This window comes from Nocardiopsis quinghaiensis, from assembly GCF_008638365.1.
GTDB lineage: Bacteria > Actinomycetota > Actinomycetes > Streptosporangiales > Streptosporangiaceae > Nocardiopsis > Nocardiopsis quinghaiensis.
On record NZ_ML703337.1, the window covers coordinates 93,840 to 150,667 of the forward strand.

At 68.0% G+C, this 56,828-nt stretch carries 54 protein-coding genes, 1 pseudogene and 2 CRISPR repeat arrays; of the genes and pseudogenes, 14 read left to right on the top strand and 41 right to left on the bottom strand.

Annotation, left to right across the window (positions count from 1 at the left end):
- Positions 1-91 precede the first annotated feature (91 nt).
- The 16 genes from FYX01_RS00435 to FYX01_RS00505 form a co-directional block, all read right to left on the bottom strand.
- On the bottom strand, positions 92-970 hold the full coding sequence (locus FYX01_RS00435; protein ID WP_223830227.1) for an ArdC-like ssDNA-binding domain-containing protein: 879 nt from the start codon (positions 968-970) through the stop codon (positions 92-94).
- Positions 971-1,103: 133 nt separating this feature from the next.
- Positions 1,104-1,478 carry a hypothetical protein gene (locus FYX01_RS00440; RefSeq protein ID WP_150236391.1) on the bottom strand — a complete coding sequence of 125 codons (375 nt, stop codon included), beginning with the start codon at positions 1,476-1,478 and terminating at the stop codon, positions 1,104-1,106.
- 36 nt (positions 1,479-1,514) lie between these two features.
- Positions 1,515-1,853, bottom strand: a complete 339-nt coding sequence (locus tag FYX01_RS00445) for a hypothetical protein (protein WP_150236392.1) — start codon at positions 1,851-1,853, stop codon at positions 1,515-1,517.
- Between the two features lie 482 nt (positions 1,854-2,335).
- The gene (locus tag FYX01_RS00450) at positions 2,336-4,756 is read right to left on the bottom strand and encodes an AfsR/SARP family transcriptional regulator (protein WP_150236393.1); all 2,421 of its coding nucleotides are present in this window, start codon (positions 4,754-4,756) and stop codon (positions 2,336-2,338) included.
- A 7-nt stretch (positions 4,757-4,763) separates the two neighbouring features.
- On the bottom strand, positions 4,764-5,174 hold the full coding sequence (locus FYX01_RS00455; RefSeq protein WP_150236394.1) for a pilus assembly protein TadG-related protein: 411 nt from the start codon (positions 5,172-5,174) through the stop codon (positions 4,764-4,766).
- A complete protein-coding gene (locus tag FYX01_RS00460) occupies positions 5,171-5,593 on the bottom strand; it encodes a TadE/TadG family type IV pilus assembly protein (RefSeq protein WP_150236395.1) in 423 nt (140 codons plus the stop codon). The genes FYX01_RS00455 and FYX01_RS00460 overlap by 4 nt, the downstream gene beginning before the upstream one ends.
- A complete protein-coding gene (locus FYX01_RS00465) occupies positions 5,590-6,000 on the bottom strand; it encodes a TadE/TadG family type IV pilus assembly protein (RefSeq protein WP_150236396.1) in 411 nt (136 codons plus the stop codon). Before FYX01_RS00465 ends, FYX01_RS00460 begins: the two co-directional genes overlap by 4 nt.
- 4 nt (positions 6,001-6,004) lie before the next feature.
- Positions 6,005-6,172, bottom strand: a complete 168-nt coding sequence (locus FYX01_RS25945) for a hypothetical protein (protein ID WP_190394123.1) — start codon at positions 6,170-6,172, stop codon at positions 6,005-6,007.
- A 19-nt stretch (positions 6,173-6,191) separates the two neighbouring features.
- Positions 6,192-6,884, bottom strand: coding sequence for a type II secretion system F family protein (locus tag FYX01_RS00470; RefSeq protein WP_223830228.1), 693 nt, complete (start codon positions 6,882-6,884; stop codon positions 6,192-6,194).
- 206 nt (positions 6,885-7,090) lie between these two features.
- Positions 7,091-7,966, bottom strand: a complete 876-nt coding sequence (locus FYX01_RS00475; RefSeq protein ID WP_150236397.1) for a type II secretion system F family protein — start codon at positions 7,964-7,966, stop codon at positions 7,091-7,093.
- Positions 7,963-9,270, bottom strand: coding sequence for a TadA family conjugal transfer-associated ATPase (locus FYX01_RS00480; protein WP_150236398.1), 1,308 nt, complete (start codon positions 9,268-9,270; stop codon positions 7,963-7,965). The genes FYX01_RS00475 and FYX01_RS00480 overlap by 4 nt, the downstream gene beginning before the upstream one ends.
- Positions 9,267-10,025 carry a CpaE/TadZ family protein gene (locus FYX01_RS00485; RefSeq protein WP_150236399.1) on the bottom strand — a complete coding sequence of 253 codons (759 nt, stop codon included), beginning with the start codon at positions 10,023-10,025 and terminating at the stop codon, positions 9,267-9,269. Before FYX01_RS00485 ends, FYX01_RS00480 begins: the two co-directional genes overlap by 4 nt.
- Complete coding sequence (locus FYX01_RS00490) at positions 10,025-10,669, bottom strand: SAF domain-containing protein (protein WP_223830229.1); 645 nt, start codon at positions 10,667-10,669, stop codon at positions 10,025-10,027. Before FYX01_RS00490 ends, FYX01_RS00485 begins: the two co-directional genes overlap by 1 nt.
- Before the next feature lie 13 nt (positions 10,670-10,682).
- Positions 10,683-11,222: a hypothetical protein gene (locus FYX01_RS00495; RefSeq protein ID WP_223830230.1), complete on the bottom strand. Its 540-nt coding sequence runs from the start codon at positions 11,220-11,222 to the stop codon at positions 10,683-10,685.
- A gap of 241 nt (positions 11,223-11,463) precedes the next feature.
- Positions 11,464-11,997: a hypothetical protein gene (locus tag FYX01_RS00500; protein ID WP_150236400.1), complete on the bottom strand. Its 534-nt coding sequence runs from the start codon at positions 11,995-11,997 to the stop codon at positions 11,464-11,466.
- A gap of 799 nt (positions 11,998-12,796) precedes the next feature.
- Positions 12,797-13,276, bottom strand: a complete 480-nt coding sequence (locus tag FYX01_RS00505) for an ATP-binding protein (protein WP_150236401.1) — start codon at positions 13,274-13,276, stop codon at positions 12,797-12,799.
- A 155-nt stretch (positions 13,277-13,431) separates the two neighbouring features.
- On the opposite strand from FYX01_RS00505, the gene FYX01_RS00510 reads away from it, so the two are divergent.
- A complete protein-coding gene (locus FYX01_RS00510; protein WP_150236402.1) occupies positions 13,432-14,367 on the top strand; it encodes a helix-turn-helix domain-containing protein in 936 nt (311 codons plus the stop codon).
- The gene (locus FYX01_RS00515) at positions 14,364-14,546 is read left to right on the top strand and encodes a DUF397 domain-containing protein (protein ID WP_150236403.1); all 183 of its coding nucleotides are present in this window, start codon (positions 14,364-14,366) and stop codon (positions 14,544-14,546) included. Before FYX01_RS00510 ends, FYX01_RS00515 begins: the two co-directional genes overlap by 4 nt.
- Positions 14,547-14,912: 366 nt before the next feature.
- Here the strand turns inward: FYX01_RS00515 and FYX01_RS00520 are convergent, their stop codons facing one another.
- Genes FYX01_RS00520 through FYX01_RS25950 form a run of 4 tightly spaced genes read right to left on the bottom strand, consistent with a single transcriptional unit; the run spans position 14,913 to position 18,524 of the window.
- Positions 14,913-15,752, bottom strand: coding sequence for a hypothetical protein (locus FYX01_RS00520; protein ID WP_223830231.1), 840 nt, complete (start codon positions 15,750-15,752; stop codon positions 14,913-14,915).
- Positions 15,753-15,757: 5 nt separating this feature from the next.
- Complete coding sequence (gene hisS / locus FYX01_RS00525; RefSeq protein WP_150236404.1) at positions 15,758-17,053, bottom strand: histidine--tRNA ligase; 1,296 nt, start codon at positions 17,051-17,053, stop codon at positions 15,758-15,760.
- 47 nt (positions 17,054-17,100) lie between these two features.
- Positions 17,101-18,336, bottom strand: coding sequence for a hypothetical protein (locus FYX01_RS00530; protein ID WP_150236405.1), 1,236 nt, complete (start codon positions 18,334-18,336; stop codon positions 17,101-17,103).
- A gap of 35 nt (positions 18,337-18,371) precedes the next feature.
- Complete coding sequence (locus tag FYX01_RS25950) at positions 18,372-18,524, bottom strand: hypothetical protein (protein ID WP_190394125.1); 153 nt, start codon at positions 18,522-18,524, stop codon at positions 18,372-18,374.
- A 547-nt stretch (positions 18,525-19,071) separates the two neighbouring features.
- On the opposite strand from FYX01_RS25950, the gene FYX01_RS00535 reads away from it, so the two are divergent.
- The 3 genes from FYX01_RS00535 (at position 19,072) to FYX01_RS00545 (ending at position 22,112) form a co-directional block, all read left to right on the top strand.
- Entirely contained in the window at positions 19,072-20,532 is a 1,461-nt protein-coding gene (locus FYX01_RS00535; RefSeq protein WP_150236406.1) for a pentapeptide repeat-containing protein, read from the top strand.
- Positions 20,533-20,711: 179 nt separating this feature from the next.
- Positions 20,712-21,176, top strand: a complete 465-nt coding sequence (locus FYX01_RS00540; RefSeq protein WP_223830232.1) for an HAD family hydrolase — start codon at positions 20,712-20,714, stop codon at positions 21,174-21,176.
- A gap of 36 nt (positions 21,177-21,212) precedes the next feature.
- Positions 21,213-22,112: a phosphotransferase enzyme family protein gene (locus tag FYX01_RS00545; protein WP_150236407.1), complete on the top strand. Its 900-nt coding sequence runs from the start codon at positions 21,213-21,215 to the stop codon at positions 22,110-22,112.
- On the opposite strand, the gene FYX01_RS00550 is transcribed toward FYX01_RS00545, so the two are convergent.
- The 4 genes and pseudogenes from FYX01_RS00550 to FYX01_RS00560 all read right to left on the bottom strand — a co-directional run bounded on the left by FYX01_RS00550 (position 22,113) and on the right by FYX01_RS00560 (position 25,333).
- The gene (locus FYX01_RS00550) at positions 22,113-23,024 is read right to left on the bottom strand and encodes an NsdA family TPR-like regulatory protein (RefSeq protein ID WP_223830254.1); all 912 of its coding nucleotides are present in this window, start codon (positions 23,022-23,024) and stop codon (positions 22,113-22,115) included. It abuts the gene before it with no gap.
- Between the two features lie 261 nt (positions 23,025-23,285).
- A pseudogene (locus FYX01_RS26440) lies at positions 23,286-23,561 on the bottom strand (helix-turn-helix domain-containing protein); the annotation flags it as partial.
- 6 nt (positions 23,562-23,567) lie between these two features.
- A complete protein-coding gene (locus tag FYX01_RS00555) occupies positions 23,568-24,119 on the bottom strand; it encodes a flavoprotein (RefSeq protein ID WP_150236409.1) in 552 nt (183 codons plus the stop codon).
- Positions 24,116-25,333, bottom strand: coding sequence for a helix-turn-helix domain-containing protein (locus FYX01_RS00560; RefSeq protein WP_150236410.1), 1,218 nt, complete (start codon positions 25,331-25,333; stop codon positions 24,116-24,118). Before FYX01_RS00560 ends, FYX01_RS00555 begins: the two co-directional genes overlap by 4 nt.
- A 426-nt stretch (positions 25,334-25,759) precedes the next feature.
- On the opposite strand from FYX01_RS00560, the gene FYX01_RS00565 reads away from it, so the two are divergent.
- The 6 genes from FYX01_RS00565 to FYX01_RS00590 all read left to right on the top strand — a co-directional run bounded on the left by FYX01_RS00565 (position 25,760) and on the right by FYX01_RS00590 (position 32,303).
- Positions 25,760-26,131: a roadblock/LC7 domain-containing protein gene (locus FYX01_RS00565; protein WP_190394127.1), complete on the top strand. Its 372-nt coding sequence runs from the start codon at positions 25,760-25,762 to the stop codon at positions 26,129-26,131.
- A complete protein-coding gene (locus FYX01_RS00570; protein WP_150236412.1) occupies positions 26,128-26,928 on the top strand; it encodes a DUF742 domain-containing protein in 801 nt (266 codons plus the stop codon). Before FYX01_RS00565 ends, FYX01_RS00570 begins: the two co-directional genes overlap by 4 nt.
- A complete protein-coding gene (locus FYX01_RS00575; protein ID WP_150236413.1) occupies positions 26,925-28,244 on the top strand; it encodes a Rossmann-fold NAD(P)-binding domain-containing protein in 1,320 nt (439 codons plus the stop codon). The genes FYX01_RS00570 and FYX01_RS00575 overlap by 4 nt, the downstream gene beginning before the upstream one ends.
- Positions 28,245-28,280: 36 nt before the next feature.
- Entirely contained in the window at positions 28,281-29,006 is a 726-nt protein-coding gene (locus FYX01_RS00580; protein ID WP_150236414.1) for a class I SAM-dependent methyltransferase, read from the top strand.
- The gene (locus FYX01_RS00585; RefSeq protein ID WP_150236415.1) at positions 29,003-31,903 is read left to right on the top strand and encodes a type I polyketide synthase; all 2,901 of its coding nucleotides are present in this window, start codon (positions 29,003-29,005) and stop codon (positions 31,901-31,903) included. The genes FYX01_RS00580 and FYX01_RS00585 overlap by 4 nt, the downstream gene beginning before the upstream one ends.
- 85 nt (positions 31,904-31,988) lie before the next feature.
- Positions 31,989-32,303, top strand: coding sequence for a WhiB family transcriptional regulator (locus tag FYX01_RS00590; RefSeq protein ID WP_150236416.1), 315 nt, complete (start codon positions 31,989-31,991; stop codon positions 32,301-32,303).
- A gap of 93 nt (positions 32,304-32,396) precedes the next feature.
- Here FYX01_RS00590 and FYX01_RS00595 read toward each other — a convergent pair whose 3' ends face one another.
- The 13 genes from FYX01_RS00595 to FYX01_RS00655 all read right to left on the bottom strand — a co-directional run bounded on the left by FYX01_RS00595 (position 32,397) and on the right by FYX01_RS00655 (position 52,615).
- Positions 32,397-32,696: a hypothetical protein gene (locus FYX01_RS00595; RefSeq protein WP_150236417.1), complete on the bottom strand. Its 300-nt coding sequence runs from the start codon at positions 32,694-32,696 to the stop codon at positions 32,397-32,399.
- Positions 32,697-32,803: 107 nt separating this feature from the next.
- Positions 32,804-36,067: direct repeats of the CRISPR family, unit length 29 nt; unit sequence CGGCTCACCCCCGCTCGCGCGGGGAACAC.
- An 18-nt stretch (positions 36,068-36,085) separates the two neighbouring features.
- Positions 36,086-36,409, bottom strand: a complete 324-nt coding sequence (cas2e, locus tag FYX01_RS00600; protein WP_223830249.1) for a type I-E CRISPR-associated endoribonuclease Cas2e — start codon at positions 36,407-36,409, stop codon at positions 36,086-36,088.
- Positions 36,410-36,461: 52 nt separating this feature from the next.
- On the bottom strand, positions 36,462-37,427 hold the full coding sequence (gene cas1e / locus FYX01_RS00605; protein WP_150236419.1) for a type I-E CRISPR-associated endonuclease Cas1e: 966 nt from the start codon (positions 37,425-37,427) through the stop codon (positions 36,462-36,464).
- Positions 37,424-38,077 (bottom strand): type I-E CRISPR-associated protein Cas6/Cse3/CasE, encoded by a 654-nt coding sequence (cas6e, locus tag FYX01_RS00610; protein ID WP_150236420.1) that lies wholly within the window; start codon positions 38,075-38,077, stop codon positions 37,424-37,426. The genes cas1e and cas6e overlap by 4 nt, the downstream gene beginning before the upstream one ends.
- On the bottom strand, positions 38,074-38,946 hold the full coding sequence (gene cas5e / locus FYX01_RS00615) for a type I-E CRISPR-associated protein Cas5/CasD (RefSeq protein WP_150236421.1): 873 nt from the start codon (positions 38,944-38,946) through the stop codon (positions 38,074-38,076). Before cas5e ends, cas6e begins: the two co-directional genes overlap by 4 nt.
- On the bottom strand, positions 38,943-40,106 hold the full coding sequence (gene cas7e, locus FYX01_RS00620; protein WP_150236422.1) for a type I-E CRISPR-associated protein Cas7/Cse4/CasC: 1,164 nt from the start codon (positions 40,104-40,106) through the stop codon (positions 38,943-38,945). The genes cas5e and cas7e overlap by 4 nt, the downstream gene beginning before the upstream one ends.
- A gap of 63 nt (positions 40,107-40,169) precedes the next feature.
- Positions 40,170-40,853 (bottom strand): type I-E CRISPR-associated protein Cse2/CasB, encoded by a 684-nt coding sequence (gene casB, locus FYX01_RS00625; protein WP_150236423.1) that lies wholly within the window; start codon positions 40,851-40,853, stop codon positions 40,170-40,172.
- Positions 40,850-42,409, bottom strand: a complete 1,560-nt coding sequence (casA, locus tag FYX01_RS00630; RefSeq protein ID WP_150236424.1) for a type I-E CRISPR-associated protein Cse1/CasA — start codon at positions 42,407-42,409, stop codon at positions 40,850-40,852. The genes casB and casA overlap by 4 nt, the downstream gene beginning before the upstream one ends.
- A 199-nt stretch (positions 42,410-42,608) precedes the next feature.
- The gene (cas3, locus tag FYX01_RS00635; protein WP_223830233.1) at positions 42,609-45,440 is read right to left on the bottom strand and encodes a CRISPR-associated helicase Cas3'; all 2,832 of its coding nucleotides are present in this window, start codon (positions 45,438-45,440) and stop codon (positions 42,609-42,611) included.
- Between the two features lie 204 nt (positions 45,441-45,644).
- Positions 45,645-49,397: a CRISPR direct-repeat array (repeat unit 29 nt; unit sequence GTGGTCCCCGCGCGAGCGGGGGTGAGCCG).
- Between the two features lie 407 nt (positions 49,398-49,804).
- On the bottom strand, positions 49,805-50,566 hold the full coding sequence (locus FYX01_RS00640; protein WP_150236597.1) for a DUF2637 domain-containing protein: 762 nt from the start codon (positions 50,564-50,566) through the stop codon (positions 49,805-49,807).
- Positions 50,567-51,018: 452 nt separating this feature from the next.
- The gene (locus tag FYX01_RS00645) at positions 51,019-52,128 is read right to left on the bottom strand and encodes a hypothetical protein (RefSeq protein ID WP_150236425.1); all 1,110 of its coding nucleotides are present in this window, start codon (positions 52,126-52,128) and stop codon (positions 51,019-51,021) included.
- A complete protein-coding gene (locus FYX01_RS00650; RefSeq protein WP_150236426.1) occupies positions 52,125-52,361 on the bottom strand; it encodes a hypothetical protein in 237 nt (78 codons plus the stop codon). The genes FYX01_RS00645 and FYX01_RS00650 overlap by 4 nt, the downstream gene beginning before the upstream one ends.
- Complete coding sequence (locus tag FYX01_RS00655) at positions 52,358-52,615, bottom strand: hypothetical protein (protein ID WP_150236427.1); 258 nt, start codon at positions 52,613-52,615, stop codon at positions 52,358-52,360. Before FYX01_RS00655 ends, FYX01_RS00650 begins: the two co-directional genes overlap by 4 nt.
- Before the next feature lie 159 nt (positions 52,616-52,774).
- Between FYX01_RS00655 and FYX01_RS00660 the strand changes: the two genes are divergently transcribed.
- The 3 genes from FYX01_RS00660 (at position 52,775) to FYX01_RS00670 (ending at position 53,965) form a co-directional block, all read left to right on the top strand.
- The gene (locus tag FYX01_RS00660; RefSeq protein ID WP_223830234.1) at positions 52,775-53,008 is read left to right on the top strand and encodes a GntR family transcriptional regulator; all 234 of its coding nucleotides are present in this window, start codon (positions 52,775-52,777) and stop codon (positions 53,006-53,008) included.
- 257 nt (positions 53,009-53,265) lie between these two features.
- Positions 53,266-53,613 (top strand): hypothetical protein, encoded by a 348-nt coding sequence (locus FYX01_RS00665; RefSeq protein WP_150236429.1) that lies wholly within the window; start codon positions 53,266-53,268, stop codon positions 53,611-53,613.
- Positions 53,614-53,704: 91 nt separating this feature from the next.
- Complete coding sequence (locus tag FYX01_RS00670) at positions 53,705-53,965, top strand: hypothetical protein (RefSeq protein ID WP_150236430.1); 261 nt, start codon at positions 53,705-53,707, stop codon at positions 53,963-53,965.
- Positions 53,966-54,337: 372 nt separating this feature from the next.
- Here FYX01_RS00670 and FYX01_RS00675 read toward each other — a convergent pair whose 3' ends face one another.
- The 4 genes from FYX01_RS00675 to FYX01_RS00690 form a co-directional block, all read right to left on the bottom strand.
- On the bottom strand, positions 54,338-55,666 hold the full coding sequence (locus FYX01_RS00675; protein WP_150236431.1) for an AAA family ATPase: 1,329 nt from the start codon (positions 55,664-55,666) through the stop codon (positions 54,338-54,340).
- A 128-nt stretch (positions 55,667-55,794) separates the two neighbouring features.
- Positions 55,795-56,031 carry a hypothetical protein gene (locus FYX01_RS00680; RefSeq protein ID WP_150236432.1) on the bottom strand — a complete coding sequence of 79 codons (237 nt, stop codon included), beginning with the start codon at positions 56,029-56,031 and terminating at the stop codon, positions 55,795-55,797.
- Positions 56,028-56,372 (bottom strand): hypothetical protein, encoded by a 345-nt coding sequence (locus tag FYX01_RS00685; RefSeq protein WP_150236433.1) that lies wholly within the window; start codon positions 56,370-56,372, stop codon positions 56,028-56,030. The genes FYX01_RS00680 and FYX01_RS00685 overlap by 4 nt, the downstream gene beginning before the upstream one ends.
- On the bottom strand, positions 56,369-56,650 hold the full coding sequence (locus FYX01_RS00690; RefSeq protein WP_150236434.1) for a helix-turn-helix domain-containing protein: 282 nt from the start codon (positions 56,648-56,650) through the stop codon (positions 56,369-56,371). The genes FYX01_RS00685 and FYX01_RS00690 overlap by 4 nt, the downstream gene beginning before the upstream one ends.
- Positions 56,651-56,828 lie beyond the last annotated feature (178 nt).

Below are 56,828 nucleotides of genomic sequence, written 5' to 3' on the forward strand. Positions count from 1 at the left end.
GGGGCGGGTCCCAAAACCCCCGCGGGTGCCCCCCGCCCCCCCCCCCGGGGGGGGGGGGGGGGGGGGGGCGGCGCCCCCACCGGTCAGGTGCCTAAGCGGCGACGGTGTCAGGCAGCGTGGCGGTGAGCGTGGACACGATCGCGTCGGCGACGGTGAGCACGCGGTCCGCGCTTGCCCGTGCGGTTTCGGCGTCCTTGGCCCAGCCGGCTACGTAGGGCACCGAGTAGGGCAGGCTGTCCAGCCCGGCCATGGCGGTGACCAGGCAGGCGACCGATTCGGCCTCGACCTCTCGCGTGGCGCGTCGGATGTCGCGTGTGTCGTGCTCGCAGGCGATGTGTGCCAACTCGTGTACCAGCGTCTTGACCGCCTGGGCATCGTCGACGTCTTCACGCACGCGCACGGTGCGGGTTTCGAAGTTCACCCATCCGTTGGCGGGTGCGGTGTCGCCGCGTTCGATCGTGTAACCGCGCCTGGTGATCTGGTCGGCGATCGTGTCCCACATCTGCGGGGGCGCGGTTCCCTCCAGCACACGCGGTGTGGCGCGGTCGGTGTCGGGGAGCGGTTCGCCGTCGGTCTGGGAGACGTCGAACACCGACACCACCGTGAAGGAGCGCACCGTATAGCGCGGGTTACCGTCATCGTCGGTGACCGGTTCGCCGTCGTCACCGCGCACGCGGTAGCGCACCGGTGCGAAGATCCGGATACCGCGCTCACCGCGCTTGACGTACCTCCCGACGTTCTTCCACTCGCCGTAGGGGCGAACGTCGGTGGCGTGCTCGTTCTGGGCAACGATCATCAACAGGTTGCCGAGCGAGTAGCGGCGCAGCCACGCGCGCGAGCGGATCAGGGCGCGCCATCCCTCTTCGGTGGTGAGGGACTCCACGGAAGCGGTCAGCGTGTCGTGCGCCGCACGCAGCCGCTCCTGTCGCTGTTCGGGGGTGAGCTGCTTTCGCTTCTTCCTGGGAGCCATAACGGATCCAATCGGGAAACGTTTCTTTGCGGGTACAGGTCACAACCCACCAGGCATGAAATGCCGCGTGGGTTATGGACAGAAACCGGGGATATGGGGTGTCGCCGATGGGACGGCGACACCCCAGGTCGCCCTATTCGTCCGCGCGGTATGCGGACAGGTCGGAGACCTCTTCGCCGTCGGGCCCGTACAGACAGGACGCGAGGTATTCGGCGTTTTCGTCGCACCACGCCAGCTGTTCGGGTGTGTAGTTCGCGAGGTATTCGGCGTCGCTCTCACTCGGGACCGTGGTCAAGAAACCGATGGCGTTACGCGCCACGGTGTCCTCGGAAGCACCGACAGGGCTTCCCAGGTCGCCACCTGCGAAGATCAGCGTGCTTCCGCAGTACAGGCGGTATGACCAGCGCTCCCGGGGAGCGGGTGACCAGTCGCGGGGGTAGAACCCGCCCGGTTCGATGATCAGGGTGTGAGGTTCAGGCGTGAATCCGGAAAGGACGAAGTTCGACATGGCACATCACCCGTGGTGTCGCGGATTTACGGATTCTCAGCAGTTCTCGACACGCACGCCACCGCGCGGACCGAAGTACACGCAGCGGTCGGGATAGTCGAGGCATTCGGGAGACGCGTACAGGTGAATGCACGAATCCTCATCGACGGCGGGGGTGAGAACCGATTCCGGGTCACGGTTGACGTAGCGGAACGTCTGACGCCAGGAGCAACCGGAACGGAACCGGTCGGACAGGGCGTCCTTCGCCTCTTGGATGGACCCGAACTGTTCCAGGTCGCTTTCCAGGTCGGACAGCGTGTATCCGCTACCGCCGTGCCATACGCCATACCAGGGGGACATAGAAATCTCTCCCGTGCGAGCGTTTTGCTTGGTCACTTAATTGATACCCACGACAGCGAAGCAAAACACCCGAAGGGAAGGTTTTTCTTGGCATTCTTCACAGGCCAAAAGGAGTCAGACACAAAGACATGAAGAGTGATACCAAGACGATAAGAAGCAAAGACAATAAAGCAGAACAGGAAAGGGAGGTGCAACAATACAAAAGAAACAATCAACCACACAGGATATGCGGTGGAAATAATAGAAGCCATCGCCTCAAGAAGCGATGACAGGCCCGCAGAGAGTTTGGTGGTAAGCCTGCGGCACCTGTCGGGAGGAGCTCGGGTACACCGCCAAGGCCCTCTACCTGGGAATATGCGTACGCAGACCTGTGCCCGCCATGAGGGCACACCGAAGAGCATCCCGACAGGCGAAGCGGAGGGCACCGCAGGAAAGGAAATCTTAATTCAGAAAAGAATGCCCGCCCCTGACCGCTGGACAGCGGACAGCGGACATCAAAGCTGAGAGCCGAGTTTCACTCAGGATGATGCTTCAGCTTCTGCGAGCGCTGACCTGTGAGCTTCCCGCACCCGCTCGGCAGATTTACTGTCTGCCTTTTCATCATATGTTTTGGCCAGCGCTTGCGCCGCCTCGGCAGCGGTCGGATCTATTCGGAGCGCTCTTTGCAGCATCGAGATCGCTCGCCGCGGTTCCGCTTCCCCGGCACATGTGGTCAGCGTGGTGACCAACTGGTCCCGGATACGTGTGCGGACTCCTTCGGCCCACACGTAGTCGGTGTGGACGGCGAAGTCGTCGTCGAACATGGCCGCGGCGGTGGTCACGAGCGTGGCGGCGTCCTCGCTGTGGGCGGCCTCCTCCAGAAGCTGCTCGATCCGCCACAGATCACACACCACCAAGTCGCGGTTGAGCTGGTAGAGGTCTCCGTCGTGGGTGATGACGCGACCGCCGTCCTCGCCCAGGAGGGGGCGGCAGGCCGTGCGTACGGCGGTGCAGGCGTCGTGGAATCTCCTGATACCCCGATGAGGGGCGTCATGCGGCCACATGGCGTCCACGGCCGCTTCCAGGCGCACCCCTGCGGGATGGGTGGCCAGGTAGGCCAGGACCTCGTAGGCGGCTCTGCGATGTGGGCGGACTTGTTGGCCGTGCACGGCCAGGGTGATACGGCCGAGCACGGTCACCGAGACCGCACGCGTCCGCGTGGCCGTGCTTTCCTCTGAGGACGGTGGTGGACTGGCGGATTCAGGGGTTCTCGGCTCGGCCTCGTGGTCGTGGTCCTGTTCGGCGGCGTCGTCGGGAGCGGTGGTGCTCTGGTGGGTCAGAGCCTGGTGCAGGTCCGCGGAGGTGGTGGGCGCCCATCGGTGGCCGACTATGTCGGTGAAGGGCTCGTCAGCGTGGGCGATGGTGCCGTCTGCGTCGATCGTGCAGGTCGCACCGGCGCCATCCGGCCAGGCCCCGAGCAGGACGGCGCTGAGAGGGGCACGTCCGGTGTGGGAGAGCAGGGAGGTGATCTCCTTGGCGACGGCGGTGTCAGCTCGCGTCAGCAGCACGAACTGGGGTCCGCCCAGAGCTTCGGGTTTGTCCTCTTCTTGCTCGTCCTCCGCTCGATGGCGGGCGAGGACCTGGAGCTGGAGCAGGGTGATGGCGTCTTCGACCGAGTCGGTGACCATCACGGGGGCGTCCTCGCTCAGTTGTGGAGGGCGCCGTGTGTCTTCCAGGAGGGTGCGCAGGTCGGCACCGGTAACGACGACGGTGAGGTCGCTTTCCGCGGTCTCCAGGGCTCTGGCAAGAAGTGTGCGGGCGGCCCCCTGCGCTCCTGGGCCGGTGACCCCCAACCCGGGAGCGCGTGCCAGGTCGATCAGCGCCAGGTCCTTGCCGGCCTTGTGGCCATCGCCGGCCCTGGCAGGTGCGGTGCTTCGGGACGAGGCCTCCACTGTGGTGTGTTCGTCGTCTGCTTCCTCGTCATCTCCGCCGTGCTGCGCTGGAAGGAGTTCGCGGCGCCGTTCGATGACCATTCCGGCCAGGACACCGGCCGCACCGGTGGTCATCGCCAGGACCAGTCCGCTCGGTAGGGACAGTCCCACAGCAGGGCCTTGGACGTCTTCGGCGTTTTCTTCGGCACCGGTGCTGTTGGATTCGGCGGGCGTATCCGGCTCTGTGGGCGGTGTGACGAGCACGCTGTAGGAGATCTCGACCCGGCGCTGTTCGGCGGCGTCGTCGGTGTCGAGCAGGTTGCTGTCACCCTCGCCGTGCACCTCGATCACCATGTCCTGTCCCAGGTGCGTACGCAACGCCTTCGCGACTGCCTCCGCACGCCGTTCGGACAGGTCGAGGTTGTAGTCGGAGTCGCCCGCGGCATCGGTGTGCCCCGTGACGATGACCGGTAGCTCCGGAGCGCCGTGCTGAGCAATGAGGTCAGCGGTGGCTTTCACGTCCTCGGTCATCTCCTCGGTGAGCCCGGCCGAGTCGTACCCGAAGCTGTCGATGAGGCGGGAGCGGTCCACGATGAACGGCTCCGCAGAGCTTTCCCGTTCGGACTGGTCCTGCTCGTCCTCCGCCCCTTGGGGAGTCTCTGCCGCTACAACGGGTGTCGGCGCTGCCTGTGCAACCGCCGGAGAGACGGTGACGGCGCCCAGGGTGGTGGCGGCGAGCAGCTGGAGTGGCCGCAGGAACCGCACCTGAGTGCGCTGTCGGCGCAGACGGCCAATGGCCTCAACGGCCAGAACGATCGAATACAGCCCCCAAAGGGACCAGAGCAGAAGGAGTAGGACAGCAGTGCCCACGCCTTCGGGGAGGCGGCCACTGCGCAGGTGCACTTCCAGACTGGTCGGAGACAGATCGAGTTCAGGCCAGGTCAGAGTGGTGGCCAGCCATGGCAGTCCGGCGAGCAGGGCGAGGGTGGTCACGAGTGCGGCGAGCTGGCGAAGGCGCTGATGTGTCATGGGTGCCTCACGGCGTGGTGGGTTCGGTGACCGGGGTGGCGCTCGCTGTCCCGGACGCGGTGCGCGGGCCCAGCGGGAGCAGGCGGAAGGTGTAGACACTCTGTGCGGTGACGGTGATGACGTCGCCGTCCACCGTTGCGGTGCCGTGGATCCCGGCCTCTGCGAGGAAGTCGTTCGCGGCCGAGACCGCGGCGGCGGGGTCCAGGGCCACGGTGCCGTCAGCCCGGTAGGCGGCCAGGTCGATCTGCTGAGCTCCCGCACGTGCCGCCTCCTGGGCGAGCTGCAGGGTGCGGTTGCGCTCGCTCAGGGCTCCGCCGACGTCGAACACGAACGCCACCAGCAAGAGCAGGGCGGCGGCCATGACGATGAGGAACGCGGTCGCCTGTCCTCGGTCGTCGTGGGAGTCGGGGTACCTCATGGCGTGCTCCGATAGGTGTCCACCACCGACGCCGCGGTTCCTTGAACGGTGCGTGTGCCGGGCACTCCCAGGCCGACCAGGTCGGACAGGTCCGCATGACAGGCGAAGGTCACAGACACCGTGGCCCCCGGAGCGAGTCCGCCCGTGTCCACCGACAGGTCGTAGGCTGCGCAGCTCAGGGCGTGCGTACGCACCGCCTGCGCGGCTGCGCTCTGGGCCGCTGTGCGGGCGGCGGCCGGAGTGCGTTCCAGGGTGGCGGCTCGGGCGGCGGCGTGCGCCGCGGCGTCAGCGGCCATACCCGCCGTGACCAGTCGGTGGGCGAGCAGCACCAGCATCGCGATCAGGATCAGGACCGGGGTGAGCAGGGCCAGTTCCGCAGATGCCGATCCCCGGTCCTCTGCGTTGCTGTGGCGGATCATGGGCCACCGCCGCTGGGTGGTGTGTGGTGTTCGACGGGCCCGGAGACCGCGGTGCGCACGGGCCAGTCCAGGCCGGGGATCATCGTGGGCACCTGTGCACTCACCTGGACGGTGACGGTGGTGTCAGTGCGCTGCACGGTGATGGCCATGTCGTGGAGCAGGTCACCGCGTAGTTGGTCCGCGACCTCGTCGGCACGCGCGTGCCCGTCGGCTTCGGTCGCTCCCAGGGTGCGGGCCGCTGCTTGTCCGTGCTGGGCGATGGTCTGGGTGACCTGACTGGCGTGAGCCCACAGGGCGACCTGGACCACGAGCACCAACAGCAGCAGCATCAGCGGGGTGGCGACCACCAGCTCGGCGCTGCCCCGGTCCTGGTCGGGGTCGGTGTGGTGCGGGAGGAGGCCACGCATCGGCCTATCCGAGGCTGATGGACTCGGCCCACCCGAGGACCGCGTCGGAGATGAGGGCCAGAGCTCCGACGGCGAGGATGACCAGGGTGGCGATCACGGCGACGGCTTCGGTGGAGTAACCGTCATCAGAGCCTCTGCGAGGGCGGTCAGGGAGGTTGGGAAAAGGGAACATCGTCTCCTCCGGGTCGGGTTCACACGCTGGTGAGGATCAGGTGCAGGGCGGGGTAGCCGATCAGGACCAGGAATCCCGCGAACAGCAGGACCGTGGGCAGGCTCATCCGCTCGGTGGCCGACTGGGCCTCGGCCTCCAACTCGGCGAGGTGCTGCGTACGCAAGGACGTGGCCTTGGCCGAGAGACTGGCGCGAACCCGTGCTCCGTCGGCCCCGGCCAGGCGCAGGCTCGCGGCCAGTTCGGTGGCGGCGGGAACGTCGTAGCGCTCGCCCAGCTCTTCCAGGGCGGTCCAGGCGGGCTGGTGTTGGATGGTGGCGGTGTACAGGGCGGTGCGGATACGCCGCATGGCCCAGGTGTCGCTGGCCCGGGTGGCGTCGTCCAGAGCACCGGTGACTCCGGCTCCTCCGGCCAGGGAGATGACCACCAGGTCGCAGACCGCGGCGATGGTGTGGCGCATCTGCTCGGAGCGTTCCCGGGCCTGGTCGCGCACCTCCAGGTCAGGTGCCATCCACAGCACCGCGGCGAACACGGCCCAGGCCAGCAGTCCGAACAGAGGTGACAGCGACAGCCCCAAGGCCGTGAAGATCGTTCCGAGCAGTGGCGGGACCACCAGGGCGAGAGCGGCCATGGCGGCTTTCTGGGACAGGTAACCGGGCACGTCACGGTCGCACGCGGTCAGGCGTTGGCGTGTGCGCTGGGTCGGCAGCCCCACAGCGGCCAGGACAGGTACCGCCGGCGCGCCGAGCCTGCGCGACCACCCCGGCTTTGAGGCCTGTTCGTGAGAGGGGGCGGGCTCGGCAGGCGGTGACGGGTCCTGCAGTAGCTCTGCCAGGGACGGCCGGGACAGGCGAGGCAGAAGGGCGAACCACAGCCCTGCGGCGAGCAGGCATCCGCCCATTGCGGCCAGGACGAACGGGTTCACGCCTCCACCTCCTGTGCCTGCCGTTCCTGGTTCTCCTGGGCCAGCACCCGTGGTCCCAGGTCGGTGCGGGCCAGCCGGGAGAGCCACACCAGACCCACGGCCCACAGCACGCCGATGAGCACGAGCACGAGTTGGCCGATGCCGGTGTCGTAGGGGGCGAGGTAGTCCGCGTTGACCAGGGCGAGAGCGACTGCCAGGGCCAGGGTGGTGGCGGCGATGATGCGCGCCGAGGTACGTACCCGGGCGCGGGTCGCTGCGGTCCGGACCAACATCGCGGCCTGCTCCCGAGCGGCTTGGGCCAGGCTGGACAGCAGCCCGCCGAGATCGGCGGCGTGGCGGCTGGCCGCGCTGGACAGTGCCGCCACCACCAGGTCCGCGGTGGGCACGTTCACCCGGGTCGCGAACCGGTGCAGGGCGTCCTCGGGTGGCACGCCCTGTTGGAGTTGCTCAGCCAGGTGGGCGACGTCGGCGCGGATCGGTGCGGGAGCGGTGGGGACGGTGTGGGCGATCGCCTGGTGCAGGCCCGCGGCTCCGGCCATGAGGTCGCGGATCTGCTCGGCCCACCCCGCGACCGCCTCCACCTGGGCGACACGGGCGGTGTGGTCGTGGTCGGGTCCCAGCAGGCGCGGCAGCCACCACGTTCCGGCCGCCGCCAGGACTCCCGCGACAGGCCATCCGGTGATGACGCCGACCACCGCCCCGACCAGGACCGTGGAAGTCCCTTGGAGTACACGGGCTCGGGGCGTTCCCTCCGGGAGAGTGCGCGGCCCCTTTCTCCGAGGCAGGCGCTGCACGGCCAGCAGGAGCAGGAGCCAGGCCCCCGCACCCAGCAGCAGACCACCCGCTCCCCCGAGCACCAGTGCCGCCGTCACCGCCGGCGTCCGTTCACCGTGCTGGGAGCCGCCACCAGCCGGGCCACGTCGAACCCCGCCGACTGCAGTGCCCAGCCTGTTTCCGGGCTCGGCGGCGCGGCCGACACCTTCTCCCCGCGTTCGTACCGGTAGATCTCGTTGGAGATCACCTGTGCACCGTCCGCGCCGACCACCTCGCGGACGCTGGTGACGCGCCGGCCCCCTGTCGGGGTGGCGGAGACGTGCACCACCAGGTGCACTGCGGCGGCCACCAACAGGGAGGTCGCCTCCAGGGGAAGCCGGTCGGAGAGGGCCGCGTACGCGCCCAGCTTGGTGAACGCCCCCTGGGAACTGGCCGCATGCAGGGTGGTCAGGGATCCGTCGTTGCCCTGGGACATCGCGGTCAGCAGCGGCACGGTCTCGGATCCGCGGGTTTCACCGACGATGACGCGGTCCGGGGACATCCGTAGGGCCGCCCGGACGAGGTCGGCGACGGTGACCTCTCCCCTCCCCTCGGTGTTGGGTGGACGGGAGTGCAGGGCGACCGCGTCCGGGTGAGCGGCCTTGTCGCGTTCGAGGGCGAGTTCGGGCACGTCCTCGATCGTCACCACCCGCTCCTCCGGAGGCACCTCGGTGGCCAGGGCACGCAGCAGGGTGGTCTTGCCCGCGCTCGTTCCGCCGGTGATGACGATGTTGCGCCGTGAGCGCACCGCGGCCTGTAGCAGGTCGACCAGAATCCGGTCGAGGGTCCCCAGGCGCCGCAACTGGCCCAGTCCGGTGGTGCGGTAGCGGTGGCGGCGGATCGACACCGCGGGCTGATGGGAGACGTCGAGGATGGCGTTGAGACGGGACCCGTCGGCCAGGGCCATGTCCAGAATCGGAGCGGCCGGGTCGAAGCGCCGCTCCCCGGTCGGGGAGTCAGCGGCGATCCGACGTACCAGGGCCACCAGTTCCTCGGGACTGTCCACGATCGGTGGAAGCTGTTCGCGTCGCCCGTCGGCGTAGCGCACCCACACCTGTGTTCCGGTGAGGTTGACGTTCTCGATCTCGGAGTCCTCCAGGAGGGCCTCCAACGGGCCGAGCCCACACACCCGTGCCAGCACCTGCCGGGCGATGGCCTCCTCAGCAGGACCGTCCAGCACAAGCTCTCCGGAGGCGAGGGCACGGCTGGCCCTCTCATCGAGCACCTGGCGGACGACCCTGCGGGCCAGGGCCCGGTACTCCTCCCCCTCGACCGGCTCGGTGTCCGCCGCACGTGTGCTCAGACGCCGGGTCACCTCCCTGGTGACCTCCCGGACGTGCACTGCCGTCATGTCGTCGCTCATGGCACCTCGCCGAGAAATCTCGCCACTGTGGGATCCACCGGGTCCGTGGTGGTCGATCGTGCCTGTTCTGCGAGGGTGCGGCCGAGGGCACGCGCCTCCCTGATCAGGGGGCGGCGGTGCGGACGGCGCACCTCTCCCTGGTTCTGGAGGAAAGCCGCGGTCCGAGCATCCTGCGGCAGCTTCGCCCACACGGGCAGTCCCACCGCTTCGCTGATCTCCGCGCTGCTCCTGGACGGGTCGACCACGGCCAGTCCCAGGCGGAGACACCGGGTTCTCAGACCCGCTGCGGCTTCCCTGACCCGTTTGAGGTGCGCGACGTCGCCCGAGGCTACGAGCACCGCCACGTCAGCGGCTTCCAGGAGGGCGGAGGATGCCGCGTCCGGAACCACACGGCCCAGGTCCGCCACCGCCACCCGGTCGCTTTTCAGCACTTTGGGGTTCTGGGCCAGCAGTCCCACCGCTCCGGCCGTACGGTCAGCCGTCGACGGCGCCGCACACACCCGCAAACCACCGGGCAGCACCTGGGAGCACGCCATGGTGTCGACGGTCTCGTGGTCCTGGCCGCTCCGGCTGGCCGCTGCCAGGTCCACCACTCCGGGCCAGACCGGGAGACGCCACCACGTGGCGACATCACCCCCGGAAGTGTCCGCTTCCACCATCCACACCGGCTCCGGCTCGGGCCATGTGCCGGCCAGCGCGAGTGCCAGGGTGGTGACACCGGGAGCACCTGCCAGGGAGAACACCGCGATCAGCATCAGTCGCCTCCGTGCGGAGTCTGCACCAAGGAGACCTGCTCCTCGGCCGCGGCGCGGGCGAGCTGGGAAGCATGGGTGCCGTCTACCACCAGGTCCACGAGCACCTCACCGCCCACCTCATCGGTCAACGGGGTGAGGGTCTGCACCAGCGCGGGGAAGGAGGACGTACCACTCTCTCCACCGGTGATGACCACCGTCACCTGCGATCCCGTGCGTACCGAAGAGGGGATCCGTCCCGCGGTGAGCCGCACTCCGACGGTGGCCTGGCCGGGGTCGAGTTGCTCTCCGTCCGCCCCGAGGACCGCATCCGACAGCAGGGCTCCCTCGGCGACCGGGAGGGTGAGCGTGGCACCCACCACCTGCTCGATCTCGGAGACCGTCGGCAGATCCTCGGCGCCGGCCAACTCGACCACCCATACATCGGCGGAGGTGACCACGTGCCCGGCCGGAAGGTCCCCTGAGGCGACCAGCACGGGCGTCCGTTGGTCCACCTGGCCGAGTGCGAGCACCACGGCGGTGGCTCCGACGACCATGAGCGCCACCGCGGCGACCAGCGATCGCCACCGGCGAGTGCCGCGACCGGACAGACGCACCGGTTCTTGCGCATCGTTGCCGCTGGCGCGGGGGTCGACTGTGGTTACCACGATGCTTCCTTCCTCATGTCACCACTCCTGAGGACTCGACCACCCGCACGTTCATGGACGTCTCGGTCTCCAGGGCCGGGAGGGTGCCACCGTCTCCGTCAGAGCTGGACCACTCCACCTCCCACGACATGCGGGCGGTCAGCTCGTAGCTGCTGCTGGCGAAGGTGTAGGTGTGCCCGCAGTCCGGAGAAGGCTCCGCCGGGTCGTGGACCTGGGGATCGTAGGCGGTACCGGGGCCGTCGCACTCCACGGTCGTACCGTCCCCCATCGACCAGGACACCGACGCGGGGGTAGCGGTCACCGTCACCGATCCGCCGGGCACACTCGCGGTGGCCGTCTCCTCCTGCCAGTCGCTGGAGGAGATCCACATCCATACGGGGACGTGTACGAGCACGGGTGTGTCCGCGCCCGGCGACATCGAGATCTCCGGAGAGGAAAGCTGGAACGCCGCGTGAGCCGCGTACGCCAGGGATTCGAAGTCGACCTCTTCCTCGGCTTCCTCACCACCGCCGCCTCCGACGGTGGCACTGCACCGGGCCGTGAGGCCGTCCACTTCGCACGCGGGTTCCGCGGAGGCCGACTCCGTACCGTCAGAGGACCCCTCGGGCACGGGTTGTCCTCCGTCGCCGGAGCTGCCGGTGTTCCCTCCCCCGGACTCAGCTGAGACGTCGCATCCGGGACCGCCGGAGGATCCGCATTCCACCTGACCGCCGAGGAAGTCCGGATCCGCCCAGACGAGTCCTGGCGACGCGAGAAGCACCGCTGCCGCCCCGACTGCGATGAGCAGGATTCTTTTATTGTCCATCACACGATCCGATTTCCCAGATGCGCAGGTCGGCGACCTTCCAGGAAAGCCCGTCGAAGGACACGCTGGCATCCACTCTGCGAAGTACCGGTGATTCCGGGGACGGCTCTACCAGCTCTCCTGAATCAGCGTCTTCCCGCAGCCATGAGGTCGAGTCCATGCAGTCCTCGATCTCCACATAGGTTTCCTCTGCCGAGAGCACCTCAGGGGAGAACTCCGGCTCGCCCCGGGCGATCACGCCCTCGTCCTCCTCAGCGACCAGGCCGTGCTCCACGAGCGCCAGAGCGTCTCCGGCGGCGTACAGCTCCAGGTCTGAGTAGTCCGGCTCCTCGTTCCGGGCCTCTTCGACCAGCACGTTCCACATGGACTCGTAGGCTTCAAGGGCGAGCTCTTCGCCTGACGCCTGCTCAGAAGGCTCCGGCGACTCGCTGGGCCCGGGCTCGGGAGTGGGCCCGCTCTCCCGTGGGCTGCATCCGATGAGGAGCATCCCGAGCACGATCACTCCGGTTACGTGAAGCCTCATCGCACCTCCAGGACCCCAGCGACTCATCACTTGGAGTGACGAGGCTAGTACTGCAGGGCCCGCATTCCAATATGTAGTCCGACTGGAACTGGGAGCCGATAGAGATTACTCACCAAAGAGTAAGGTTTCATCGCGAACCCTGGGATCCGACATTCATGTTCTCCCATTTCTCCAGAGAACTGACACAGGAACACGAAAGGCGCCTCACCTGCTTTTATGCAAGAGGCTAGGCGCCCGTCTGTTCGTGCATATCCTTTTTTCGAGGTCAGACGGCCGAGGAAGGCGGTACGGCCTTCAGCGCGCTCAGCGAAGCCTTCCGATCATGAGTCAACCGTGCGAGACGAGGGGGAAGGCGCTCGGCTCCCGACACCTCCTCGTCTCCCACACCAGGAAGGGCTGGCGGGGCACGGAGTACCGACGGATGTCTGCCGGGTCGTCCATCCGGATCGGAGGAGGGTGCGGTACCGGCCCAACAGAGCGGTGTCCCGTGACAGGCACGAGAGGAGCGATTCCCTGACGGTGTCGCCCCCTGGGAGGGGAGAACACCTGGCTCAGCCAGTGGATTAACGGGGGGATAGGGTTCATGCGGCAGCGCTCCCTACAAGTGTTGTCCATACCCCGGGGCCGGTCGCACGGCTGCCGGGGGCTCTTGCGTTGAGGTGGATTCAGGCGTTCCCGGTGGGAGAAACTGCTCGCCCTTACGGGCCTCGACCATCGGGAGGGTCCGTACCTCGCCGTCGCACCGCACGGCGCGCTCGTCGGGCCGGACTTGCGTGTTGCGTGAGCTGGGTGGGCGGCTCTACGCCGCCGAACCGGTGAAGGTGTCCGCGTCCGGCATGGCGAAGCGCATGAGCACTTCCTTGCCCTCAGCGAAACCGGCTCGGGTGGTACGCACCCAGCATTCGTCGTCACAGGCGACTCGCACGAGGAACAGTCCTCGGCCGTGCTCCTGCATCAGGTCAGGGCCATCCCGCCTCGCCAGGAGCCCTCGCAGCAGTCCGGCCGTACACGCGTCACCGTCGAAGACTCCCACCCACAGGGCGTGGTCATCGAGATAGATCTGCAGTCGCCAGGGCTTGCACGAGTAGCGCTCGGAGTTGGCGACGAGTTCCGCGACGGCCTCCCCGATCTGAAGCGCCTGGTCGGGAAAGACGTCGAAGGCACTCAGAAGCGAGTGGGTCGTTCTGCGGGCGAGCCGGGCGGGCAGGCAGCGCTCCAGCAGCTCCACGCTGCAGATGCGCTGCTCCGGGGTCGGGAATCGGATCAGGTTGGCAGGCACGCCAAAGAGCGTTGGCGCACCTCCGCTTGTTTCCACGACAAGCGCCTCCAAGAGAGATTCCTTCACTCCGTGCTCGCACGGAGTGCTTACTGCTACTATCCACGGCATCACACCCTTTGGCAACCACCTAAGGCAATATTGCCTATGGATTGAAGATGGAGCGAAGCGGCGGGAAGATAGCGACTGACGAAGAGAGGACGCCCGTGCCGTCAGACACCACCCCGACGTTCAGACGCCTGCTCCTGGGCCGTGAGCTCCGAGAGCTGAGAGAGACCAAAGGGCTCACTGCCAAGGCCGTCAGCAGCGAGATGGAAGTGGCCGCTTCCTGGGTCACCCGCATCGAGAACGGCCAGCGCGGCATCCAGATCAGAGATCTCAAGCGCCTGTTCGAGCTGTACGACCTTGGCGACGAGAGGAAGAAGGAGAAGCTCCTCGAACTGGCTCGACAGGCAAAGCAGCAGGGATGGTGGGAGCCCTACAAGAGCACCCTTCCGCCCAGGTACGCCGACTACGTCGGTCTGGAGTCCTCCGCCTGCTCCATCCGCAACGCTGAGGTGATCGTCGTCCCGGGGCTCCTCCAGACAGAGGACTACGCCCGTCACCTACTCACGCACGGAATGCACGACTTCACCTCCGAAGAGGTGGAGAGCCGTCTCCGTGTGCGGTTGCAACGTCAACAGAATCTGCTGGACCGTCCTGAGGAGACCTGCCTGGACGCCATCCTCGATGAGGCTGTCCTGCGGCGACAGGTCGGTGGACCAGGCATCATGCGGGAACAGCTCGCACATCTGCTCAGCAGCGCGGAACTGGGCAACATCACCCTCCGGGTTCTCCCTCTGGCATCTGGCGTGCACGCTGGGGCGAGCGGAAGCTTCGTCATCCTGGACTTCCCCGGCGCCGCCATGGACCCCATTCCCTACATCGAGACGGTTGCCGGGGATCTGTACCTGGAGAAACGCAGTGACATAGAGACCTGTGAAGCGACCTGGAGCTACCTGAAGAGCCAAGCCCTCCGTCCCGCGGAGTCGGTGGCGACGGTCGCTGAGATCATGAAGACCTACGAGGCACCGAACGCAGGGAGTGGATCATGAACCTGGACAAGGCCGACTGGTACAAGTCGAGCTACTCGCAGAACCAGGGGCAGTGCGTCGAGGTCGCACAGCTACCCGAACTCGTGGCAGTCCGCGATTCGGTGCGCCCGGGAGGTGGAGCCCTCGCGTTCCCTGGTGAGGAGTGGGCTGCCTTCCTGGATGAGCTGAAGTCCTGTTGAGGGATTTGCCCCAACGGCCTTTCGGGAGGGCCAGATCAGGTTTAGGCGGTAGCACTGTCCGTGAGGCAGGTTGAGGTGCCGCGCTGCACAGGCACCGATCGTGGAAGTGGGCTCCTTCGCCACCGGGCTGCGCCGCGACCATAACGCGGCCGCTTCACCGCATCCGTGTCAGAGCCACTTTTCGAACGACGTTGACAGCACTCTGAGAGCCGCCCGAGCCGCTCACCCGGCCCTGCTGTCGCCGCTGAGGTTCGACAGCTTCCATGGCGATGTCCGCGGTGCGAGACGAGGTGTCCCACCCGTCACTGAGCAAGGCCTGCCGCACGCGACTACTACGGCGAGGGCACCCTTTTCGAGGTTACGAACTCAGAGATCCGACTCCCGTAGTAATCGTGTGCCTTCCCGATGAGCATGGTCGGCCTGAGCGGTTCTCTCGCCTCGCCTGCGCGCCCCCAACACACGGTTCGCACACACCCACACACGACTGATGATCCCGTCCCGGGTGGACAGGACATGCCACCGCTGCGTGATCTCGCCAGCCAGCCCTGGAACACGGTAGGAGGCCTCCCAGAGCTTGGCCGCGTCCAGTCCTCTAGGCATACGACCCCAGCTATCCCAGTCGAACAGGAACAACCGCGGGCCCGTGATGTTCCCCCAGTGCAGGTCACCGTGTCCGATAACCCAGTCGGACACGGTGGTGTCGGCGCACGCCCCGAAGGCTTGGGTGATGGAACGGTCGATGTCCTCCTGGACGAGCGAAACACGGTCGGTGCTGGTGTCCGCCAGGTTCACCAATGCCGAGTCCAAGGCGTCCCACCAGGTCTCAGACAGCCGGGGGTGCTCGTCCACGATGTAGCCCGCCGACACTGCCCTTTGGTCTACGAACGTCATCTCCTCCGCCCGGCATACGAGATCGCCGAGCTTCCAGTGGATGGCCTGAACGAAGTCGGGCTTGGGAACCCCTCGCACGGTTGTGGAGGCCTCCAAGCCACTGAACTCGCGCGGGAAGATGTCGGCGGGCCGGTGCCAACTGATCCGTGCCCACGTACCTCGACCGGTCGGCATTCCCACCGAGGGGCGTGTCCCCGCAGGGACCTGCTCGGCTTCGATGAGATCGGTCCCGAGCCGTGCTGCTGCGCCTTGAAGGAGGTCGCGCCGGAACGTCGGTGAAATCGGCCGTGCGGGATGAAGGGTGGGCGCGGTCAAAAGGGCTACCTTTCGATCAGCTCCTGGAGATGGGAAGCGGCGTTGGCGAGCGGGATGCGGGATTGGTCCCCGGAGAGCATGTCCCGGACGGTGACCTCGCCGGCCTCCTGTTCCTCAGGGCCGTACAGGATGGTGAAACGGGCGTACTGGGCGTTGGCCCACTGGAGCTGCTTGCCGAGCTTGCGTGACGATCCCAGGTAGATGCCCACACGGCGGCCGTGTGAGCGCAGTTCACCCGCCAGGCGCATCAGATCGGCCTCGCCGCCCAGAACGGTCAGAGCGACGTCCAGGCCACGCGGCTCGGAATCCTGAGAATCCTGCATCGCTAGGATGCGTTCGATGCCGATGGACCCACCGCAGGCGGGTGCGTCGGGGCCACCGAGTGAGGCGACCAGGCCGTCATAGCGTCCTCCGGCTGCGACCGCGCCGGGGAAGCCTTCGGCTTCGACCTCCCAGATGGCCCCGGTGTAGTAGTCCAGGCCGCGCACCATGCGGGGAGCGAAAACGACACGGTCCCCCAGGTCGGCGGTCAGGCCCAACAGGCTGTCGATCTCGGCCAGACCCCGTTGCCCACGTTCAGTGGTGGCGAGCTTGGAACGAATGAGCTCTGGATCGTCGGCCGCCACGTCCTCGGCCAGGTTCTCGGCGGTGGACACGTCCAGACCACGTTCGTCGACCAGTTCCTTCGCGACGGCTTGGACACCGATCTTGTCGAGCTTGTCCAGGGTGGCCAGGACCCCGTCCCCGCCGTCCTCGGACACCTCGTAGACCTCCAACAGGCCGCGCAGCGCTTCGCGGCTGTTGATAAGGAAGCGGAAGCGCTCGACCCCCAAGGCGTCGAGACCGTCGGCTATGGCACGCACGATCTCGGCATCGGCCAGTGGGGAGGTCGAGCCCACGGTGTCCACGTCGCACTGGACGAATTCGCGGAACCGGCCTTCCTGGGGGCGGTCGGCCCGCCACACCGGGCCGATGGCGTAGCGCTTGAAAGGCGAGGGAAGTTTGGACCCGTGGGTACCGATAACACGGGCTAGCGGCACCGTATGGTCGTAACGCAGTGCCAGGTCGGGCTGGCCGCTGGCTTCGTGGACACCCCGGCGCAGGATCTTGAACAAGAGTTTGGAGGCCTCTTCACCGTACTTGCCGGTGACCACTTCGATCCGCTCGAAAGCGGGAGTCTCCAACGGGTCGAACCCATAGCGCTCGAAGACCTCGGAGACTGTGGTGATGGCCGCCCTCCTGCGCCTCAGGTCGTCCGCGAGGAAGTCCCGCGTTCCTGAAGGTGCTTGCACCTTAGCCATGGTGATGCCGCTTCCCGTGCCGTTGTGAATGAGTGGACTGCGCCAGACTACTGCCGGTCCGCTTCGCTGACCGACCAGCCGGGGAAGTAACGGGCGAGCAGTCTCACCAGCGCTTTCCTCTCCTCTGGGCTTCCGTGGCCGGTATGCAGAAGCGGCGTGCCGTCGATCTCTTCCAGGGTCTGCCAACCGTTCAGTGAATCCATGAGGGTGCGGACCCCCGTCATCAGGGACAAGGACATCTGGGGAACGATCGCGTCCAGAGCGTGGGCCTGGTAGTAGATCGAGGATCGCCGTGGGGCGGTGCTGTCGATCCTTTCGCTGTAGTTCACCTCGCTCACCTGGGGGTAACAGGAGTCCAGCAGGACCTTGGGCACGTCCCAGACAGGCATGAAGCAGTCCACGTCACCGGTGCGGCGTTTGGGGTAGGGCAGCGGCCGACGTCCGTTCATCAGACAGAACAACAATTCCGCCATGACGTCTTCTCGGTTGTAGCCCATCAGCAGGGAGGTTCCGCCGATCTCTCGGTTCAGCGCGCGCCCGACCATGTTGAGCAGCCAGGTTCCGAAGAAGTGGCTGGAGTCCGCGCCATAGGTGGACCGGATCTCACGCCACAGGGCCTCGGGGGACGCCGACATGCCAAGGAGGGAGGCGATGTCCTCGGGATGGAGAACACGGTGGCCAAACCCGTACCCGTGGCATAGGTCGCGGGCACGGTCCGCAGCCGTCCCCCGCCAAATGGGGTCCAGGACCACTGTGAAGCACAGGACCTGATCACGCCGAAACCCTTCGGGTGTGACGTAACGGTCCAAGCCGCGCACGATGCTGCTGGAATCCCCGCCGCCTGAGATGCCCGCGACGAGCGGCGGCGCTACCCGGTGCTCGCGTAGGAAATCCGCGATCTTGGTGAAGACGATCTCACGAAGCTGTTCGTCGTCCAGAAGGTGAACCCGGTGTTCCGGGTCCTTCTCCGCGTACCGCAGGTCATACATCGCGGCGACGGGATCAGCACTGTGCCCCTGGATATGCAGGGTGTGCGGAAGGATGTCCACATCGGTGTTGCGCATGCACTGCAGGATCACCGTGCTCGGTTCCGGAATCTGATCGAGCGTGTGCGTGATGGGAACGGGCCGCAGGCTCCCGTCTCCGGGGACCTCGTATGCCTGGAACATCGAGGGTGGCATGCGGTTGGCCCGGAGCAGATCGGCGAAGGACAACTCATCCGTTGGTACGAGCGGACGGGCGCCGTTCGCGAAGAGCGCTGTGACCCGTTCCCACTTACTCACTCAGGTGACTCCTGTTCGTGTCGTGTGCTCTCGGCCTAGAAGTGCGCGGTGATCGCAGAGCAGGCGAGGGTTTCCTCTACCTTCGGCTGCGTCATACGGTCCATGCCGACCTGCGGCAGGGTCCGCGTCATCACGTCCGCCAACTCGGTCAGTTCAGAGGTCGTCGGATCGGTCGTTTCGGTGTTCATGGACGATGCCTTTCCCTCGGTTACGCCCGGCCTGGGGTGACAGGGCGTGGCCGCGCACCTATTGGTGCACGGGGCTCGTTACATGCTTCGCTCGGACGGTTCCGTCAGATTCGAGGGCGGCCAGGTGACGCGGCACCACCCGAAGGGTTCCCACCACCGCCTCAGTGGAGGTGTCGGTCGGCTCTGCTGTCGCTGTGCCTCTTCCCCGCCGACCGCTCGGAGTCAGCAGTGTCCCCCGAACAGTTGCGTCGACCTATGCGCACACGCATAATCTTCGCGTTCGATTTATGCGTGGTGTTCGATTTGCCCTTCCTCACCAGTTCATATGAAGATCAGAACGGGGATTTTTGGTCTCGCTCTTGTTCATCGGCCCTACGCTGGTCGCCAAGAGTGTTGAGCGCAACGGGGATGTCAGTGGAAACGCAGCCGACTTGCCAGTGGGCAAACGCAACAAAGATGTCAGGGCTACACAAGCCGGTCCTGATGCAGGGGTGACCGGGTTTGGCCAGGTGCCCATGCCCCGTCTTCGGCTGGCTACGGTCGCACTATGACCACCACCCCCTCACCCCCTCAACCGTCCCGGCGGAAGCGTCTCCTGGCACGAGACACCCGGCTGCGTGAGCGCCTCAACCGGCGTCGCCATGGCCTGTCCTGGACCGCGGTCACCGTGGGCGGGCTCGGAGTGGCCGTGGCGTTGTGGCCCCTGGCCACAACGGTCTGGGATCTGCTCGGATTCACCGCGGGCCAGACCTGGCGCGTGACCGCAGTGAGCGCCTGCGCACTGTTGCTGGCCGCCGGTATGGCGGGGATGAACTGGAAGCGCACCTCTCCGGTGCGGTTGGTCTGGCTGATCCTGGCCGCCTGGGCGGTCGCCACGGGCATGGTCGCGGCCATGACCACTTTGGCGTGGCTGGTGCTCGACACGCCCCAGTGGAAGCCGCCCGGGGAGCTCACCCCCGAGAACCTGGACGCGATTGCCACCCGCGCCTTCGCCATCGTCGCTGGCCTGGGCGGTGTGGCCTTGTTGGTCATCGCCTACCGGCGCCAACGCACCACCGAGAACGGAGAGCAGCGCGAGGTCACCAAGCTGTTCAACGAGCGCTTCACCACCGCCTATACCGAACTGGGTAGCGAGCACGCCGCCGTGCGCCTGGGTGCCGTCCACGCCCTAGCTCATCTGGCCGACGACGCACCTTCTGAGGAGGAGGTGCAGATGGTCATCGACGTGCTGTGCGCCTACCTACGCATGCCCTACGACCCCGAACCCGGCGAGCTGCCCGTGGATGCCGACGACGCCCAGCGTGAGGACCACCGCACACGCACACTGGAGTTCGCTTCCTTGCGGGAGGTGCGCCACACCATCCTCCGGATCATTGGCAACCACCTACGTGAGCCCACCGGCTGGCGCGGCAAGGACTATGACTTCACCGGCACCGTCTTCGACGGCGGCGACCTGACCGGCACCCACTTCACCGGCGGCAGAGTTTCCTTCGAGGGGGCCCGCTTCGCTGGCGGGACGGTGTCCTTTTTCGGAGCCCACTTCGTCGGCGGGAAGGTGGACTTCTCCCGGGCTGAGTTCGTCGGGGGGACGGTGGACTTCACCGGGGCCTACCTCGCTAACGGGAGGGTGGACTTCTTCCGAGCTGAGTTCGTCGGGGGGACGGTGTCCTTCGGCGGGGCCCACTTCGTCGGCGGGACGATGTCCTTCAATGGGGCCTACTTCACCGGCGGGACGATGTACTTCAGCGGGGCCCACTTCGTCGGCGGAACGATGTACTTCAGCGGGGCCCACTTCGTCGGCGGGAGGGTGGACTTCTTCCAGGCTGAATTCACCGGCGGGACGGTGTCCTTCGGCGGGGCCTCAGGAACGTGCCCCATCAGACTGCTGGAAGCGATCGAGCGCGGAAACCCTGGGACAGTCCTCTTGCCCGAGGAGTGGCAGCCGACTGCCGATGAGAACGGCCAACAGGGAGACCCAAGCACGTCCCCTGATGCATCCGACCACTGACATCCTCATGGCCGCACCCACTGTTATCTTCGGCTGCGCTCAACAGGAGTGGGCGCGATGGGCAGACTGGATCAACGGCCCCAGACACACGTTCTCCGCCGTCCTGGGCGCGGTGACCGCTGCAGGCCGCGACAACGCCGAGACGTTCGACTACTTCCGTTCGGGTTTTCGGCCTCGCGTTGGAACGGCGGCTGCGGGAGGAAGCCGGACAGGGAGAGCTCATCGAGGAGGAAGACCTGTACCCGGACGTACGTCCCGGTCTCCAAGCACTCCGTGAGGCCGGCATCTGGGTGGGCATCGCCGGGAACCAAACAGTCCGGACTGCAGAACTGCTGCGGGAACTCCACCTTCCGGCCGACGCCGTCGCCACCTCGGGAGAGTGGGGAGTCGCCAAGCCTGACCCAGCGTTCTTCACCAAGGTCATCGACATGGCTCCGGGATCGCCCGAAGAGATCGTTTACGTGGGCGATCACCGTGACAACGACGTCATCCCCGGACACACCGCTGGGCTTCGGACCGCACTGATCCGGCGCGGCCCCTGGGGCTACCTGTGGGCGGACGACTCCCAGGTCACCAGCCGTGTGAACTGGGTGATCAACTCGCTGTACGAGCTTCCCTCGCTGATCACCAAAACCTGGAGATAGACCCCACACCGCGATACCGGCTCTTACAGTGGCGGCGTGGCCGAATCCTCCTCCCATCTCACGACCGAGATCGCCCTGAGCACCGCTGCCCGAGTTGCGAACGAGTGCTCCTGGTCGAGTCTCAACGCGCACATCCTCGGGCCCATCGGCGAGAACGCCACCGTGCTCCTGCCCGAGGAGCAGTTGGTCCTACGGATCTGCGCGAGCATCCATCACCAGAGGGCACACCGGGAACTACGGCTGGCCAACTGGTTGCGTGGTTACCGTATCCCCGCAGTCCGTGCCATCGATGGCATGAACGAACCCCTACTTCGTAACGGGTGGACGATCACCGTGTGGAAGCACATCCCCGGTGTCCGTCCGGCCTCGACTGACGTCATCGGCGCGGCCCTGCGTCAACTGCATGAGCTGACAGAGCCTTCTGGCATAGACTTGCCGGTTTTGGACCCCTTCGACGGAATCACCGACTACATCGACCAGGCACACCTGGAACCGCACGACGTGGGTTTTCTCCGTCGCCAGCTCGACAACCTGCGCAACGCCTACACACGCCTGAATCCAGCTCTTCCCTCTGGCCCGGTCCACGGTGACGCACACCGCAAGAACATCGTGCAGGACGAGAGCGGACACCCGGTGATCCTGGACCTGGAGCGTTTCAGTATCGGGGCACGCGAGTGGGACCTCGTCGTGGCAGCGGTGTACGAGCGTGTGGGGTGGTACACCGCGTCGGAGTACTCAGCGTTCATCGCCGCCTATGGATGGGATATCCGGGAGTGGTCAGGGTTCGAGACCATGGCTGCGGTGCGCGAGCTGCGGATGACAGCGTGGTTATGCGCGCGTACGGGGCGCGAGCCCCGCCTGCTACCGGAGGCCCGGCGCCGTATCACCTCGCTGCGCGACCCTTCCGGACCGCGGGTGTGGCAGCCCGGTACGTGATCACGCCTGGGCCAGTGGCGTGCTGGCAAGAAACTCACGAAACTCCCGGACGGAACGAGCCTGGTTGTGCGGTTCCATCCGATCTTGGAGACGAGAGATGTAGGCCTGAACACGGGCTGAGCGCAGGCGGCTGGCATCTGCGATGACCTGAGTGGCGATCGCACACCCTGCTTCGAGGTCGTTGGGCGCCTCCATGAGGTGCGCTCCGGCCTGAACCAGTCCAGCGAACGTACGGCTACGACGGAAGCTGGCGGGTGCGAGATCAACGGATCGCTGAGCATGTTCGATAGCCAGCGATCCGTGGCCGAGGTCGTGGAAACAGTGCGCGAGTTCGTCCGCCACTTCCGAGCCGTCGAAGTAGCCCATCCAGGCAGGCTCTTGCTCGGTATCGATGCAGGAGAAGGCTCCCTCCATTTCTTTCAGTGCGTTCGTACAGGAGCGTTCCTCACCGAGGGAGGCGAGGCCGCGGGCTTCCATAGCGGCCAGCATGGCTCGTATCGCGGGGGTTGCCTGAGCCCCTGCCCCGGACTTGGCAGTACGTGCGAGGTCAACCGCGCTGCGAAAGTCCCCGAGGAAGTTGGCCTGATGACTCAGCAGAGCGATTGCCTTGGCGCCCAATAGCCTGTCCGACCCCAGGAAGGCAAGATTGAGGGACTGGAGGAAATAGCGACGGCCCAACATGTGAAGTCCCGCATCGTAGGCCATAGCGCCGGTCTTGGCTGCGAACCGGGAGCTGGCCGAGAAGAGTTCCCGGCCGACCGTCGGAGTGAAACGACCTCGTAGCAGCGGAGCGATTTCGCTGGCCAGGTATTGGACAGCCGCCATCCGTGCATGTCCTCCGCCGAACTCATGGTCAAGGGTCTCGAACAGGTCGCATGCCCGCGTGATCGCGTGAACATCATCCTCAGTCACACGGAGCTGGTTTCCTGAATCGGATTCGATGATGGCTGGGGGTGCCACGAGCCAACGGAGCAAAGGGGTGCTCAGTTGTCCCGCTGGTATCTCCATCAGATTTTCCGGAGCACGACGACCAAGATCAGCGTTCCAGAGAAGGGCAGCGTGCCGGGCTGCCTCCTCCCTTGACTCGGTGAACAGGTCAGCGTCCGGAGGAAGAGAGAACCCGAGATTCCCTTGGGGCGCGCCAGAGGCTGTATCAGGAGGATCCAAAGGCGCTCCCAGCCCTCGCAGAGCCTCCATGGCCTTACGCCGGTCGGTGAGCCCTCGCCCCGACTCAGCCCGAGTGATGGTGCTCTGCGCGACCCCGCACATCCGCGCCAGGGCCTCCTGCGACAACGACTTCACCCGACGCCGAAGAAACCGGATCACCGCCTGGGCGTCACGCTCCCGCACCGCAGCCGCCATCTCGGGGTCCCGCCACACCCACCCCGGCACGCATGCACAGACCCAGGAGCCCTCGCCTCGGGGACGTCCGCAGTTCCCGCAGACCATCGACCGCTACTCCGTTCGCTCAGCAAGGTGTTCCTCCACCGTGGCAAGGGTCTGCTCCCATGGGAACCGATCGAAGGCATCACCGCCCTGCCCTGCCGGGTGGGGTACGAACGCCCCCTCTCCCAACAGCACACGCACGCCTTCCTCCCGCAGCAAGGCAACGCTTCGTTGAAAGGGCCGGCGCTGGGCGTAGGCCGCGTTGACGAAGGGCAGCACCACCACCGGGATCCCGAACCCGATCCCCTCGTTGAGCACGTCCAACGCGTAGTTGTCGGCGACGCCCTGGGCGAGCTTGTTGACGGTGTTGAAGCTCGCGGGAGCGACGACGATCGCATCCGCCTTCGGAGACCGCGGAATTCCAGGAGCGCGGTGCCGGCTTCGCACCGGGCGACCGGTGAGGTCCTCCACGGCCTGGGTGTCGAAGAAGCCCAGCGCAGCGGGTGTCGCGATCACCTGGACCTGCCACCCCTGAGCCAGAGCCGGAGAGATCAACCGGTCCACATGTTCAGCCGGTCCCGCCGCGCACACGACGACGTACAGGGTCCTGGCAGTACTCATCGGGCCACACCGACCCGATCAGCCAACTGGGTGAGTCCGCGCTTGAGATGGCCGGACGAACGTGCACTCAGCTCCTCGATGAGGTGGTGGGCCACGGGCCGCTCCTTGAGCTCTTCGGGCGCCAGGTTCTCAGCCGCTGTCAGCTCCGTGTAGGCCTCGCGCAGCTTCCCCCACTGGGTGAGCGCTCGTGCGGTGTCCACGTGCAGCACGACCCGGCGTTCGGCCAACCGCACGTGTTCGGGCTGGATCCTTCTGGCCTGTTCGACGGCCCGGCCCGCGTCTCCCAGATCGACGGCCGTGCTCACCCGGTGCAGGAGCACGTTGGTGGGGCCGAACGCGGTCCAGCGGTGGTTGTGGTCCCCGCCGAGCCGGCGTGCGGCCTCCTGTGCCTCGGTTAGAAGGGACAAGGAGCTGTCGCGGTCCTCCCGTTTGGCCGCGGCGGCAGCCCCGCTCAGCAGGAGCGAACCGTACACGGACAGCGAGGCGGACGTGAAGGGATGGGTTTGCCGGTGCACCCGCTCAGCGCCCGAGGCAGCCAGATCGACCGCTGTCCGGTAGCGGCGCTCTCGCATCAGGGCACGGACGTAGACCCGGGTGCTGGATCCGATGAGAACAGGGTCGTGCGTGGCTTCCGCCGCCCGGAAACTGCGGTCGGCAGCCAGCCAGGCCAGACCGCGCTCATCACACTTGAGCAGCACGCTCGCGGCCACATGGTAGGCATCGGCCTGGATGTGGTGCAGGCGCTGACGCACAGCGTCATCATGGCCCGGATCATGCTGTTCCAGGGCGTTCAGCAGGCGGGGAATCCTTCTAGATACGGCTGCGTACCGGCATCCCTGGTAGTCGGCCTTGGCCTGACGGGTCTCCTGAGCCAGTTCGGCCAGGGAGAAAGGCGGCGTGGACGCTGAGGGCGGCACCGCGTGTGGCGTCAAGGCGCTCGCGAGTTCGTCGAGGTTCAGCATGAAATCGGCCGATGGGAATGAGGGCTGAGGGGACAGGCTCCCCGGTGTCGAAGAAGGCACTCCGTCAAGCGGTGCTCCGAGTCCTCGTAGGGCCTCTACGGCCTTGCGCCGGTCGGTGAGCCCCCGCCCCGACTCGGCCCGGGTAATGGTGCTCTGCGCGACCCCGCACATCCGCACCAGGGCCTCCTGCGACAACGAGCGCACCCGGCGCCGAAGAAAGCGGATCACCGCCTGCGCGTCGCGTTCCCGCACCGCGCTGACCACCTCCGGGGCCCGCCACACCCAGGCCGGGATGCAGTCACACGCTCCACGCCCGTCGTGGCGAGTGCGTCCGCAGTTCCCACACATCGGGGTCTCCTCCGTCACCTGGGGGCGTAACGAGATGGCTTCAGCGTAGCGGCGATTCCGGATTCCGTTTGGTGCTTTCCGGAGCCGACCGCGCCCGCTCACAGGGCTTTTTCCTTGTCATCAGCCGTGAATCGAACAGTGCGCATAATTCGAACGCCGCGCTTAACCGCGCGCGCATAGGTTTGTCGGCCGAGCACCACAACACTGCCGTGCATGAGCACAACAGCAACAGAACCAGAGCTTCAGCCTCCCCGCTCCCGAGTCGCTAGGGAGGATCCCTCTGATCCTGCGTTCCGTGTCCAGGCTCTGGTCCAGGCGCTTGTCCGTCTGGTGGAGGACAACGGTGCGAAGGGCGGTGTGGTGTTCGGCCGGGACGGACTGCACCTGGCACGGGCCGGGATGGACCAGGTCCAGGCCGAGCGTGCCACCGCCATGCTCAACGGCCTGCACCTGTTCTCCCGAGAGGCCGGACGCCGGCACGAACGTGGTGATGTGGAGACCGTGGTGGTGCGCTACCGGCACGGAGCGGTCGTGATCGCTCCACTCGCTGGTGAGGCTGCCGTGGCGCTCGTAGTGGACGAATCCACCCCTCTCCAGGAGGTGGCCCGTGCCCTCGCCGTGTTCACCGGATCGGTCCAGCACCTCCTCCCGCCGCCGCGCCGGACTGCACGGCGCGCCACCGCGGCGAAGGAGCGGACATGACCGTGATCGCCCCCGCACCTTTGACCGTGCGTCCCGGTACCCGGGTCCTCATGGACACGCTGGTGCAGGCCACCGCGTCAATCCCGGTCTCCTACCAGCCCGACCTGCCCGAGCTGGCCGCCGCGGCGTGGCGGCTCTGCCGCGGTGTGGGCCACCCGGTGACGATCGCGGAACTGGCAGCCCGGCTGGAGTTCTCCCCCGCGCTGACCGGTGTCCTGGTGTGTGACCTGGCTCAGCTGGACCTGGTCCGCATCGTGCGTTTCCCGGCCCTGGCAGCCCGGCTGCGCTCATGGGCCTGCGATGGCCCCACCGAAACTCCCGTTCCACAACTGGCCAAGCTCCTCATCGTGGGAGATAACGCCGAGGACGTACGCCAGTGCTTAATGCATCTGACCGGTGCCGATCCTCTCTGTCTGGACGGCTCGGCCCGTGTGGACGTGACGGTGGCCCGCGTCGCTGAGGACCTGCATCTGCTGGCGCTCGGTGCGGCACTGGACGCCGAGGATCCCTCCTGGACCGACCTGTGCCGCGACGCCTTCGGCGCCCTGGTGGTCACCGATCCCCTCGAACCCGATCGGGCCGCACGCAGGGTCGCGGCCCTGAATGCGTTCGGCGTTCCGTTGGCGGTTCTGGTGCCCGCGCACGACAGCGCTGAACCAACCCCTGGGCAGATCCGCATGGCCGTGGGCTTGAGCGACGACGTTCCAGTAGTCATCGCCGACCTGGACTCGCCCGCTGCCAGCACCGGAGGGCTCATGGACCTGTGTACCTACCTGGAGAACGGAGGCCACCGATGACGCGGCCGCGCGCGGTGATGTTCGGCTCCGGGCACTCGGGCATGACCCTGGCCACCGGACTGCTGGCGGACGGGTGGCGGGTGGATGTGTTCACCCGCCACTCCACACCCGAACTGTTGGGCGGCCCGGCCGGACTCACCCAGATCACCCTGCCCTCGGTGCGTGCGGCCGAACGCTCCCTGGGCCTGGACCTGTGGGCCACCACCTCTCCCAAAGCGCAGACCGTGCGCATGGCGATGACCTCCGAGCAGCAGGCCTGGGGGTTCACCGCCGCACTGTCCGCTCCCGCGACCGCCATCGACCACCGTCTGAAGACCGCCTACTGGTTGCAGCGCTTTGAGTCCCTGGGCGGCGGTGTGCACGTCAAGACCTGCACCACCGCGGACGTGATCTCGTTCGCCTCCGCGAGGATGTACGACCTGGTCGTCGTCGCACCCGGCGTGGACAGCGACCTGGGCCAGCTCTTCGCCCCCGACCAGCGCCGTGTCAGCGGAGCCACCGACCGAGTCGCGGTACAGGTGCACCTGGACGGCTTCCCGCGCGCTCCTGAGGACACCGACATCCAGGTGATCTCCCATCCCCACGGAGAGGTTCTGGTCTATCCGGTACTGGCCCACGACGCGCTCAGCCCGGCCCAGGTCCGCGAACTCTCGGGCGCCGGTGACGCCCACATCGATGTCGCACCGTTCTGGGCGACCTGTGTGCAGGTGTTGGCGCGTCCAGGCACCGCACTGGATCCCACACCAGTCCTGGGTGGGAGCTCTGGCGAGGCGACCACGGCGGGGCTGCCCTCCCGGCACGGCCGCCACGCTCAAACCGCCTGGGACCACGTCCTGTCCCGGCTGGCCGTGCTCGCCCCCGACCTGGCCGAGCAGTGCGCCAAGGCCAGTGTGGTCCCCCACTCGGAGCTGGTGCGCGATATCCGTCCTCAGGTGCGCCACCCCGTGACCGTCCTGGGCGGTGCGCCCGTGTTGGGCATCGGGGACGCCACGGTGACGGTCGAGCACGCCTCCGGCCAAGGTGCGGGGGCCTCCACCCTGGTCGCCACCACCCTTCGCGACCAGATCCGTCAGCAGCGCCACGTCAACGGATCCTTGGACCGGGACTTCCTGACCGGAGCGTGGGAGGCGTACTGGGCTCGGCACGGCCAGTACACCAGCGGCTTCGGTGAGTTCGTCACCGGCTACTGGAACGGTGCCCTGCCCGACGCCCTGTTGAAGACCTTCGCCGAGACCGTGGCCACGACCGAGGGCGCCAACGCCTGGGCCGCGGGACTGGATGACCCCGCCCTCATGGCCCGCCTCCTCACGCCCTGACCGTCCTCTCCCCAGCACGAAGGACCCTGCTTCGCCATGCCCGAAAACTCCCTCGGTCCCGTCTCGGCACCGAACCCCAGGCTCTACAGTCCCCGCAACCTCAAGCGGTATCGCCGCTTGGTGGTGGGCTTGTCCCACCGGTTCGCGTGGAAGGTCAGCAACACCGAGATCCACGCGCTCTACGCCCGCTACGTGGCTCCCACTCACCTGGAAGTGGGGCCCGCAGACGGGCACTTCCTGGTCAACGCTCCCGACCTCACCGGCCCGGGCGGTGAGCCGGTCTCGCCGAGCCTGCGGCAGGTTCACCTGCTGGACCTGAACCCGGCACCGCTGGAGGTCTGTGCACGGCTGCTGCGTGAGCGCGCCCAGGTCATCACCCACGAGCACGACGTCCTCGCCACGCCCTGGCCGTTGGCGGACGCCTCGGTGGGGTCGGTGGCGATGTTCCACGTCCTGCACTGCGTTCCCGGCGCGTCGATCCGCCACAAGCGCACGGCGTTCTCCGAGGCCGCGCGGGTCCTGTCCGAGACAGGGGTGTTCATCGGCTCCACCCTGCTCGGCGCGGACGATCCGCATACCCGCAACAACTGGCTCGCCCGTCGCCTGCAGACCGCCTACAACCGCCCCGATCGCAACATCTTCCACAACACCGAGGACCGGCTCACCGACCTGCGGGCGATGCTGGACCTGCACTTCACGGACGTGCAGCTGACCGTCATGGGTTCGGCCGCGGTGTGGGTGGCGAGAGGGCCGAGCCGATGACCACCACACCCTTCGGCCGCGAGCCGGCCGCGATCATCGGCATGGGCTGTCGACTGCCCGGCCACATCACCACACCCCACGGCCTGTGGGAGGCCCTGCTCCAGGGTCGGGACTGCGTGACCCGTATCCCTGCCCGCCGCTGGAAGGTCATGGTCGGGCGCCTGCACCCGGACCAGGCGCCCGACCAGCCGTTCCCCGCGGGGGTCGTGGATATCGACGCCTTCGACCACGCCTTCTTCGGCATCTCCGCGGACGAGGCCACCGAGATGGACCCACAGCAGAAGCTGTTGCTGGAAACCGTGCACGAGGCCCTGGCCGATGCCTCGATTCTTCCTTCCTCCCTGGCCGGATCACGCACCGGGGTCTACGTCGGAGCAGCCAGCACCGACCAGGCGACGGTGAACTTCGGCGCCCAGTACCGGGCCGGGGTCTACACCTCCTCCGGCGCGGGAATGGCGATTCTCGCCAACCGGATCAGCTACGCCTTGGACCTGGCGGGGCCGTCCCTGACGATCGACACCGCCTGTTCCTCCTCATTGACCGCGCTGCACCACGCCGTGCGCGACCTGCGCTCCGGTGAGATCGACACTGCTCTGGTCGCCGGGACGAACGTGCTGACCTCCCCGGTGATCACGGCCAGCTTCGTCGAGGCCGGCGTGCTGGCACCGGACGGGCGGTGCAAACCCTTCGACGCCCAGGCGGACGGGTACGTGCGCGCCGAGGGAACGGTGGTGCTCGTCCTGAGCCGTGCAGCCGATGCCCAGGAGCGCGGGAACCGGGTGTGGGCACACGTGGCCGGAACCGCCATTGGCCACGGCGGCTCCTCCGCCCATCTGCTCGCACCCCGCATCGAGCGCCAGGTGTCGGTGATCCGCCAGGCCCTGGCCGACGCCGCCCTGCGACCCGACCAGGTGGGGTGGGTGCAGGCTCACGGCACCGGCACCAAAGCCGGAGACCGGGTGGAGGCCACCGCCCTCGCCCAAGCCCTGGAGAGGCAGGTCCCGGTGCCGGTGGGGTCGGTCAAGGCCAACCTCGGCCATCTCGAAGGTGCCGCCGGTGCGCTCGGAGCCATGGCTGCGGCGCTGGCGGTCCACCACGGGCAGATCCCGCCCACCCTGCACCACCGCGCTCTGCGCTCCCAGCTCGAAGGCCTGGTCCGAGTACCCACAGGTGTGGAGGACTGGCCGCACGCGAACGACCGGGAGCCGAGGGTGGCTGGGGTGTCCTCGTTCGGGTTCGGTGGGGCCAACGCCCACGCCGTCATCACCAACGCCCCTGCCGTGAAAGCGCCGCCCGCTCAGGATCCGATGCCTTTGCCCGAGACAGTGGTGGTCTCGGCCCCCACGGCTTCCGCTCTGGCCGCAGCAGCAGGTTGTCTGGCCGAGCAGGCTCCGCGGGGTCGCAACGTGGGCACGGTGGCGGACACCGCGCTGGCCCGAGGCAGCCACCACCGGCACCGGGCGGCCGTGGTCTCCTCCCACCTGGGCGGTATGGTCCAGGGACTGCGCAGCATCCAGAACGACGCGCCGAACCCGGACGTCGTCACACCGCGTGTTGCGCCCAGGAGCAAGCCGCGGGTGGTGTTCGTCTACACCGGGCACGGCGGCCATCACCCCACCGCCGGGCAGGACCTGATGCGTCTGCCTGTGTTCGCCCACGCCATGGGTGAGGCGCGCGCGGCACTGGAACGGCAGGCCGGATATGAGGTGTGGAAGCCGGGGGAACCCGTTACGGGCTTCGCGGACGCCCAGCACTGCACCTACCTGGTGCAAGTGGGGCTTACCGCCCTCATGGCTGAGCGCGGGATCCTCCCGGATGTGGTGTTGGGTCACTCAGTCGGAGAAATCGCCGCTGCCCACACCGCCGGGGTCCTTCGCCTGGACGCAGCAGCGCGGGTTCTCGCCCACCGCAGTTCCCTGCTGTCCGGACTCTCCGGTGCCGGTGGCCTGCTCGCAGTCCGCGCCAGCGCAGAGCAGGTAACCGACCTCGTTGCGGACTACGACGGACGGCTGTCGATCGCCTCCTACAGCGCCCCCACGGTCCAGGTCATCGCCGGGCCCACCACCGACCTGGGCCACTTCCAGGAGCGCCTCACGGCACACGGCATCTGGTGCAAGCCGGTAGCCGACGCCATCCCCGCGCACTCAGCCGCCGTGGACCCGATCGTTCCAACCCTGCGCGAAGCCCTGGCCGGGCTGGTCCCCCACCCTCCGCGGACAGTGATCGTCTCCACCGCTCACCCCGACCACGATCCGGATGCCCCGGGGCTGTGGAGCCCTGCCTACTGGGCCGACCAAGCCCGACGGCCGGTCAGGTTCACCGATGCCCTGCACACCGCCGCGCAGACGGTCAGGGACGGGTCGGGGCACTCAGTGGTGTTCGTGGAGATCGGCCCTCGCGCTTTGCTCATCGAACACATCGTCCACACCCTCAACGAGCCAACCGTGGCCATCACCTGCGACTCGACCGGGCTCGCGCGAGCAGTGGGTGAACTGTACACCCACGGCATCACTCCCACCGGTCCGGTGGAGCAGGCCCATCCCAGCCTGGCCATCTTGCCCGGGTGGGACCACACCAGCAGCAGCCGGCCTGAAGGAGCAGAGCAGGTCGCCGTCCCGGCGCCCGACCAGGTGGAGGCACACCTGACCGATGAGATCGCTCGGCTGACGCCCCTGCCCGAAGGATTGGATCTGGCCAGCTCCTGGACTGATCTGGGGTTGGAGAGCTACCAACTGCTCCAGCTCACCTCTCGACTGCGCCGCATCCCGCCGTGGAGGGGCGTGGACGTGCAGGTCTTCCTTCCGCACAGGTCCTGGTCCGCCGTGGCCTCTGGCCTCACCGCTCTGCTGAACACCGACCAGACCATCTCCGACGAGGCGTCGTCCGTCCTCCCCTGACCCCGGGACGACGCCTCAGGGGTGATCTCGCCTTGCTGAGGGACCGAGGCGGGATCACCTCACAACCACCGCAGGACACACCACCATGACCACTGCTGATCATCCGCGAGCCCACTGCCGCGACTACGATCTCGATGCCCTATTCGTGCAAGGCGCGGAACAGAACCACGCCAAGTACCTGTGTGTTGGCTGCCCCGTCCGGATCCGGTGTCTGGTCGAAGCATTGGAGAACCGGATCGAGCACGGGGTATGGGGTGGCATGACCGAAAGCGAACGTCGCTCGCTGCTGCGGCACCACCCCACCGACTGGGACCAAGTGATCACTGCCAGCCTCCCCGAAAGCAGTGCGCACCATAACCACAGCGCTGATCGATCACTCCGTCTCCGTGCCAATTCTTGATGCCGCAGCCTGCAAGTCAACCGGCGAGGTCTCGTCCTGAATGCGCGCCTCACCCCTGCTCACGCAGGGAACACACGTGAGGCACGCTACGTCTCAATCCAAAGCATCGCAGTGGCACACACCCACCGCATGCTCCAGCTTGTGGTGCCACTCGGGCTTTAAGATGATCACCTTGCCCCCATGGCCTTCCCTCTGCTCGGCGATGATTCCCTCATCCTCCTGCTCTAGCAGCTCGTCCGCCCTGTTCTTGAGGAAGGCGTGCGCGTCATCTCGGAACGAGATCATGGTCTTGGACAGCACCTTGTCAGCCATCGGGTAAGGGAAGTTGATCGTGTCGTCCCCGAGATCTCTGAGAAGAATCTCGTACGGGCCAAGTCCTGGTTCTGCAGCCACCCTGAACACCCCCGTACGAGCTAAGCCTGTTCGCCCATGTTCCCTCGCGGCGCCTCTGCTGAGGGTAACCTCGCGGCCAAGACATGGCCGGACAGGCTGTGCGCAACCGACTCACCCCCGCTCGCGCGGGGAACACGACCGGCTCGCGTCCCTCGACCTAGATCTCGTCGACTCACCCCCGCTCGCGCGGGGAACACGAACCCGACGGGTATACGTCTCCTTGCTCTAGCGGCTCACCCCCGCTCGCGCGGGGAACACACGGTCATCACCCAGGGGTTCGGCCTGGAGGACGGCTCACCCCCGCTCGCGCGGGGAACACATGCTGCTGGGCTCGCAGTCCGGCGGTGATGACGGCTCACCCCCGCTCGCGCGGGGAACACCGGTTCTCTTCCTCCAGCCCTCGGACGCGGGCCGGCTCACCCCCGCTCGCGCGGGGAACACGCATTCCGGGGACGTGCTCGAACTTGGGGATGCGGCTCACCCCCGCTCGCGCGGGGAACACTTACCTACCGGTCTAGGTGGGTGGCCTAGCGGCGGCTCACCCCCGCTCGCGCGGGGAACACGGGTCGGTGCCGAACTCGGGGTAGTCCGCGTACGGCTCACCCCCGCTCGCGCGGGGAACACGCGAAGACCTGGAGCAAGATGTTCGGCTGACACGGCTCACCCCCGCTCGCGCGGGGAACACGAGGCCGCCGTCACCAAGCGGATGCTGGAGAACGGCTCACCCCCGCTCGCGCGGGGAACACGCGACCTCGGCTGAACCCCCGGGCCGGTGGGCCGGCTCACCCCCGCTCGCGCGGGGAACACGTGAGGCCGAGTGGGACTGGCTGGCCCAACGCCGGCTCACCCCCGCTCGCGCGGGGAACACGCCCGCCGCCACCAGGGCCAGCCCTGGCACACCGGCTCACCCCCGCTCGCGCGGGGAACACCGGCGCGGCGGCTACGACGCCCGGGTGCGCCGCAGCTCACCCCCGCTCGCGCGGGGAACACTCCTATGCCCACGAGCAACCTCGGGGCTCAGACGGCTCACCCCCGCTCGCGCGGGGAACATCGCAGCGGTCATGGCGTTGCCGCCGACTGAGTCGGCTCACCCCCGCTCGCGCGGGGAACACCCACCCACGTCGTGGACCACTACGGGCCTGGGCGGCTCACCCCCGCTCGCGCGGGGAACACATCGCCCCGGGCAGGGTGAAGGTTCCGCCGGGCGGCTCACCCCCGCTCGCGCGGGGAACACCGTCCACACGGGGATTTCGGTGCCGTCCGAGGCGGCTCACCCCCGCTCGCGCGGGGAACACGGACCATGTGATCGTTCGGGTCCGCCATGCGACGGCTCACCCCCGCTCGCGCGGGGAACACACATGCGCGGCGCACCGGAATTTCGTGGAGAACGGCTCACCCCCGCTCGCGCGGGGAACACACACCCAGCTCGTGCAGGAGGAGACACAGCTCCGGCTCACCCCCGCTCGCGCGGGGAACACTAGCCCTGCACGATCAGGTCCAGATCCTGGGCCGGCTCACCCCCGCTCGCGCGGGGAACACGCCGGACGGGGCGACTGGACCACGGCGGGCAACGGCTCACCCCCGCTCGCGCGGGGAACACGCCACACCCGACCGGGATTCGCACGCGGCGGGCGGCTCACCCCCGCTCGCGCGGGGAACACACGCCGACCCGCAGAAGCCCGGCGCCGTCACCGGCGGCTCACCCCCGCTCGCGCGGGGAACACCATCCGACCACGGGCCAGTCCGCGTAGCAGGACGGCTCACCCCCGCTCGCGCGGGGAACACCCATGCGTCACCCCGACGAGGTGTCGGACGAACGGCTCACCCCCGCTCGCGCGGGGAACACGTTGAACTTCTTCGCGGCGCTCATCGGGTTAGCGGCTCACCCCCGCTCGCGCGGGGAACACTGGCCCTGCTCGGCGGCGATCCGGGCGACGGCCGGCTCACCCCCGCTCGCGCGGGGAACACCCCAAAGGGAGCGAATACAGAATGTCGGAGAACGGCTCACCCCCGCTCGCGCGGGGAACACCGGTCACCTCGATGTCATCCACGGTTGTGTTCCGGCTCACCCCCGCTCGCGCGGGGAACACTCCATCGCCCCCTCGCGGATGCTCTCGGAGGACGGCTCACCCCCGCTCGCGCGGGGAACACGCGCTGGAGCGGGACCCGGAGCTGCGCAAGCACGGCTCACCCCCGCTCGCGCGGGGAACACTGCTGGACGGCCTGCTGGACCGGCGCGAAGGACGGCTCACCCCCGCTCGCGCGGGGAACACTTCTCGGCGCCCGCACGTCCGGCGCTGGTGGCCGGCTCACCCCCGCTCGCGCGGGGAACACGATCTGGGGTCAGTGGCGAGACCGTAGAACACCGGCTCACCCCCGCTCGCGCGGGGAACACGCGCCCTGTAGCCCACTGACCGGAGTGAACACCGGCTCACCCCCGCTCGCGCGGGGAACACGGTGTGGTTTCTGGGACGGGTCCGCCACCTGGCGGCTCACCCCCGCTCGCGCGGGGAACACGAATCGCGTGCCTGACGGACCGCCTCGGCGGTCGGCTCACCCCCGCTCGCGCGGGGAACACCTGGGTCTCATCCCAATGGGTGAGGGAGGCGACGGCTCACCCCCGCTCGCGCGGGGAACACTCGGCCTCAGTGGCCGCCGAGTTGTTGCCCAGCGGCTCACCCCCGCTCGCGCGGGGAACACGCCACCGGAGTCAGTCACCGGGCTGCGCCGAACGGCTCACCCCCGCTCGCGCGGGGAACACCACCGAAGGTGATGATCTGACGCCACCGCATGCGGCTCACCCCCGCTCGCGCGGGGAACACGTGGCAGACAGGTTCTGCTGGGTCTGGTTGATCGGCTCACCCCCGCTCGCGCGGGGAACACCCCACCCAGGAAGCCGCCGAGAAGTACACCGGCGGCTCACCCCCGCTCGCGCGGGGAACACTACAACCATCGCGGCAGCAAGTTCGCAGACACCGGCTCACCCCCGCTCGCGCGGGGAACACGGGACCCGCCAGTCCTGCCCTGCCTCGGGTGGTGGCTCACCCCCGCTCGCGCGGGGAACACAACGCATCCCGGAGCACCGCATGGTAATGGAACGGCTCACCCCCGCTCGCGCGGGGAACACCTGCCCGACGGGTGCATCGGCGCCGTGACCACCGGCTCACCCCCGCTCGCGCGGGGAACACGGGGCCCTTCGTCATGCCGTGACCCGCGTCTTCGGCTCACCCCCGCTCGCGCGGGGAACACCACCGGAGTGGGGGCTTCGCTTCGTCGAATCACGGCTCACCCCCGCTCGCGCGGGGAACACATGAGCGCCGGGATGGAGCGCTCCTCCCGGTCCGGCTCACCCCCGCTCGCGCGGGGAACACACTTCCTGACCTGCACATCTACGAAGGCGTTGTTATTTCGTTACCTTCCAGGCCAGATGTACTTGCCATTGCTCCGAAAGCAATTAGCGTCAGACCATCGAAGTCGGCTGGACGACGTCGACGCTGACCTGCAGTCCGCACCTCAAAGCCTTGCTCGTTGTCAGCAGGGTAGAGAAGCACAGCCACCCCATCAGCCACACATGCGCTGGTTGCATCCCACAGCTCGTCTCGTACGCGGGCGGAAACAGTACCCACATAAAGCTCAGGCGTGACCTCCAACAACCATCGTGACAATGCACCCCGAAGGTGGTCAGGCACAGCAGTGGCGCTGATGGCGATCATGTTCGCCAAACCGGATCACCTTCTTCTCCCTCGGTATGGACGAAACACGTGGTCACCATTCGTCGGGGCTGTGGTTGATCGCTCCGGGAACCGCACCAGAGATGGGATCCCACAGGTCCACGATCTGTTCTTCGAGGTCGGGTGGTGACACGTCGGAGCCAGGAACAAGGAGCCGTTGGATGTCGGCCACGATACGCGGTAGGAGTCCGAACAGACGTAGGCCTTCTCGGAACCCCACTCGCGCCTGTTGCTCGGGATTGGTCGACGCATGCAGGGAGAAGGCCAGGGGAATCGTCAGCTCGGCTTTGTACAGGTCAGCAATATCGTAAACGAAGGCCTGCTGGTTACCGCTATGAACGAACCCCAGAGCCGGGGAACACCCCAGAGCGAAGACAGCCGCGTGCACGATGCCGTACAGACAGGTGTTGGCCGAGGAGAGCGCGCGGTTGACCGGATCCTGGTCGTCCCAGTCCTCAGGATTGTAGGAGCGGCGGAAACGGCTGAGCTTATACTGCTGTGCCAGAAGCCGGTACATCGCCTTGACCCGTTGGCCCTCCATCCCCCGCAGTTGGGCGATGGAGGTCTCACCTTGCACGGTTCCTGCTCCGAAGCGTTGCTCGTACATGCGCCTGGCGATCGCCAGGCGCTGTTCGTCATCAGCCCAGGCACGGGCTTGGTGTTCCAGCCAGGTGGTACTCAGCGAACTGGGCACCATGGCCGAGTAGCAACGCACTCCTCCAGAACCACTGATGAGGACCGTGGTGCCGTGGCGGGAGAAAGTGGTCATGGCTCGGGCTGTGATGGAGGTCCCCGGACCCAGAAGGACACAACTGAGCGCCGCCGTGGGCAGGTACACCAGTTCCTTGCCCCGTTGCTCGGTTTCAACCTGGGCGCATACTCCCGTGTCGTCCTGATAGACACGCACGATGTCCAAGTAGAGGAAGGATAGGGAGTCCGCGATCCTGGGAAGCATCGCCACGGTCGGCGCGGCCAGGCGTTGCCGAGCGCTCTTGCTCATCGGGGGCCTCGTGCGGGGGCGAGGCTGAGTAGCCCGCATCCGTAGGCCTTGCCGCGGCCGATGCCGGCGATGGTCCGTTCTCGGAGCAGGTCGGCGTCGTTGATCTGGGCGGTGCCTTCGAAGAGGGTGCGGGCGTGGCGGATCTTGTGACGTCCTTCCTTGCGTTCGCCACGTGCGGCGTCCAGCGCTTGGGAGTCGAGCGAGTGGACGGTGAGCCCTGAGGCCTCGGCTTGCCGTGCCCACCATTCGTCGGCCGCCGCGCCCATCAGGGGGACGACGGAGTTGACATCGTTCTTCGCCCTGGTGGTGTGTCCAGGGCGGCGCACGGCGTTGGCGGCGATGCGGTAGCGCACGTGACGGCCAGGTTCGAGGGCGTCCAGGAGTGGGCTGAGGTCCTTGGTCTGGCCGGTGCCGTAGTGCGTGGGCAGTCGGCTCAGGTCGGGTTCGGTGTTGCTCTGCAGCAGGACCTGTGGTCCGCCGGGTGTGTCCTCGGCCCGGAAGAGGACGCCGAAGGTCCGTCGGGCCTCCTGGCCGGCCCCGTCGGGGAAGAGGGACATCAGCCGGTGATGCATGCCCACGGCGCTGCCCAGGTCGCGGCGTGCCTCGCGTGAGCGCAGGTCAGGCTGGATCCGCGTGATCCAGTGCGTCATCGGCTGATCCTTCCGTCCTCTGTGGTGCTGTACTCGCGCAGATAGGACTCGACGGCTTCCAGGTACGGCAGGCCCAAACCGCCGCACAGACGGGCGGCCACCTGTAGTTCTCGCTGGTAGAGCGGACGTGTGCGGTAGGAGCGGTGGTGGGTGTGGAAGGTGCGGGGGTCGTCGTCGATCTCGCCCACGGGGTCTGCACCGTTGGCCACGTGGGTGTCGGCCTGGCGGCCGACGGCTCCGGCCATACGGGTATCCAGTGGCGCGTCCCCGTAGAAGAGCACGTGTGTGTGCTCCACCGTGCGGGCGGAGGCAGGGATCGCACGGTGCAGTGGCAGATAGGTCAGGTGCCACCAGGGAGTGCGGGTGTGGCCCAGGAAGAAGGGTCCGGTGGGTGGGCAGGAACGTCGCCCCAGGTAGGGCGCCCAGGTGGGTGCGTCCAGGGCCTGGGCGCAGGCGCCGATCAGGTCGCTGTGGTCGCTGGTACCGGTGACGGCCACGGTGAATGCGGCGTCTTGGAGGTAGTAGCGATGGGAGAGCAGAGTGGCCTGCTTGGTGCCGCGCTTCTTGCCCTCGGCCGTGGTGACGGTCTCCTTGGCCGGTAGGCCGCCCCCAACAGTGTGCAGGTCGCGGAGCAGGTGCCCGGAGCGGTCGACTCGCACGGTGAGTGAGAGCTGGGTGAGGTCGTCGATGGGGGCACCGCGGGGGCGGCCGAGGGCGGAGCTGATCATGCCCAGGACGCCGGAGCGGGTGGGGAAGGCCGCGGTGTCGCGTTCGTTGTAGTGGCTGCGTTGTCCCCAGGACTGCAGTGGGCCGGACAGGTGCAGCAACAGTCCCGGAACCTGCTCGTCGGTGGGTTCGGGCTCGCTCATCGCTGCTGCTCCGGGGGAAGGGCTGCGTCCACGGCGGAACTGATCAGATCCAGCAGGGAGTCCGTGTGCTGTCCCAGCCCTTCCACCTCGTCAGTGTGGGTGCCGGCCCATGCGGTCTGCAGTAGCCCGCGCCCGCCCAACAGGCGGTGTGCTGCTGCCGCGTACTTCGAGAGTTGGGTGATGGAGGGCTTGGCGAAGCCTCCATCCCTGCTGGCCATCACCGGCTCCTCGAAGGCGGCGGCGTAGGAAACCGGGCGGTCGGAGCGCACCGCGATGTGAGCCACGTCGGGGATGGTGTGCGGGGCGGTCGCGGTCTTCTTCGCCTGGGGGATCGACAGCATGAACGCCTCCAGGAAGGCGGCGGCCAGCTCCCGAGCCGAAGCACGGTCCCCCTGTAGGTTGCGCAGCAGGTCGTCCAGGTCCACGGTCGCGTACCGGTAGAACACGCCCGCGCTGAACTCGGTGTTGCCCATGTGCGCGCTGCCGGTGGTGTCGCCCCAGGCGTCGGTGATGTCGTCCACGGCGGCAAAGTAGTCGAGTTCGGTGTCCGTGGCGTGGGTGGTGAAGGCGTGTGCCGCCTGCACGGCGCCGTCCACGCCAGCGCTGTCGACTTCGGCGAGCATGCGTCCGAAGAGGTGGATGACGCCGTTGGTGGAGCGCAGCACCGCGTCGATGTCGTCCTTGGGCAGGACGCTCTTGCCCCCCTTCTTCATGTTGGGGGCGGCTTCGAGGGTGGCGCGGTGTGTCTCGGCGAGGTCGGCGAGGTCGGTGATCGCCGGGGCGGGCACGTAGACCATGGCGTTGGTGGACCAGGCGGGGACTTCGTCGCTGGGCGGATCGGCCTTGATGCTGGATCCGGTCGCGATGTGCTGGCCCGCGCGGCGGGCCAGGTCCTCGGGCCACTGGCGGTCTTCGATCAGGACTCGTTCCACCGCTTCACCGATACGGCGCGTGCGCACCGCCGCCTGGCCGGTGAGCCGCTGGAAGTCGGCTCGGGTGGCCCGCTTCCAGCTCTGGCTGCTGACCCGGGTACGTGTCCTGCCTCCGAAATCGACCTGTTTGACGGAGTTGGTGTCATCGCGGTTCAGGTTCGCGTAGGGGACGCTCTGAAGGAGGTGGATGTCGATGAAGCGTCCGGAAGCATACGAGGCTCGCTGCATGGGGGTTCTCTCTTTCGCGTGCACGGATGTGGTGGTGAAGCGGTGTCGGTACCGGGGGTGCCGTCAGGCTTGGGGGGCCGGGTCGGCTTCGGTGTCGGCCTGTTGGGCGGCGTCACGGTCGGCCTTGAACCGGGTCTGGTAGAAGTCCTGGAGCCAGCGCCTGGAGATGTCGCCGCGGTAGCGGCGCCAACTCCGAAGATCGGTGATCAGGCGGGCGTAGTCGATCGGTGCGTCGGCGCCTTGGAGCTGACGGATGGTGGCGGGCAGGTGCCGGTGCAGCCCCTCCGCGCTCTGCTTGGTGAGCAGGTTGATACGGGTTTCCGCAGCGCTTTCGCGGAGCCCTTTGCGGGTGCCCGAGGCGACCGCGTCGGCCAGGGTGTGTCCCAGGCTCTGTCCGTAGCGACCGGAGGTGGTCGCGTCGGGTCCGAAGCGTTTTTGGGCGGTGTGGATCTGGTCCTTGGACAGCAGCGCGATCATGGACGCGGCCGCGTAGTAGGCACGTTGAACATCGGGCTTGTCCATGGCCCAGGTGGGGAGCAGGGGAGCGACGATGGCGTGCATGCGCGGGACCCGGTCCAAGGGCTTGCCGAGCCCGCTACGTAGGGCGGCCCGTGCTCCCCTGTCTTCGGCGCAGCGTTCCATGATCTTGTCGACGAAGGCTCGGGCGGCCTGCATCTGTTCGGGGACTGCAGAATTCGTCTGGCTGGCGGGCTCGCCCACGACGGCGGGTGAGGGGTGGTCGCTCATGTGGTCCTTGCCTTCTTCTTGGGGCGGCCCCCGTACAGGTCGATACGGGCTGTCTCCCGTGCGCGTGCGCCCCGTGCGGTACTGGCGGCGGGAGCGGTGACCTCTTCGTAGGTGCGTTCGGCGATACGGCGGAAGGAGGCGGACATGCCGTCCCAGTTGCGTGTGCGCAGCCGTCGCCAGAACTCGGTCTCGGCGGCGGGCCAGTAGCGTGCGGCTGCCTGGCGGGACCAAGAGCAGGTGCTGATCTTGGCGGCGTCGCTGTACAGGGCCCAGGCCCGTTTGGTGGCGGTGTCGAGCCTGCGTCCGGTCAGTTCTCCCAATCGCTGCATGTGGCCGACGTGGCGGGTCTGTTGAACGTCCCCGTCGCGTCGTTCCATCAGGTCCAGCACCGGGGGTGTGGAGGCTGAGACGAACTGTCGGTCCTTGGCCTGGCCGTCCTGGTCGAAACCCAGCGCTCTGACCTTCATGGTCATTGAGGGCGTCTCATCCAGAAGTTCGATGGCGGTGGAGAAGATCCGTGGCCGTTGGGCCTGCCGATCCCCCACCGGAGCCTTGTGCAACAGGGCGTCCAGGTCACGCCACAGGGCCCGGTCGGACTCGGCGGGTCGTGGGTAGGGGTTGCCCTCCTTGCTGACCTGCCAGATGAGGTAGTCGTCTCCGCGAGGCAGCTTGTTGCGGTAGGCCCAGGTGACGTAGGAGTCCTGGGTGTGTTCCCCGGTCTGGTCGGGCACCAGCAGCAAGGCGTGCTGGGAGCGCGCGGTCAGGCTTGAGCAGGGCCCGGTCACCAGTTCCCGCGGCAGGAGGGGGTCGGGCAGGTCGTGCCACTCCCAGGGGCACAGGTCGGTGTCAGGGTCGACCGTGATGGAGGGACGCGGGAGCCCGGCCAGCAGGGTCTCGAACAGCGACTCGCCTTCGGGGTGGTAGGACAGGGTGCCGCGCAGGGGTCCGGCATTGGTGTTACCTGCGCTGACCTCGCCGACTTTGCGTACGGCACATGTACCGGAAGGCCCGTAGTAGTTCCAGACCAGCAGATGGAGCAGGGCCTGATCCGAAGTGGGAAGTGTCGGGTCGTGAGGGCTGGCGTGTGAGAACCACGAGTGGTTGCCGCCAGAGGGGCGGGTAGTGATCAGTTTGTTGACGCCGGCTGGTTTCGTGCACTGTTCGCTCAGGCGAGGATCTTGGAGGAACGGCCGCTCAGGATGGTAGAGCCAGAGGCGGTCGGAGTACCGGTTGAAATACTCGTCGATGTGCTCCTCGGAGAAGCGTCCGCTGTCGAGAACCTCGAAGCGCCGGTCATCCCATGCCTTCCCGTCCCTGTCAGCGGCTTCCCGGTGGTCGAGTCGGGTGATGCGCAGGGCGAGCGCGTACAAGATCCGCATCAGGGCGGACGCCGCGGGAGGCAAAGGAACAGCCAAGCCCTTGATGTCGTGGGCGTGAACAAGGAGATCCCTGATTCCTACGCGTTCTGGACGGTCTCGTGACAAGGCGTTCGAGCGCCACCGGACGGGCGCACAGGGTTCCGTTGGCAGATGGTAGAGCCTGTCGATCGAGGTCATCGCACCTCCGAGGGGTGGACTAGAGTCGGATCCCTCCCCGTGCACATGCCGGGGGTGAGCCGATGGCGTGCTTGAAAAACGCCCATTTCGGCCGTTTCCTCCCCGCGCGAGTGGGGGAACCGCCCCGCCCAGAGGGGATTGGGCGGGGCGGTTGACGCAACAGTAGCAAGATGGCCTGCTTTAAATCAGATAAACGTGATTACTTCTTCTCCAGACCCACGTCGGAGATCTCCAGAAGGTGCTCGCCGACATCACAGACCCACTTGTTTTTGCTGGTCCAGCGCATGGGCAACAGCACAATCCGGGCGAGGGAGGATCGCTTAATCCAGGCGGCAGGGGGTTCGTGCGTAGTGCCGCGGCCCCTCAGCCAACGCCCGGGCACCGGAATCATGTGGCGTGCGATCTGCGCGGACTCCTCAGTGGTGAGTCCGCGACGCACACCGGGGAGTTCACTCTTCCCCTGAGGGTCGAGGGTCAGGGATCCGTCGGGCTGGGTGTAGGCGCACACCGCTCGCTCGGAGTCCGCCCCCAGGCGCGTGGTGATGAGCTCCTCATCCACCTGGTGCGCGCCCTCGTTACTCAACCAAGCCAGATCCCTGAGGTCATAGGGCGACGGGATCATGGTCATGTCGGCCAGGTGGCGTTCAGCGAGATCCGTGGCCTGGCGCTCGGCGTCATAGGTGTTGAGTTCTTGGCGCTTATCGGATGTTTCCAGGCGGGTGGCGAAGTCCTCCGCGTAGACGGCATCGATCAGCTCCTGCACGTCTGCAGGAATGCTGATCCCATGCTCGGCTTTCTCCGCGAGGATCTGGCTCGTCCGCAGTAGCAGCGAGGTGTCGTGAACCTTGCCCCAGCTACGCGGGACATCGAGCTTGCCGTCCGCGTCGACGGGTTCGAGGACGGCGATCCGGGGCTCGTCTCCCATGCCCGCGGCCCGACCCTCTCGTGCGTGGCGCATGCATCGCCCCGCACGCTGAAGGAGTTGGGCGAGCGCCGCTGCGTCGCTGATGACGTAGTCGAAGTCGAGGTCCAGGGACTGTTCGACCACGGATGTCGCGACGAGCACCGCTGGGGCCGGTCGACGTCCAGGAGGAGCGTCCGTGCCTGGCTTGCCGAACAGGGCCTCGATGTCATCAGTGATTTCCTTGCGCCGCCATGCGGGGTACCGGGAGTGCAGCAGGCGAAGGCTGTCGTCGGTGTCGAGCTCGGAGAAAGCTGCGTTCAGGAATCGGTAGGTGCGTTGGGCTTCCTCGACCGTGGTGCAGCACACCAGCACGCATCCGTTGGCCTTCAGGGCAGGGGTCAGGAGTTGCACGAGTGCGTGTCGACGTGTGCCTGCCTCAGGCGGGGTGTGATCGGGCTCGGTGACGTCCCAGCGCACCTGATGGGTCTCGATGCCGAGTTGGCGGGGACGGCTGCTGGGGACCTGGCGTGGTGGTGTGACTTTACCGGTGGCGGCGTCGACGTAGACCCATCCTGGGTAGGTGGGTGTGATCTCCTGGGGTTCGAAGAAGCCTGATCCTCGGCGATAGGCCTCCACCAGTGAGGAGGCCGTGCGTCCTGCCAGGGTGGCCGACAGCAGGATCACGGGCGCGCCCATGGCTCCGAGCCATTCCAGGAGGCGCACGAGCAGGCTGTGCATCCACGGCCCGTAGGCGTGGGCTTCGTCGACGACGAGGACCTTGTTGGCCAGCCCCAGCAGGCGCAGCATGTTGAACCGCACGGGCAGTACCGCGGTCAGGCCTTGGTCGATGGTCCCGGTTGCCAGTGGTGCCAGCAGACCGCGTCGGGATGTGCGCAGCCACCGACCCGCTTCAGTGCGAGTGATCGCCTCTTCGGTCAGCACGTCGTCGGATGCGGTGTGGTTCTGGTCGGTGGTGGGACCGGCTGCGAGCCAGGACATGCTGTGTACCAGAGTCAGCGCCGTGTCCCCCGTGACATTGGCACTGACGAATTCACGGACGCGGCGATGCATGGCATCGGCGGTGGCCATGGTGGGCAGGGCGAAGAACAGCCCGCCCACGCCTGATGCTCTGGCCAGCACACTCGCAGCGTGCAGTGCTGCTTCGGTTTTGCCGTCTCCGGTGGGCGCGGTGATCATGAGCAGACCGGCGCCGCCCTGGGCTAGGGCGGGAAGCTGCTCAGCCAGATCCCGTTGGAGTTGGTTGGGCGCTTGGATCTTCGGAAACTGCTCGGCGAAGCTCCGCCCGGGAAAGGTGGCACGGCCCAGACGCGCCTGCTTGACGATGTCGGGCGCCCGCTTCACGGCTCTTGTCCAGTGCTCCGACAAGGCGGGCGCCGTGGCCACCCATCCCGCCGGTGGCAGGGCTTGGAGAACAACGTCTTCTTGGCTCGCCAACCAGTCGGCCACGACGGTGAGTCCGGCGACGAAGCCCACGATGTCAGCGGGAAGCCGTGTCGTGAGCGCCGTGTCCACACCGGTGAGTTCTTCCAGTGCGGCGACGTGTAGACGACGCTGCTCCTCCCAGCCCGCGCCTCCCAGAGCAGGAACCCACTGATCGACCGCAGCAAGCATCTTTCGGTCAAGCGCCTGGTGGAAGAAACCGTGATGTCCGCCGAGCAACTGTGCTATCTGGTGCGCCGGTGAACGTGTGACAGGGCGCTTCTTCGGGTAGCCGAGGTCGGCTAGGAGAGTGGTCAGTGCCCAGTGGGTCGCGGCGTCATGTCCCAGTTGTTCGTGTGAGAGGTCCTTCTCGATTCGATAGGCCGGGTCCTGGGATAGGAGCGCGTACTGATTGGGGTCTTTTTCCTGGAAGAGCGGGCTGGCCTTGCCGATGTCGTGGAGCCCTGCCCAAAAACTCACCAGGCTGCGGCACGAGGATCGGCTCAGCCCGATCTGATGTGAGATGCGCTCCTGAGCCCGGTCATCGAGCAGGATGTCCCACAGCGCTCCAGCTACGGCCGCTACATCACTCAGGTGGCAGATGAGCGGGTAGGGAGCCGGAAGGCCCTTGCTTTTTCCCCACATCAGGACATCTGGACGTGTATGCACTAAAATGTCCTTTTTCATGGATGGTTAGCTGAAGTCTGTGTCCCATCTCAGGGTTAGCATCGGGAACTGACATTCCAGGCTGGCCTGATGCAGCCCGAGCACGATACTTCGACAACAGAAGGTGAGAACACACAGATGGGACATGGGCGGGACCTCCCTCGACCTGAAACCATTTCAGGTCACAAAATTGCAACGCCCCATTAAAAGCCCAGTTCAGGAAGTGTGGTCCCCGCGCGAGCGGGGGTGAGCCGGCCTCGACCGCTTTCAAGGCCGCCCGCAAGGAGTGGTCCCCGCGCGAGCGGGGGTGAGCCGGCGGCGGGGGTTTTCCCATGTCAGGGGTGACTGTGGTCCCCGCGCGAGCGGGGGTGAGCCGCAGGGCGGGGCAGACGGGCCGTTACGAGAGCCGTGGTCCCCGCGCGAGCGGGGGTGAGCCGTGGGGCGGCAGGTGCCCGGCGTCGTAGGCGCAGTGGTCCCCGCGCGAGCGGGGGTGAGCCGGACTCCAGGCGGCGACCTACAGCAACTACGCCGTGGTCCCCGCGCGAGCGGGGGTGAGCCGACCACGGGGTGAAGGTGACCGGGGACATGGACGTGGTCCCCGCGCGAGCGGGGGTGAGCCGTCGCGGCACGGGTGGTGCCCCTCATCGAACATGTGGTCCCCGCGCGAGCGGGGGTGAGCCGTCGGATGCGCCAGGTCGGTGAGCAGGCGGGGCGTGGTCCCCGCGCGAGCGGGGGTGAGCCGCGGGTGAAGCCGTCGATCGTCAGGGACAGCTTGTGGTCCCCGCGCGAGCGGGGGTGAGCCGCAGACCGCCGCCGAGACGGCCCGGCAGGAACTGTGGTCCCCGCGCGAGCGGGGGTGAGCCGCCGTTGATGGTGGGCGAGAACCCCGGGGCGGGGGTGGTCCCCGCGCGAGCGGGGGTGAGCCGAATCCACCGAACCGGTCGATCGCCTCGTCTTCGTGGTCCCCGCGCGAGCGGGGGTGAGCCGCCGTTGATGGTGGGCGAGAACCCCGGGGCGGGGGTGGTCCCCGCGCGAGCGGGGGTGAGCCGAATCCACCGAACCGGTCGATCGCCTCGTCTTCGTGGTCCCCGCGCGAGCGGGGGTGAGCCGACGGCGGTGCCGGTGAGGCCGGTGACGGCCAGGTGGTCCCCGCGCGAGCGGGGGTGAGCCGTGGGTTGAATTGTCCTGCTTTGCGATGGCATCGTGGTCCCCGCGCGAGCGGGGGTGAGCCGCCGAACACGTGCGAGGAACATCGGACCAGGATGTGGTCCCCGCGCGAGCGGGGGTGAGCCGGCACACCGCAGCCGGCAGTGGGAAGTGGACACGTGGTCCCCGCGCGAGCGGGGGTGAGCCGCAGCTCCCCGGGCTCAAGGGGGCCGTCCACTGGTGGTCCCCGCGCGAGCGGGGGTGAGCCGTGAGCGCTGGGAGCATGGCGCCACGGACGGATGTGGTCCCCGCGCGAGCGGGGGTGAGCCGTCCTGGGTGAGCGCGTCGGTGAGTTCGGCCTTGTGGTCCCCGCGCGAGCGGGGGTGAGCCGCGGTTGCGCGCCCAGTCAGGCCACTGGCCATCGTGGTCCCCGCGCGAGCGGGGGTGAGCCGTCTCGTCCGACAAACCAGAGGAACGCTGGTTGGTGGTCCCCGCGCGAGCGGGGGTGAGCCAGTCCAGGAGGCGGCGCCGCCGGGGGCGTCGGTGGTGGTCCCCGCGCGAGCGGGGGTGAGCCGCTCCCGGGCCTGTTCCTCCTGGCCCTGTTCCAGTGGTCCCCGCGCGAGCGGGGGTGAGCCGTCGGAGCTGACCACCGCCGAGGCGGAGGCAGAGTGGTCCCCGCGCGAGCGGGGGTGAGCCGTCGGGTGGGGGCTGCGGCCTCGCGGGAGCGGCGTGGTCCCCGCGCGAGCGGGGGTGAGCCGTTTCTCCAGCCACGCCGCCCGATCCTCAGGCGGTGGTCCCCGCGCGAGCGGGGGTGAGCCGGTCGACAAGGTGTCGTACAGCGTCGCCACTGAGTGGTCCCCGCGCGAGCGGGGGTGAGCCGACCCCGGCGCGCAAGAGCGATGGGTGAGGGTCGTGGTCCCCGCGCGAGCGGGGGTGAGCCGGTGCAGATCGTGCACCCGGACTGGGACAAGGAGTGGTCCCCGCGCGAGCGGGGGTGAGCCGCCGCGCGGGGGGTGACATGCAGCCCTACCCCGGTGGTCCCCGCGCGAGCGGGGGTGAGCCGGTGCAGTCCTGATGGGCACGTCTGGCTGGTCCGTGGTCCCCGCGCGAGCGGGGGTGAGCCGCGTCCGCCGATCGCGGCCGGCCTGATGCCCTCGTGGTCCCCGCGCGAGCGGGGGTGAGCCGGCGACCACATGGACCGCTACGGCCACACCTGGGTGGTCCCCGCGCGAGCGGGGGTGAGCCGGTCCTGGACCGCCTCGTGCGCATCGAAACCAAGTGGTCCCCGCGCGAGCGGGGGTGAGCCGTCACTGGAGGTCATCGGAGGTCTCCTTGGGGGGTGGTCCCCGCGCGAGCGGGGGTGAGCCGCATGTCGCTTTCCTCCTGTGTGGTGGGGGTAAGTGGTCCCCGCGCGAGCGGGGGTGAGCCGACCCTCGGTGGACTGGCGCGTGGGCTGTTTCGGTGGTCCCCGCGCGAGCGGGGGTGAGCCGCATCCCGGGCCGGACCACGGTGGAGGACTCCTGTGGTCCCCGCGCGAGCGGGGGTGAGCCGTCGCCGATGAACCAGTTGGCGTGCTCGGCGATGTGGTCCCCGCGCGAGCGGGGGTGAGCCGTCGAACGCGTTCTCGGCGTCCTTCCCCATGGCGTGGTCCCCGCGCGAGCGGGGGTGAGCCGAGGCCGGCGACGTAAATGACCACTGTCATTGCGTGGTCCCCGCGCGAGCGGGGGTGAGCCGCCCGCGGAGTCCATCGCGATCCCGGCGACGGCGTGGTCCCCGCGCGAGCGGGGGTGAGCCGTCCTGGCCGTGCACCCCCGCCATCGGGTGGGGGTGGTCCCCGCGCGAGCGGGGGTGAGCCGGGGATGCCCGCGGCGTCGTAGGCCCGCCGTGCGTGGTCCCCGCGCGAGCGGGGGTGAGCCGTCGATGCCCACGACCACGACGTCTTCGCACATGTGGTCCCCGCGCGAGCGGGGGTGAGCCGTCCCGACTCGACACGCTGGAAGCCGTTCAGGGGTGGTCCCCGCGCGAGCGGGGGTGAGCCGCACTTCTACGCGTTCACCCTGTTCTTCCTGGCGTGGTCCCCGCGCGAGCGGGGGTGAGCCGCCTCCCCAGGCCTTCGCACAGGGGGTGGGGACGTGGTCCCCGCGCGAGCGGGGGTGAGCCGACCGGCAAGGGGCCGTGGTCGGCGGCCATGACGTGGTCCCCGCGCGAGCGGGGGTGAGCCGGCGGGTGGTACGCCTGCGGACCGTGCGCGGGGGTGGTCCCCGCGCGAGCGGGGGTGAGCCGAGCGCGGCCGAGGCGACTTCACCGGGTACATCGTGGTCCCCGCGCGAGCGGGGGTGAGCCGGGCCTGCCACCCGCGCAGCCCGTGACCCCCGAGTGGTCCCCGCGCGAGCGGGGGTGAGCCGAAGCGGTTCCTCGTCGAGGAGCGCGTCGAAGTGTGGTCCCCGCGCGAGCGGGGGTGAGCCGTCATCGACATCCACCTCACGGAAGGGGCGGCCGTGGTCCCCGCGCGAGCGGGGGTGAGCCGATGGCGCCGGCTTTCCCTCGGCATGCGGCTTGGTGGTCCCCGCGCGAGCGGGGGTGAGCCGCGGATCACTCTTCCTGCGAGCAGCGCGATGGTGTGGTCCCCGCGCGAGCAGGGGTGAGCCGACCGCCTTCACGGTGATGATGGCTGAGGCCCTGTGGTCCCCGCGCGAGCGGGGGTGAGCCGTTCTCCCAGTACGTGGAACTGCACGGATGGAAGTGGTCCCCGCGCGAGCGGGGGTGAGCCGCCGGTCATTGACCTGTACTTCGCCCGGTACGAGTGGTCCCCGCGCGAGCGGGGGTGAGCCGGAGGACGGCAGTGTGGCTGTTGGCATCCACGACGTGGCCCCACACGAACGTGGGCGACCCGGTCAACCTCGGCCTGGGCAAACGCCTCGCAGCGTGGTCCCGTGTGAGCAGGAACGAGCCGACGACCAGCTTCTCGGACTGTGCACCCGCACCCGGGCGGAAGCGGCCGACCTTACTCACCAGATTGGAGGTACTGGAACCGGGCGTGCCCTCCTATCCCCGATGGCGGCCCCGCGCGGGCAGGTCTTCACCAGCCACGACGCCTCCCAAATCGCCACAGTGGCCCGCACACCCTGCACCAAAGCCCCCTTCGTGCCAGTTCTCGACACGGGCCCTCGGGCATGATGAGCCGCATCGGATCCGTTGGAGAACTCTGGTGTGCCCTGCGGGTCCCTGCCTAAAGCACCTCACGTATCCACGAGTAGGGTCCTTACCCCGCTGTTTTCGGGATTCCTCTCAGGTAGATCAGCATGAGTGTCCTGACGTTGCCCTTGTTGCTTGACCAGGCGCCCCCAGCGTGGTTTGCGGCCGAAGTGCGCCGCGATCTCCCGGCCACTCGGTAGCTCACCCGTTTCCCGTTGCCGTTCCAGGGCCCATCGCCATGCCCTGGCCTGGAACGGTGACAGGACAGGCTCTGCGGTGGGCTCGGCGTCTCTATCGTGCACAACTTGGAGACCGGTGATCTTCGAAGCATCCGACGCGATGGAGTCTTGGACTTCCCCGGTTTTCGCTTCGGGCATCGGTTCCGGTCTCTGCTCATGGGCTGCGGACACACTGCGTACGCTCTTCGCCGCCGTGCGGAACTCGCGCATGAGCAGCTCGTACGCACCGATCAGCGCGAAGCTCGGCCAGGCGTGGATGATCCGTGACCACATGGTGGGGTCGGCCACCGCGACGTTGGCCGCCAAAGACGCACCGGAGCCGATGATTAGTAGCGCCCAGGGCAACAGGCCACCCTTGCGGCCGCTGCGGGCGTCGCTGAGCAACGTCATGGACGCACCGATGATCATGCCGTCCACCGACAGCGGGAACAGCGCCGCCCGCCACTCGGGTTCGCCGTGGCGCAGAGCGAGTTCATACATATGGGAGTAGGACACCACCGCGGCGATCAGCGCCAGGACCAGCACCGCGCCTACCGTGATCCACCTCGACCAGGTCGAGGTCGCCATCATCATTCACCATCCCTCACAGGTCAAAGACCCTATGAGGGAGCCGTCCGCAAGGTGAGTACTACCTACGTCAGCCTCTTATGGCCCTCTCCGGGCCAGGATGGAGACGGCAGTGCCGTCTCCACCGTGTGGAGACGAAATGGAGATCGCAAGATCTCCCAACCGCGTCCAACAGACGTGAACGGCTCCCAAGGACGGCCTCTGAACTGCTCAGACTCGGAATGGCGCAGGTCATCAAAACCCTGAACCTACCTCGACACGGTAGAGGTCACAGGTTCGAGTCCTGTATCGCCCACTTGCATTTGTGCAGGTCAGTGCGGGTATTCCGCACTACCCCCACGGCATGTGCCAAACCCGTGCCAAAGCGCAGCCGTTCCAGCGCGCCGCGCCGAACTCGCTCCCAGGTCTCTGACCTGGGATAACGAGGGCCGACCGAACGATTCGACAGGGCCCTACTCCGAGGGCACGTGAGCCCACGGCCGGTCCGAGGGAGCCGCGTTGGCCTCGCACCAGGGGCGGACGGCCAGCTCGTACAGCCTGATCCGGCTCCAGAGCACGCCCGACCGAGCGGGGTCCGAGCGGCGCACGTGCTCCGCATACGCCCGCTCGGCGGCGGAGGGCCCGAGGGTCCCGAGCTCCCGGCCGCTCGCGTCCTCGCACGGACCGCACAGCGACCCTTCCAGGCGCTTCGAGGTGCGGTCCGTCCACACCGCCGCGCGGGCCTCCTCGGGGCCGCCCCGGCGCACGACGTCGGCCGCGCTCATCCGTACGGCGCTCACACCGCACAGCAGGCACCCCGAGCCCGTGGGCGGGGCCAGGTCCACGGGCGGGGCAGACGACGCCACACGCACGGACAGCAGCCGCGCGGAGACCTCCCGCAGCGCGCCGCGCACCTCCTCGGACACGTGCGCCCACGGGCGCGGTGCGCACTTCCCGATGAGGTCGCGAGGGCGGTCGTACAGCGCCCAGCGGACGGCGCGGGCGGCGGCGCGGTACGTGCTGCCGTCAGCGGGGCGCACGGCCTCGAACGCCCGCAGCAGCTCCACAGCGCCCATGCCGTGCGCAGTGGTGGCGCCCGCCGCCTCCAGCGCGCACAGGTTCTCCACGAGGTGCTCGCGGACCACCGGGCCCCGACGCTTGCGCACGCCCGGGGCAGCGGCCAGCAGGCGGTCAGCGAGGGCCTGGCGGTCCGCGCACGGCTCGCAGCGGGCCAGCAGCAGCTCCGAGGTGGTGGCGATGCGATGGCCTCCCGGGTCGCGCTCGTCCTTCACCCACTCCCGCCTCAGCACGTGGCGCTCCGCCACCGGAGCGCCCTCGGGCACGGTCGTGGCCTGCCCGCAGTCGGCACAGGCGAGGTGTCCCTCGGGCAGGTCGGCGGTCGGCTCCGCCGCCTCCACGGGCGCGGCGTCGGCCGGTGCCCCGCCGACGTCGCCGCGCTCCAGGGCCTGCGCGACGCGAGACTGGGACCACCTCCGGTACTCCTTGTCGCTGATCCTCTTGTTCTGCTCGGCCCAGACGCGGTGGTAGTGGGCTTTGATCGCATCGACGTCGATCTTGGTCACGAGGTGCTCCCTGGGGCGTCGGTGGAGGTCATGCGTCCAGTGTGTCCGGACACCGGCGAACGTCGCCACGGCGACGGCAGCACCCCGCCCCCGCGGAGGTGCTCGTCGAGTGCGGTCATCGCCCGGTCGGCGCTGCGGATGACCTCGTGGGCCTCCCCGACGTGGCGGGGGCGGGCGCGCAGCGCCTCGGACAGGGCGTCATAGAGCGCGTCCGCCAGCTCCTCGGGGGTCACAGCGCCTCCCGCTGGAACGGGATGCCCGCACGGTCCCCCGGCGCGCGCATCCTCGTCTCCAGAGCCTCGGCGCTCTCCTCCATCAGGGTCGGCTCGAAGCGGGTCCGCCTGTCCCGAGCGGTCGCCAGCCAGTACCGGCCCTCAACGGACCGCCACACGCTCCACAGCGGGTAGTCGCGGTTGAGGCGGTCGAGCGTCGCCTGCTCGTCGTCGCGGTCCGGGGGGTCCGAGGGGGGAGGGGTACCGTTCGGCATGTCGACCTGCTCTCTCAGGTTGGCCGTGCCCGGGGCCGTTGCGAGCGGTCGCCGGGCTCCGTCATGCGGGACGCTACTTGTGAATCCTTGGCCTGTCTATACCTAGGCATAGCTATGTCTCTCTATGCGCAGGTCACGACGGGTGTCTATGTTGCGGCTGTGGATTACGACCCGACACGACCGAAGTGGCAGCAGATCGCCGACGTGCTCCGAGCACGCATCGAATCCGGCGAGTACCCGCCCCAGCACCTGATCTCCGAGGTCCGTCTCGAAGGCGAGTTCGAGGTGGCCCGGATGACGGTGCGCAAGGCGGTCGCGGCACTGCGGGACGAGGGCTTGATCGTGACCACGCCGGGCATGGGCTCGTTCGTCGCCGACCGCCCCGAGGGCTGAGGCGCTGCCTGACGGCCTGTGGGATGCTCGTGCGGACAACACCCACTACCAACTGGTCGTGGACGGGCAGACCGCCCGGGTTGTCAGGACCGCCGTCGCAATCGGTCTGTGCCGAGAGGCCCCGGATTAGCCCCCGGGGCCTCTCGCTTGTCCGCTGGCCCGCCCGCCGGGCGGAACTGGCCAAGGGGAGCCACCGTACTACGCCTTGTAGTACTACGCTGCGTAGTAGTCCGAAGCCGACACCTGAGGGGCAGGGCATGGCAGACCTGATCACGACTGAGATCTTCACCGTCGGCGGACGCCCCGACATCGACAGCGACCTGGTGTCCGCCTCGTCCGGCGGCGACACAGCCCAGGTGGGGCGGGGACTGTTCCTGTTCGCCGTCAACGGCAGCAGCGTCGGCAGTTCCAGGACCATCACCATCACCACCCAGCGCACACTGAACGGGCACGCCGTCGCCGACGCCACGATGGTCATCGAGCACCTCGACCGTGGCATCATCCCGCTCACCACCACCCTGTTCCGTGGCCCCCGCTCGCGGGCGAGGATCACGTACAGCGGCTCTGAGGGCCTCAGGGTGGGCGTTTTCAGGCTCAGGGAGTAGCCCGACAGCGAGCCGTCGATACAGCCAAGGCTGAACAGTACAGCCGTCGCTGTGTAATACTGGAGTACAGCAGAGAAGCCGAGGAGGACCCGTGAGCACCCAGAACAGCCGCCGCACCGTCACCGCCCGCGTCAGCCAGCGCGTCACCGCCGCCTACCGGCCCGGTGCTCCCTCGATGCGTCGCTACCGCTCCCTGGAGCCCGAGGGCGCTCCCGTCAGCAGGCCCACCAAGGCCGAGGCCGCCCGCTCGTTCAACCGCGCCATGCGCCTGCGTGGCGAGGCGCGGCAGCGGGCGCTGCGCGAGCACTACGCGAGGGTGAACCCGCACCTGACCGACAGGACGCGGTTCTGACCCGGTCCGGTACTCCAGTTCAGGTTCAGTTCAGGCCCGATACTGAACTTGAACCGAAGTCGGACGGACCCGAGGGCGCCCCTCTCCGACTCCGAGGGAGCGTTAGCCCTGTGACCTGCGCTTTCTTCCTACTGCCAAAGACCCGGTCCCCCCCAGACGGAGGCCGGACAAGTTCAGTATTCAGGTTCAGTCCCCCAGACGGAGTCTGGGGGGAACTGAACCTGAAACTGACTGAACTTGCCGGGCCGTCCGTCGATCTGGGAGGGACTGCTCCGCCCGAGTGGGAGAGGTGTTCAGGTTCAGTACTTCAGTTCAAGTTGAGTTCCAACCGAAGTACTGAATCTGAACCTGAATCGCCGGTCGGCCCTCGGACTACTCGACCACCAGGAAGTGCCAGCGCCTGCCGTGGTTGCTCGCGCACTCGCACGGTGCCTCGCTCGCGCACTGGTACTTCTCGACCGTCCCCGCCGCGACCGCGTCCTTGCGCCACTGCTTCGAGACGTTGCCGAGCTGGTCGGTCAGCTCCTGGCCGCTCACGTGCGGGTGAGCACGGACGTAGGCGGTGACGGTGTCGATGCCCTCCTGCCTCGGGTCGGCGGCTCCGCCCGCACCCACGCTCGCGCCCCTCGTGTCGGCCCGCACCACCTCGTACGGCTGCGCGGACATCACCGGGCGGCCCTCCTCGGACAGCACCACCGTCGTGGGGCGGATCGGCCGGACCGCGCCCGTTCGGGGGCGCACGCTGAACCGGCGCGGGGAGAACGGGTTGTCGGCGTCGTCCATCGAGAAGCTCCACACCCCGTCGGGGCCCGCCGTCGCCTCGACGCCGCCCATCGCGTGGTCGCCCCTCATGATGTTGTGCGTGACGACCAGAGCGTTGGGCACGTCGCAGGCACGCATCAGCTCGCGGAACTTCGCGTACCACTCGCCGTAGCGGCTGGTGTTGTTGCCGAGGATCGCCGTGAGGCCGTCCACGATCACGGCCAGCGGCGCCCGCTCCTTCAGCGGGTCGTCCTCGTCGCCTCGGACCAGGTAGTTCCCCCACTCCTCGAAGTTCGCCGTCTGCGTCACGTCGAACGAGGCGGCAGAGCCCCAGTCCTTTTCGAGGTGCTCGACACACAGCCGGTGGGCCGGGTGCGCGTCGTCGCCGAACGGGATTTCCTCGTAGTCGACTACAGGGCTCAGCGGCGCGTCGAAGTCCTCCGGGTGCGTCTCGGGGTTGATCAGCACCACCTCGCGGGGCCTCTTCTCCCCCTCGTCCATGTCGGCGGGTCCGAAGCGGCCGAGGAACCGGTAGCCGGGCACCACGAGGGCGGTGGCGAGGTCGGCCACGATCCCGGTCTTGCCCGCGCCTTTGGTGCCGCTCAGCATCGGGATCGTGCCCCACGCCCACAGGCCGGGGATCAGCATCCGCCGCTTCCGTCCCGCGCCGGACTCCGCGCGGGCGGCCAGGGTGCTACTCCCGGCGTCCGGCAGATGGGCGTAGGTGCCCAACAGGCGGGCGCGGAGCCGCTTCGCGCGAGGGCCGGTGATCGGCGTCCTGCCGTCGTCCTCGAACAGGTCGCCCTCGCGGATCAGCTCGTCCCTGCGAGCGGGTTCGACGGGCGCTGTCAGCTTCCCTCCTACGACGTGATGGACCGTCGCCCCGGTCAGGCCGGAGTAGTTGATCCCGTAGGGGCGATTCTCGTGTGAGATCCTCATAGTGCTCCTTCGTTCGTTGACGGTCGCTTCTCCGTCGGTTGAGGTCGCTTCTTCGTTGGGGATATGCAGGGACTGCTACAGCGGGAGCCCCGGCCTTCGGGCCGGGGCTCCTGTCGTGTCAGCGGCACTCACTCATTCGCCCCTCGCCCCCGCTCCGCCCGTCGGCTGCGGGCACTCTCGCGGCGACACGTACGGCACTCGCGCTTGCCGCTCGCCCTCACGTACACGTTCGGCGGGTCGGTCATGTCGTGGCCGTAGGGGCACCACAGCGCCCTCCCCAGCGCGCCGAGGGCCTCGCGCATCCGGGCGAGGGCCTCGTCCTCGTCCTCGTCCTCGTCATGGGGCGGCTCCTGCCGTGGCCTCACCCGTCGCCCACCGCCCTCTCCACCGCCGCGTAGGCCGCGCGGCACTCCGCCACCACCTCGGCGAGGGCGGGCCCGTCCTCGGGCGGAGGACGCCGCATCTCCCGGAGCCGCCACCACTTCGCGTAGTGCTTCTTGCACCGGTGGCGGGCCTCGTGGGGCTCCTCGCAGCCCTCCACGCGGCACCCGCGAGGGGGCTCCTGCGGCAGGGCGTCCGCGACCTCCTCCACGAGGCGCTCACGCTCGCTCTCACGGCGCGGAGAGTCCGGGCCGTGGTAGCCCTCAGGGCTCGTGTAGGCGGCGCGCATGGCCTTCTCGGCGCTGCGCTGTCCGGCGGCGCTCACAGGGCTTCTCCGTCGCTCAGAGCGCCGTCCTCGACCACCTCGGGCTCGACCACGGCGACGATGCGGGCCTTCGGGCCGTACGGCTGGACGGCGCGGCGGACAGCGGGGACCGCACGGACGACGGCGCGGACCTCGTTCATGTCGACCCGGATGGCGCGACCGCCCGGCAGCCGGTAGCCGGTGATGTGGCCCCGGCTGATCCAGTTCCGGACGGTGCGCTCGGTGACGCCGAGTTCGGCGGCGGCCTGCTTCTGGGTGACGAGATTGCGCTTGGACATGAGAGTGCTCCCGAAGGGACGCACAGCCCAGGGGCAGTGTGCCCTGACACCTGGACTGCTGGGACTCTCACCGTCGCGGCTCCGGAAGGAACCGCTCTCAACTCCGCGCTCGCTGCTCTGCCGGGTGATTCGGTGGCAGCGAGTGACCGTGCTCCCGAGCGATGGCGGCGACCCTCGG

Bases quoted from the DNA above. Each gene is read 5' to 3' on its own strand.
- FYX01_RS00435 (WP_223830227.1), bottom strand. From the start codon at position 970: ATGGCTCCCAGGAAGAAGCGAAAGCAGCTCACCCCCGAACAGCGACAG.
- FYX01_RS00440 (WP_150236391.1), bottom strand. From the start codon at position 1,478: ATGTCGAACTTCGTCCTTTCCGGATTCACGCCTGAACCTCACACCCTG.
- FYX01_RS00450 (WP_150236393.1), bottom strand. From the start codon at position 4,756: ATGACACATCAGCGCCTTCGCCAGCTCGCCGCACTCGTGACCACCCTC.
- FYX01_RS00455 (WP_150236394.1), bottom strand. From the start codon at position 5,174: ATGAGGTACCCCGACTCCCACGACGACCGAGGACAGGCGACCGCGTTC.
- FYX01_RS00460 (WP_150236395.1), bottom strand. From the start codon at position 5,593: ATGATCCGCCACAGCAACGCAGAGGACCGGGGATCGGCATCTGCGGAA.
- FYX01_RS00465 (WP_150236396.1), bottom strand. From the start codon at position 6,000: ATGCGTGGCCTCCTCCCGCACCACACCGACCCCGACCAGGACCGGGGC.
- FYX01_RS25945 (WP_190394123.1), bottom strand. From the start codon at position 6,172: ATGTTCCCTTTTCCCAACCTCCCTGACCGCCCTCGCAGAGGCTCTGAT.
- FYX01_RS00480 (WP_150236398.1), bottom strand. From the start codon at position 9,270: ATGAGCGACGACATGACGGCAGTGCACGTCCGGGAGGTCACCAGGGAG.
- FYX01_RS00485 (WP_150236399.1), bottom strand. From the start codon at position 10,025: ATGCTGATCGCGGTGTTCTCCCTGGCAGGTGCTCCCGGTGTCACCACC.
- FYX01_RS00500 (WP_150236400.1), bottom strand. From the start codon at position 11,997: ATGAGGCTTCACGTAACCGGAGTGATCGTGCTCGGGATGCTCCTCATC.
- FYX01_RS00510 (WP_150236402.1), top strand. From the start codon at position 13,432: ATGGAGCGAAGCGGCGGGAAGATAGCGACTGACGAAGAGAGGACGCCC.
- FYX01_RS00515 (WP_150236403.1), top strand. From the start codon at position 14,364: ATGAACCTGGACAAGGCCGACTGGTACAAGTCGAGCTACTCGCAGAAC.
- hisS (WP_150236404.1), bottom strand. From the start codon at position 17,053: ATGGCTAAGGTGCAAGCACCTTCAGGAACGCGGGACTTCCTCGCGGAC.
- FYX01_RS25950 (WP_190394125.1), bottom strand. From the start codon at position 18,524: ATGAACACCGAAACGACCGATCCGACGACCTCTGAACTGACCGAGTTG.
- FYX01_RS00535 (WP_150236406.1), top strand. From the start codon at position 19,072: ATGACCACCACCCCCTCACCCCCTCAACCGTCCCGGCGGAAGCGTCTC.
- FYX01_RS00555 (WP_150236409.1), bottom strand. From the start codon at position 24,119: ATGAGTACTGCCAGGACCCTGTACGTCGTCGTGTGCGCGGCGGGACCG.
- FYX01_RS00570 (WP_150236412.1), top strand. From the start codon at position 26,128: ATGACCGTGATCGCCCCCGCACCTTTGACCGTGCGTCCCGGTACCCGG.
- FYX01_RS00575 (WP_150236413.1), top strand. From the start codon at position 26,925: ATGACGCGGCCGCGCGCGGTGATGTTCGGCTCCGGGCACTCGGGCATG.
- FYX01_RS00580 (WP_150236414.1), top strand. From the start codon at position 28,281: ATGCCCGAAAACTCCCTCGGTCCCGTCTCGGCACCGAACCCCAGGCTC.
- FYX01_RS00585 (WP_150236415.1), top strand. From the start codon at position 29,003: ATGACCACCACACCCTTCGGCCGCGAGCCGGCCGCGATCATCGGCATG.
- FYX01_RS00590 (WP_150236416.1), top strand. From the start codon at position 31,989: ATGACCACTGCTGATCATCCGCGAGCCCACTGCCGCGACTACGATCTC.
- cas2e (WP_223830249.1), bottom strand. From the start codon at position 36,409: ATGATCGCCATCAGCGCCACTGCTGTGCCTGACCACCTTCGGGGTGCA.
- cas1e (WP_150236419.1), bottom strand. From the start codon at position 37,427: ATGAGCAAGAGCGCTCGGCAACGCCTGGCCGCGCCGACCGTGGCGATG.
- cas6e (WP_150236420.1), bottom strand. From the start codon at position 38,077: ATGACGCACTGGATCACGCGGATCCAGCCTGACCTGCGCTCACGCGAG.
- cas5e (WP_150236421.1), bottom strand. From the start codon at position 38,946: ATGAGCGAGCCCGAACCCACCGACGAGCAGGTTCCGGGACTGTTGCTG.
- cas7e (WP_150236422.1), bottom strand. From the start codon at position 40,106: ATGCAGCGAGCCTCGTATGCTTCCGGACGCTTCATCGACATCCACCTC.
- casB (WP_150236423.1), bottom strand. From the start codon at position 40,853: ATGAGCGACCACCCCTCACCCGCCGTCGTGGGCGAGCCCGCCAGCCAG.
- casA (WP_150236424.1), bottom strand. From the start codon at position 42,409: ATGACCTCGATCGACAGGCTCTACCATCTGCCAACGGAACCCTGTGCG.
- cas3 (WP_223830233.1), bottom strand. From the start codon at position 45,440: ATGAAAAAGGACATTTTAGTGCATACACGTCCAGATGTCCTGATGTGG.
- FYX01_RS00640 (WP_150236597.1), bottom strand. From the start codon at position 50,566: ATGGCGACCTCGACCTGGTCGAGGTGGATCACGGTAGGCGCGGTGCTG.
- FYX01_RS00655 (WP_150236427.1), bottom strand. From the start codon at position 52,615: ATGCCGAACGGTACCCCTCCCCCCTCGGACCCCCCGGACCGCGACGAC.
- FYX01_RS00665 (WP_150236429.1), top strand. From the start codon at position 53,266: ATGGCAGACCTGATCACGACTGAGATCTTCACCGTCGGCGGACGCCCC.
- FYX01_RS00675 (WP_150236431.1), bottom strand. From the start codon at position 55,666: ATGAGGATCTCACACGAGAATCGCCCCTACGGGATCAACTACTCCGGC.
- FYX01_RS00690 (WP_150236434.1), bottom strand. From the start codon at position 56,650: ATGTCCAAGCGCAATCTCGTCACCCAGAAGCAGGCCGCCGCCGAACTC.